This is a genomic window from Umezawaea sp. (genome assembly GCF_057122925.1).
The window spans coordinates 1-57,671 of the sequence record NZ_DBNGPQ010000039.1; the positions used below are offsets into that span (position 1 = coordinate 1).

The window sequence follows — 57,671 nt, forward strand, 5'->3', positions numbered from 1 at the left end:
CCCGGTGTGGCGCGACATCCAGTGGTGGCGCGGCACCCAGTGGTGGCGCGACATCCAGTGGTGGCGCGACACCCAGTGGTGGCGCGACACCCAGTGGTGGCGCCGGGCCGTGCGACCCGGCACCACCACCTCGGGGTCAGACGGTGGCCGTGGCCAGTGCTTCGAGCAGACGGGCGGAGTAGTTGGTCTGGCCGTTCAGCTCCTTGGTGTCGAACCACTGGGTGCTGGTCACCTTCAGGGTGACCTTCTTCCCCTGCGGGCTGAGGGCGTGCAGGGTTGTGCCCGGTGGGATCGGTGTCGTCGGCGGGGTGTGGTTCTCCTCGACCCCCTGGAGGTCGACGCGCACACCGGCCGCGAGTTCGGCGGCGGTGAGTTCCGAGTCGGTCACGGTCACGTCGGCCAGCAGCTGGTAGTCGGGCTTCTTCGTCATGTAGTGCGCGACGTGCGCTTCCGAGCCCTGTGCGAACAGCAGGTACGAGGGCTTGGGCGGGTAGTCGTCGGCGTCGTGGAACTGCCGGTTGTGCAGGACGAGGGTGATCTCGGCCGGAACGCCCGACACGATCGGCTGGGCGTCGTGGAGGTCGTTGCCGATCACCTTGAGGATCGAGCCGGTGAACCTCCGGTTGGTCACCATCTCCTGGAGCAGCAGCTTCTCGTCGTTGACGACGATGAACGTCGCCGTCGGCGCCGCCCGCCGGGCGTCGACGTAGGTCTTCTTGACCGCGGCGCTGAACTCGAACGTCGCGATCACCTGGTAGCGGTGGGCGGCCATGGTGAACATCGCCAGGTGGCCGCCGTACACGAGCTGGTCACCCATCAGCACGAAGCCGTGGATGTCCGGGGTCTCCTCGTCGTGGGACATCGTCATGAGCCGCTCCTCCCTAGAAGGCGCTGTCGGAGAAGCGGACCAGGGCCAGGCGGGCGATGTCGCCGCTGTCGGCCGAGCCGTCCACGTAGGTCGCGAGGTTCGTGCCCCCGCGCTGCATCGGCACGCTGACGGGACTGGACTTGGCGAGGTCGGCCACCAGCGCGTCGATCGTCGACGTCGTGACGTGCGGCATCACGTACAGGTGCGCGTAGTGGACGACCTGGTCGCCCACCTTGAGCGGGATCGTGGCCAGCGAGTACTTGTGCACGAGTTCGGGCGGTGGCTGCTTGAACCGCACCGTGAGCGCCAGCGGCGTTCGCGCGGCCTCCCACGTGCCGCCCAGCTCCTTGAGCTTCTTCTCCGCGTGGTCGGTGACCTCCAGGGCGGTGCGGATCATCGTCATCTGCTCGCGCTCGGAGTGCTTGGCCAGGAAGTGCCACATCACCAGCGGCGAGAACGCGTTGCGCGACCCGCCGAACGTGGTGTCCGGCGACCCGATCACGGCGGGCTGCTCGGGCGGCTGCATCTGGAGGTTCGCCTTGGTCATGAACACGCCGCACGGCCAGGGCGCGCCGGGGTACTTGTGCCCGCTGGTGACGATCGAGGCGACCTCGGGGACGCGGAAGTCGAACTTCGGGAGCGGGGTGGTCGGCGTGATCTCGCCCGCGTCGACGAGCTTCTCGATGAACGGCGCGTAGGTCGCGGCGAGCGCCCCGTCGACGTGGATCCAGTGGCCGGTGCGCTCGTCGACCAGTTCGTTGCCGTTCTCGTCACGGCCGTAGCGGACCTTGCGCTTGTCCAGCCCGTACCGGGCGAAGATCGGCCGCAGCCGGTCGCAGACGCCCTCCACGTCGTCGTAGGCGCCCTTGAACGTGCTGCCGTAGTTGAGGTTGACCACCACGGGGTGGCCCATGCTGGCGAAGAACTCCACCAGCGTCGCCAACTTGTCCACGTCGATGCTGCCCGGTCCGCCGTCACCGCCGGTGGACGGCACCTCGTGGTCCCACGGCTGGCCGGGGTTCAGCGGGTTGGCGTACGGGTACATCTTGGTGCCGACCTCGTAGAAGTTCGGGATGTTCAGCACCCGCAGCGCCTTGGCCACCGAGTAGTGCGTGTCGTGGGAGTAGAAGCCCACGGGCGAGTAGGCGTTCTGGTTGTCGGCGGGCGCGGTGTCCTGCACCCACACGTACTGCGCGCCGCCGCCCTCGGCCGGTTCGCGCATGAGGGTCTTGCCGGAGAGGTAGTCGCGGGCGTTCCACAGCGCGTAGTTGTTGCCCTCCGAGGAACCCATGGTGAGCACGTAGCCCCAGTAGGCGTCCTTCGGGACCTCGCCGTCGACCTCGGTGCGGGGCTTGGCGCGCCACAGCTTGGCGTAGTAGTCCAGGACGGCGCGCTCGGCCCACCGGGTGTGCAGGGTGAAGTGCGAGTCCTCGAACGGGTCGCCGACGTTGTTGAAGTGGTAGTCCAGGAACCGGGCCATCGGCTCGCGCAGCTTGAGGTCCTCGTTGGTCTGGTAGCCGAGGAACCTGCCCTGGAGGTCGGCGAAGTAGGTCTCCAGCTTGTCCAGCACCGCCATGCGCTGCGGCTCGGGCACGCCTTCGGGAGGGATCGCGAAGTCCTGGTCCGTCGGGCTCGGCGCGGACCTCGCACCCTCTGTGCGCGTGCGGTCCAGTGCCTGCTCTGTGATGGTCATGGTCGCCTTCCAGTGGTGGTCCGTCTCCCGATCGGGGAGCCGTTCAGCGGCGGGGCTTGGCGAGCGCGTTGAGCAGCAGCGCCTCGGCGAGGGTCATGTGCTCCAGCTCGGACTTGCTGACGCTCTCGTCGTCCCCGTGGATGTTGGCCAGTGGTTCCTCGCAGCCCCACAGCACGATGTCCGCGCCGGGGTTGGCCACGTGGAGCGCGGAGACCAGCGGGATGGAGCCGCCCTGACCGGCGTGCGCGACGCCCGCGGTCCCGTAGGCGGTCTTCAGCGCGGTCTCGACGGCGGCGTGGTGGGGCCCCTGGTAGGCGGCGAAGCCCTGGCCGAGGCTCACGGGCTCGACCGCGCGCACGACCGCCTGCGGGGCCTTGGCCTCGATGTGGTCCCGGAGCGCCTTGAGGGCCTCGGCCGGGTCCTGGTTCGGTGCGAGGCGCACGCTGATCCGGGCGGTCACCTCCGGGTGCAGCACGTTCGCGGGCCTGTCCATGCTGGGCGCGCCGCGCAGGCCCACGACGTTGGCGGAGGGACGGCCGAACAGGCGCTGGGCGAGCGTGCCGGTGCCGACGAGGGCGACTCCTGGTTCCACGCCCGCGTTCTGGCGGTACTGCTCCTCCGGCACGGCGGGCCAGTCGTGGTCGAAGCGGGTCAGGCCGGGCACGGCCACGTCGCCGTTGTCGTCGTGCAGCGTCGCCAGGAGCCGCACCAGCACCGTGAACGCGTCGGGCGCGGGCCCGCCGTACATGCCGCTGTGCACCTCCTTGGCGAGCGTCTTGACGGTCACGTCCACCGCCAGGATGCCGCGCAGGGTGGAGGTGAGGGCGGGGTGGCCGACCGCCAGGTTCCCGGTGTCGGCGACGATGACCAGGTCGGCCTTGAACCGGGGGTCTTCCGGGTGGTCGGCCAGGTAGGAGTCCAGGACGCTGCTGCTCTCCTCCTCCCCCTCGACGACGACCTTGACGTTGATCGGCAGCCCGGACCACGTCTCCCGCAACACCTTGAGCGCGCCCAGGTGCATGACGACCCCGGACTTGTCGTCGGCGGCGCCGCGGCCGTAGAGGCGGGTGTCGCCGCCCGCCGCGACCTCCTTGGGGACGAAGGGCTTCGTGACCGTCCACTTCGCCTCGTCGGCGGGCTGCACGTCGTAGTGCGCGTAGAGCAGGACCGTCGGCGCGCCGTCGGTGTTCGCGCTCTCCTCCGCGTACACCAGCGGGGCGGATGTCCTGCCCTGGTGGGTGATGGTGGTGACGGTGGCCCCGCTCAGGCCGACCGTGCGGAACAGCCCGGCGATCGTCTCGGCGGTCGTGCGCAGGGGCGGCTCCGGCTGGTCGGCCGTGGACCTGTGCTTCACCAGGTCGATCAGCGTCTGCCAGAACTCGGGGGCCGAATCGCGCACGTGCTCGTGCAGGCCCTGCTCGGAGGCGACCGCGGTCATGGGGGTCCTTCCCGTGGTTGTGCGGGCGCGTCGAGGGGAGGTGTCCACTCCGGATTGGGCGCCACGTGGGATCGGGCTGTGCGCCCATCGTCGCACCACGACGGCGGTGCCCGACAGGCCTCGGGCACCGGACCCCACCAACGTGTGGCAGGACGAGGTCGGCGGCGACGGTGCGTGTTCGCGGCGGTGCCGCGGCGACCGGGAAAGAGCGCGATCATCGTTGTGGCACAACGAGAAGAGGTCTCAGCGACGCGGGCGACCCCGATCGGGCACCGGCGCGGACGCTCTGGAACCACGCCGGACCACGCCACCGTCCCCGGCACCTGAAGCGGGAAACCCGATCGGGAGCGGAGTCCCCCTCCACGGGGTGCGCGGTCCGGGCCGGCCGGTGGCGCACGGTGATCCGCCCGGCCCGAGGGCTACCACGTCGGAGCACCACTCTCCCGATGGGATTCCCCTCGCGCACTCGGCCGCACACACCCCGAATCCGCAAATGTGCGGCGCCAGCAACGTGAAACGGCCGGAACGCGGGTGCGTCCCGGCCGCTCGACGTCGGTGGATCAGCCCCTGATCGGGCGATTCAGGTCCGCTCCGAGCTGGAAGCTCGTCACGGAATCCGGGTTGACCGCGAACCAGTCCGCGTCCAGGTCGCCTTCCTTGACCTCCAGGTCGTCGCCCAGCAACGCGGCGACGCGGTCACCGTCGACCTGGAACCCCGTCACCCCACCGGCCAGGTGGACCAGGTCGGCGTCGAGGTCGCCCTCCTTGGCGTACAGCTCGCCGCCCTCGGTGAACGCGATGCGGTCGGTGTCGAGGTGGAACGCGGTGACCGAGTCGGTGTTCACGGTGTACCAGCCGGGATCGAGGTCGCCCTCCTTGACGAGCAGGGCGCCCGCCGAGGTGAGGGCCGCCAGGCGGTCACCGGAGAGCTGGTAGGAGGTGACGCCGGACTCCTGCTCGACCGACGGCGCGTCCAGGTCGCCCTCCTGGGCGAACAGGGTGGTGCCCTCGCGGTAGGCGATGCGGGTGCCGTGCAGCTGGAAGTCCGCGACGCCCGTGGCGATGGTCTGCCAGCCGGGGCCGAGGTCGCCCTCCTTGACCAGCAGCGAGCCGTCGGTGGTGAGCACGCCCACGCGGTCGCCCTCGATCTGGAACGACGTCACCGCCGCGTCCTGGTGCACGATCTCGCCGTCGACGTCGCCCTCGACCACGTAGAGGTCGGGCCCCTCGGTGAACGCGATGCGGTCGCCGTCGAGCTGCACGTCGGTGACCGAGTCGCCGTTGACGGTGTGCCAACCGGGTTCCAGGTCACCCTCCTTCACCAGCAGCGAACCGTCGTCCTTCAGCACGGCCACGCGGTCGCCCTCCAGCACGTACTCCTCGACGCCCTCCTCCTGGAGCACGGGGTCGGCGCCGAGGTCGCCGTCCTTCGCCCACAGGGCACCGCCCTCGGTGTAGGCGATCCGCCGCGCGCCGACCGCGGGCCCGCTGGACGTGCCGCCCTCGAAGAGCCGCACCGCGCCGTAGTAGTCGCCGTGGGACGACGCGGCCGAGACCTTGATGAGCGAACCGGAGTTCGGCGCCTCCACGATCCAGCCGTCGCCCAGGTACATCGCGACGTGGTGGATGCCGCCGGGCGAGGTGCCGTAGAAGAGCAGGTCGCCGGGCAGCAGCGGGTCGTGGCCTTCGGCGCGGCTGAAGCGGTCGACCGCTCGGGAGGACTGCCACTGGGTGGTGGTGACGCCGTTGACGATGTCCTCGTCCACGGCCAGGTAGTAGGCGTAGCGGACGAACCCGGAGCAGTCGAGTCCGCGGACCCGGCAGTCGTTCGGGGCGCCGTTGAGGGGATCGCAGATCCCGTAGGAGAGGCCGGGCTGGGGGCCGTGGCCGCCGCCCCAGGAGTACGGGACGCCGATCTGGTCGCAGGCCCGCTCGACGGCGGCGACGGCGTCGGCTCCGGCGCCGTCCGCCAGCACGCCGCACTCGGGGGCGGCGGAGGCGGCGGGCGCCGCGGCGAGGTCGAGGGCGGCGGTGCCGAGGCCGATCGTGACGGCCAGCACGAGCCTGGTGAGCTTCTTCATCGGAGTGTCCTTCGTGGAGCGTCAGGGGCGGACGCAGTTGATGTGGCCGTCGGGCAGTTCGCCGCCGTTGAAGTAGCGCAGCGCGGCCTCGAAGTCGGAGCAGCGCTCGGCGTCCTCGCGGGCGTCGTGTGCGTAGCCGATGTTGCTGTCGACGCGGCCCATGTCGAGGTCGTCGGCCAGCTCGTTGGTGTTGGGGCGGGCGACGGTCCAGTACCAGCGGGCGATCTGGCCGCTGCGCTCCAGCGACGCCGCGGCGTCCGGGTCGGCGAGCAGGTCGTACCCGAGCCACTGGCCCGCGGAGCGGTAGTTGAAGTCACCGGTGAGCTGGATGTAGCCACGGCCGCGGTAGCGCCCCGACTGACCCGCTTCCCCCGCGTCGTAGCGGAACCCGCTCTCGTTGCGCAGCGTGGCGAGGAACGCCGCGATGCGCGCCGGGTTGTTGATCTCGCCGTCGTCCATGGCCTGGTTGAGGCTGTCCAGGCCCTCCTCGACGACGTCCTCGCTGCCGATGAAGCCGTAGACGGCCTTGAGGTCGTCGAGCGTCACGGTCGTGGAGCCGCCGCCGTGCCGGGTCGCGGCGAGCAGCCGCACGGCGGTCGCGCCGTCCTCGTCGGCGACGAACCAGCCCGGCTCCAGGTCGCCCTCCTTGACCAGCAGCCGACCGTCCTCGATCGCGGCGACCCGGTCTCCGACGAGGTCGAACGCGGACACGCCTTCCTCCTGGAGGATCGACGGGGCGTCCAGCTCGCCCTCCTGCGCCCACAGGTCGTCGCCCTCCAGGTAGGCGATGCGGTCGCCGTCGAGCCGGAACCCCGTGACACCACCGCCGATCTCGGCCCAGCCGGGCTCCAGGTCGCCGCCCTTGACGAGCAGGTCCCCGTTCTCCTTCAGCGCGCCGACGCGGTCCCCGCTCAGCTCGAACGCCGTGACGCCCGACTCCTGGTGGATGGACTCGGCGTCGAGCTCCCCTTCCCGCGCCCACAGCTCGGTGCCCTCGGTGTAGGCGATCCGGCTGTCCTCAAGCTGGAAGTCGGTGACGTCGTTCGTGCTGATCTCGGCCCAGCCCGGCGCGAGGTCGCCCTCCTTGACCAGCAGGTGGTCGTCGGTGGTGATGACGCCGACGCGGTCGCCCTCGATCTGGAACGACTTGACGGCCTGGTCCTGGTGCACGAGCTCGCCGCCGAGTTCGCCCTCGGTGACGTAGAGGTCGGTGCCCTCGGTGAACGCGATGCGCCCGTCGCGGATCTGGAAGTCGGTGACGGAGTCGGTGTTGACGGTGAACCAGCCCGGCCCGAGGTCGCCCTCCTTCACCAGCAGGGAACCGTCGGTCTTCAGCACGGCGACGCGGTCGCCGTCGAGCTGGAACTTCACCACCCCGGACTCCTGGGGTTCCCAGTCGGCGTCGAGGCCGCCCTCCTTCACGAAGAGCGTGTCGCCCTCCAGCACGGCGATCCGGTCCTCCTGGCCCGGCAACGCCGACGCGGGCAGTGCGGGCGCCACCACCAGGAGGCCGGCACCGACGGTCGACGCCAGTGTCATGCGCAGGAACTTGGACATCGGTGGATCTCCGTTTCGCTCGGGTGCTCGTCTGGGAACGAGGCTGCCGAGCGTCGATGACTCCGCCGTGACGCGCCGACGACGGCTCACGTCATCGCGCTGCCACGGAGAACAAAGGCCAAGGGGGTCGTCAGTGGACTGTCCACTGACGACCCCCTGCGGATCAGGCCCGGTCCAGCTCGTCGCACACCCGGTCGAGCAGTCCCGGCACGGCCGACTCGACCATCCGGAGCACCTCGGCGTACTCGGCCGGACCGCCGTAGTACGGGTCCGGCACGTCGACGTCCTCCCCCGCCACCGGGTCGAACGACCGGAGCAGCCGCACGCGGTCCGGGTCGGTCACGAGCCTGCGCAGCGTCCTGGCGTGACCGGAGTCCAGCGCCACCAGCAGGGACGCGTTCAGGTGGTCCGAGCCCAGCGGGGCGGCGACGTGGCCGACGGGGTACCCGTGGTCGACCAGCACCGCGGTGGCCCGCCGGTCGGTGGGAGCACCGACGAGCCACAGGCCGGTACCCGCGCTGGTGACCCGCACCCGCTCCGCGATCCCCTCGCGGTGCAGGTGTTCCCGGAACACCAGCGCCGCCATCGGGGAACGGCACGTGTTGGTGCTGCCGATGAAGCTCACGTGCACGGCGGGCTCACCGGAGCAGCCCCTCGCACGCCGCCAGCACGATCGCCTCGGCGCTGTCCGGCGACGCGGGGTCGCTGCCGGGCGCCGACGCGTTGAGCGGGGACGGCCAGCCGTAGGAGAGCATGCTGCTGCCGTAACCCGCGATCCACGGGTCGTCGTTCCAGCCCGCCTCGTAGCCGTTGTGCAGGCCGAGGCCCGCCCAGAGGATCCGGTCGGACGCCACGTAGCACTGGGTCTCGTTGGCGTAGGCCATGATCCAGAGGTTGCCGGTGCCGATGTCCTGCGCCAGTGCGTTGATCATCAGGTGGTAGTCGCTGACGACCTCGTGCGAGAGCCCCAGGATCGTCACCCCGCCCATCTTCCAGCACTGGAGGGGCATCGGGATCGAGGCGGCCAGCTCGCCGCGGTCGATCTGCCCGATGATCAGGTTGGCGTGCCGGACCTCGGCCTGGCCCAGGTGCCCGTCCAGCCGCGCCACGTACTTGCGCCGCAGCTCCGCCCGCACGCCCGCGTCGGTCGTGTCCACCGCGAACGGCAGCTCGACCTCGGTCAGCTCGGTCGCGATGGGGCCTTGGACGTCGGTGAAGTCGCCGTTGTTCACGGTGTCGATGACGGCCGACGCCAGCCGCTGCCCCAGTTCGTCGGTCGGCAGGTCCAGCGGGTCCTGGTCACCGGCCGTGCCCTGGAAGAACAGGGCCATCGCGCCGAACTCCTGCTCGATGATCTCCGACGCCACGCCGACGAAGTCGCTGTGGAACGAGGGTTCCCGGCCGCACGACACGGGGTGCGTGCCGCAGCCGAAGAGCACGGCGAGCAGACCGCCGTCGTCGGTGTCGCGCACCGCGATCACCGGCACGTCGGTCATCACGTGGTCGAGGCCGACGCGGTTGAAGCCGACCTCGGCGCTTCCCTCGGCGAAGTGCAGCGTCGCCGGGATGGGCGTCTCCCCCACGGTCCGCTCCACCAGTTCGGTGAGCAGGTCCATGAACACGAACGTGGAGCCGTTGACGGCGTCCACGTCGGCGTCGTCGAGGTTCATCAGCACCTTGGGGTCCGGGTGCGTGTCGCCGATGAACGGGCCGCTGTGCGTGTGGCTCGCCACGATCATGAAGTCCGAGCTGCCGACCAGACCCAGCTCGTCGCACACCCGCCTGCGCAGCTCCTGGTGCACGTCGCGCGGGATGCTCACCACGTCCACGCGGAGCAGCACGTTCACCGAGCCGCCCTCGTGGATCGCGATGCAGTGCGCCCGCAGCGGGTGCGCGGGCGGCGGGGCCGACGGACTCGCCCCCCTCGGGTCCCAGCCGTAGCCGCCCATCCACAGGCTCGGCCAGCCCGGCACGGCGGGCGTGATGTCCAGTTCGTTGTAGGCGACCGCGAACCCGTCCGCGGGCGCGGCGGACGCGGCGGACGCGCCCGCGAGCCTGGTGGTGAAGACGGCGGTGGCGGCGAGCAGACCGCCCCGCAGGACGGACCGACGGCTGATTCCGGACACGGTGGAACTCCAGACGTGAGGTGGTGGGCTGACGGGCTTCTAGACGGGATCGGCCGCGAGTTCGGCGGCGATCCGGGAGGCGGCGGTGTACGGGTCGCCGACGGGCTGGGTGGCGTGGGCCTCGGTCTGCCTCGTCCACTCCAGACCGCGGGCGTCCCACTCGTCGTCGAGGCTCGGCTCGTTCCCGGAGGGGATGGTGCTGGGCAGCAGGTCCAGGAACCTCTCCCACCGGGGCTTGTAGTAGCCGTCGAGCAGGCCGTGCCAGTCGCGGTTCGCGTAGTCGTGCAGACCGCCCGACCCGAGCGCCTTCGAGGTCCAGATGGTCAGGATCGACCGCGCGTTCCACTCCAGGATCCCGCGCTCCTCGGCGTCGCCGCCCCACGCCTTCGCCTGCTCCAGCCAGGGGCCGAGCAGCCAGTTCCGGTCGGTGGCCAGGACCTCCGACGTCAGGTCGAGCGCGCGGAGGAACCGCCGCGAGTGCCTGGTCACGCCCGCGCGGTCCCGCGCCTCGTAGGCGGTGCGGAGCTGGTCGACGAGCAGCCTGCCGCGGTTGGCGAGGACCTGGCGGGTCACGTCGACCAGGTCGTAGCGGTAGGTCGCCGACGTGCGCAGCGCGGGCGCGACGGCCAGCATCTCACCGAGCACGGGCGCGAACTCCGCCGGGTCGTAGCGCCAGCGGTCGGGCCCGAAGTTGCTGGCGGAGGTCAGGTTCAGCGTCGGCCACGCGGCGAACGGCGTCTCGAGGGGACCTTCGCCCGCCTGGTGCCCGGTGGCGGCGAACGAGTACGCGGTGCGCAGCAGGATCCTCCACGCCGCGGCGGCGTGCGCGTCGGCGGCACCGTAGCGGCGCTCGGCGTAGGCGAGGATCCACGGTTCGAGGTCGACGGCGGTGCGCCGCCAGGTCATCTCGCCCAGCAGGTCGGCGACGACGGGGTTGTGGTGCGTGCCTTCGAGGGCCATCGCGCTGCCGACCAGCCGCTTGCGCTCCGGCGACGTGCGGACCTCCGGGAAGGTCCGGCCGGGTTCGACGAGGTTGCCGAACAGCCCCAGCCTGCCGCCGAAGTTCTGGATGGTGCCCCAGCACCACGGCACGCCCCAGTACGCCTCGGTGTCCTGCCACTTGCGGCTGTCGTCGGAGTCGAGGTCGAGCACGACGATCCGGTTCTCGTCGACCGCGTCGAGGACGTCCAACCGGGGGTTGTCCTGCCAGCCCTGCATCAGCCAGACCGCGCCCGGCACGGCCTTCTCCAGCTCGTCCTGCACGGCCCTGGCCGCCTCGCCGAGGTCCGCGCCGTCCAGCACCGCGGGCAGGTCGTCCGCGCCGACCTCGTGGAACAGGTCGTTCGAGTAGTGGGTCGTGGTGCCGAACCGCTCCGCCTGCGCCTGGTAGAACCGCCGCGCCACCTCGGGGTAGAGGGCCTCGGTGGTGTCGAGCCAGTACGGGCGGGGGTGGCCGGAGTAGTCGCCCTGCGCGGGGATGTGCGTGTCCGGGTGCAGGTCGGCGAACACCTGGTCGGGCACGTGCCCGACGAACGCGGGGAACACCGGCGTGATGCCCAGCTCGCGCATCCGCTCGACGATCCGCAGCCCCAGGTCGGCCCGCCGTTCCAGCAGGCCGACGCTGACCGGGCCGCTGAACCCCGAGGCGTCCTCGTCGTAGCCGGTGGTCTCGCCGTACCACTGCCACGGCTGGAGCGCGGGCTGCGCGATCCACTGCCGCACCTGGAGTTCGTCCATGCCGAAGTCGGTGAACGTGTCGTACCAGACGATCTCCTGCCCGATCAGCGCGAGCGCCCGGTTCGTGCCGCTCGCCGCCAGGTGGTCCAGCTCGCGCTCCCAGTCCGACCAGGTCCAGAACGGCGTGGTGTAGCCGAAGACGGTGAAGTTGTAGGCGTAGCGCTCGGTCAGCTCGGTGGACTGGCGGATCGTCGCGGTCGGGGTGGGCAGCGTGGCGGGCAGCGAGATCCGGTCGCCGTTGGTCGACAGGTGCTGGCCCGCCACGTACTTGAGCCACCAGTGGAACGCCGACATCGTCGCGACCGCGCTCGTGCCGCCGAGGACGATCCGCCCGCCGGACGCGCTGATCTCGAACGCGTCGGCCTCACCGGCGCGGGGCGTCAGCCGCCGCAGCCCGAACTGGTCCGCGTCGCGGCCGAGCAGCCGGGCGATGGCGGCGCGGACCGCGGGCGAGTCTGCGGGCACGGCGGCCCGCGCCGTCGCGGCACGACCGGCGCCGACCAGGGCCGTCGCCATCGTGCCGAGGAGGAAGCCGCGGCGGGAGATGCTGTGCATGTGTCGGTTCCTGTCGTCACCGGACTGGGACGACCACAGCCTCCGGCGCTCTGGTGACGTCCTGTTGACGCGGCGTTGACGCCACCCCCATTGCGGCCTGGACCCGCTCCGCCGTGGCCAGGTGCTCAGCCGCCCGCTCCCGCAGGCCGAGCCGTTCCTCGACGGCCGCCAGCACGGTCAGCGCCTGCGCCTCCCGCAACCGGAACCCGGTGCGCCGGGCCAGGTCGAGGGCGTTGCCGAGGTGCGCCACGCCCTCCTCGGGCGGCACGGTGCGGCCGAGGCCGATCAACGCGGTGATCTCGCCCTGCCGGTAGCCCGCGCTGCGGCTGATCTCCAGCGCCGACGTGTGCTTGACCAGCGCGGACGCCGGGTCGCCCGTGCGGTTCTCGACCGACGCGAGCGTGTTCAGCGCGTCCGCCTCGTAGCGCAGGTTGCCGGTCTCGACCGCCAGCGCCAACGCCTGCTCGCAGTGCCTGGTGGCCTCGGCGTAGTCGCCAGCCTCGCGGTGCGTGGCCCCGAGGTTCTGGAGCACCTCGGCCTCGTCGTGGCGCGACCGCAGCCGCCGGTGCACCGCCAGCGCCGCGTGGTGGTGGGCGAACGCCTCGGCGATCCGGCCCTGCCGCAGGCACACCCCGCCCAGGTTGTTGCGCGCGGTGGCGCCGGTGTGCGCGAGACCCGCCCGTTCGCACAGCGCGAGCGCCCCGGTCAGGAGGTCCCGCGCCTCCCGCAGCTCACCGCGTTCCAGGTGCATCGACCCCAGGTTGACCAGCGACGCGGCCTCAAGCCGTTCCGCGCCCAGCTCCCGGCTGGCCGCCAGCGCGCGGGTCGAGTGCGCGACGGCCACGTCCAGGTCGCCCAGTTCCAGGTGCACGACCCCCAGGTTGCCCAGCGCCACGCACTCGCCGATCCGGTTGCCCGACGCGCGGTGGCCCGCCAGCGCCCCCTCCAGGTCCTCCACCGCGGCCGGGTAGTCGCCCCGGCTCCAGAACAGCATCCCGCGGCTGTTGCGCAGCCACGGCCGAACGCCCTGCTCACCAGCATTCTCGGCGGCGGCGAGCGCGGTGTTCGTCGTCGTGAGCAGGTCGGCGTCGAGGCGGCGCGAGTGCAGGTAGCCGCGGACGGCGTCGGTGAGGTGCCAGGCGTACTCCGGCGCCACGTCCGCCGCCTGCCGGACCGCGGCGACCAGGTTCGCGCGCTCCTCGCCGAACCAGGTCGCGGCGTCGCACTCGTCGGCGAGGTGCGGCACGAGCGGGACGGTGTCCGGCTCCGGCCTCGGCAGCCGCGCCAGCGTCGGGTGCAGCAGTTCGGCCGCCGCGTCCGCGGTGTGCAGGTACTGCTCGTAGACCCGGCGCAGCGCCCCGGTGCGCGCGGCCGCGTCGTCCTCCTCCTGCGAGGTGGTCACGGCGTAGAGCCGCAGCAGGTCGTGGAACTGGTAGCGGCGCGGCTCGTACTGCTGCACCAGGCTCGCCGCGGCGAGCTGTTCGAGCAGCCGCGTGGCCGTGCCGAAGGGCACGCCGAGCAGCGCCGACGCGGTCGGGGCGGTGAAGTCCGTTCCCGGCACCAGCCCGAGCAGCCGGAACAGCCGGGCGGCGTCGGGGTTGAGCGCGCGGTAGGACGGGACGAACGCGCCGCGCACGGCGGCCGACTCGTCGCCGTCGACGGCCAGCGCCGCGAGCCGGTCGTCCTGGCGCAGCTCGGCCACGTAGTCGGCCACGTTCGGGCGCGGTCTGCTGCCCAGGTTGGCCGCCGCGATCCGCAGCGCGAGCGGCAGCCCGCCGCACAGCGCGGTCAGCTCCCCGCCCGCCACCGGGTCGTCGTCGACGACCCGCCCCGCGATGCCCGCGACCAGCGCACGGGCCTCCTCGGCGGACAGCACGTCGAGCGCGACCCGTCGAGCGCCCTGCAACGCGGTCAGCCCGCGCATCTCGCTGCGGCTCGTGACCAGCACCGCGCAGCGCGGCTCGGCGGGCAGCAGCCGCCGGACCTGGTCCACGTCGGCGGCGTTGTCCAGCACGACCAGCACCCGCCTGTCGGTCAGCAGCGACCGGTACAGCAGCTCCTGCTCGGCCTGGTCGAGCGGCACGCGTTCCGCGGAGACGCCGAGCGCGCGCAGGAAGTAGCCCAGCGCCTGGGTGACCGACGTGGTCGGGCTGGTCGAGTACCCGTGCAGGTTGACGTGCAGCACGCCGTCCGGGAACTCCGGCCGCAGCCGCCGCGCCACGTGCACGGCCAGCGCGGACTTGCCGACGCCCGGCGGTCCGGACACCACCAGGATCGGCGCGGCCGTGGCGTGCTGCTCGGACAGCAGGGCGGTCGCGAGGGCGATCTCGTCGGCGCGCCCGACGAAGTCGCCGATGTCCGGCGGCACGGTCGTGCCGACGGGCGGCCTGGGCGCGGGCCCTGCGGGTGCGGCGGCGTCCAGCGACGGGTCGTTGCGCAGGATCGCCTCGTGCAGCCCGCGGATCGCGTCGCCCGGCCCCAGGCCCAGTTCCTCGGCCAGCAGCACGTCGAGGTCGCGGTACACCTGGAGCGCGTCGGCCTGCCTGCTGGCGCGGTAGAGCGACAGCATCAGGCTCGCCCAGAACCGCTCCCGGTACGGGTGCGCCGCGGTCAGCGCCCGCAGCTCACCCACCAGTTCGTCGTGCGCGCCCAGCTCCAGGTCGGCCTCGACGCGCTGCTCCACCGCCAGCAGCCGCTGCTCCACGAGAGCGGGCACGTCGTCGCGGTGCAGCGCCTCCGACGGCACGTCGGCCAGCGCGGGCCCGCGCCACAGCCCGAGCGCCCGGTGCAGCAGCGCCGACCGGGTCTGGGCGTTCGGCGCCCGCCGGGCCTCGCCGATCAGACCGGTGAACCGGAACAGGTCCACCTGCTCCCTCGGCACGTCGAGGACGTACCCGCCGGGCACCGTCCTGATCGTGTCCGCTCCCCCGAGCGCCTGCCTCAGCCGCATCACGTACGCCTGGCACGTCGACCGCGCACCGCTCGGCGGCGCCCCGTCCCACAGCGTCCTGACCAGCCGCTCCACCGGCACCGTCTCGCCCGTGCGCAGCAGCAGCGCCGCCAGCACGACCCGGTGCTTGGCCGCGGCCAGCCGCACCACCGCCCCCTCGCGGCGCACCTCCAGCGGCCCGAGCACGCCAAAGCTCCACATGTGCGACATCCCCCCGTTGTCCTCCCGTGGCGATCCTGCTGAAGGACGGGGCACCGGTCAACCGGAACACGACCGCGTCACCCCTGCGCGCACGGGACAGGGGCACAGGGCCGCGTCCTCGACGCGCTCCGGGACCGACCGGCCGTTCGAGGTTCGCCGCAGGTTCGTCCAAGCCGGGGCTGGAGGCTGACCCGTGCGGTGTCGGCGGCGCTGTCCAGCACCACCCGCCGTCCCGCGACGAGACCGCGGTGGCGAGCGGCCCGGGCGTGGGGGGTCGACGGGGATCCGGCCGGGGGGCGCACCGAGGGCGTCGAGGGACACGTGGACCGCCACTGCCGGGGGCAGCGGTGGGTCGGGGCCGAACCCGCTCAGGTCGACGAACAGCTCGCCGTCGGGACACCGGTCCAGCACGCCGGGTCCACCAGCCGCTCGAACGGCCGCGGATCGGTGGCGTGCGGGACGTCCGGCCCTACGGCAGCGGCACGACCGCCCTCACGTGGAACTCCCCGTCCTGCCCGACCTCGATGACGGGCAGCCGGCGCGCGACAGCGTTGCCGGTCGTGGCGTCCAGGGTGAAGGGGCCGCCCGCACCGCGCACCTGGTTGCGTTCCCGGTCGGACCGGGCCAGCTCGGCGCGCACGTCCTGGCGCGTCGGCAGCTCCCCCTGCTTCATCCCGATCGCCGAGCGGCTGATCACGTCCCGCATCGTCAGCATCGCGTCGTGCATCATGACGCCCCAGCCGTCAGCGAGATCGGTGGTGGAGAACCCGAGCCGCTGGAACTCGAGGGTGAGTTCGGCGAACTCGGTGATGCCCATCTCCCGCGCCGCGTCCGGGTCGACGTGCGGGGTGTAGACGACGGCCAGGGGAGGCTGGTCGGCCCGAGGTCGCAGGTCCTCCCTGCTGCGCAGCATCGACGCGTCGGAACCGGTGACGAGCGTGATGAGCCGGTCACGCGCGCAGCTGCGGTTCCGCAGGTTGTTGATCAGGTCGTCGAGCAGGACCGCGCGGCCCGCGTAGAGCACGGTGGTCGGGGCGCCGTCACCGCACAGGTCCCTGGTGATCTGGTTGAACTGGTTGTCGAGGGTCGCCTCGGTGTCGAACCGGTTCTCCACGGTGATCGGCAGCCTGCCGCTCGCCGAGGCGTCCTTGAACTCCTTGTAGAGGGTGGCGGGGTAGAGGTCGTCCTCGTTGACGTCGTAGACGAGCATCGCCTTGCCGACGCCCCGTCCGGCCAGGTAGCCCGACAGCACCGCGATCTGGTTGCCGGTGGTCGAGCTGACGCGGGTGAAGCCCCTGATGTACCGGGCGGGCTCGCCCGGTTGCGCGGGCGGCTCGACGTTGAACCCCGTGGCGGTCACCACGGAGGCGACCATGGGGATGTCGGCCTCCGCCAGCGCGCGGGCCGTGTGCTGGGCGTTGGTCGTGCTCTGGCCGACCCCGATCACACCGACCAGCCGCTGTTCGTCCGCCAACTCCACCAGCTGGTCCACCACACGTCGCCACTCCTGCTGGCCGCTGCCGGGATTGGCCAGCAGCAGGCGGATCTTCGGCTCCTGCCTGTCCCCGTTCGCGGCGAGCTGAGCGACGAGCGCACCCTCCAGCTGCGCGCGAACCCGCTGCCAGGTCACGCTCCCCACGTCGGTGGGCAGCAGCGGCGTGAGGAGGGCGACCGTGACGTGCGGCTGCCCCGACACCCGTTCGTTCTCCTCCAGGATCCGCCGCTGCACGTCGGCGAGCTGGTCGTCGAACACGTAGGAGCCGTCCGTGACGCCGACGCACTCACCTCCCCGGTCGTGGACGCCCTCCCCGCACCGGGTGATCAGGTTCACGCCGAAGGCGGCAGCGGCGCCCACCACCAGCACCGCCACCGCGGCGATCACCCCGAGCCGGACGCGCGCCCTGCGCAGCACGCGCGCGGGCGTCGGCGGCGTGAAGTCGACCTCCTCCGGCGGCTGGGCCAGCAGTTGCCACCGCGCGGACCGGCTCACCACGGGAGCATCGCCCGCCTCGGCCTTCGCCTCCAGCAGCGCAGCGGCCTTGAGGAAGTCGTTGCGCGCCACGCCCGGCTGCTGCGCCAGGGCCTTCAGGTCCAGCGCGGCGCTGCTCCACAGTTCCGCGCGGTTCGCGGTGGACAACGGATCGTTGGCCGCCCACAACGCCACCAGCACCCGCGCGATCGTCCGGCCGGGTTCCGACCGCGGACCGGCGAGGCCCGCCGAGGCCAGAACCCGGTCGGGGTCGGCCTCGTCGGTGTCGAGGTCGTTGGGTGCGGCGGTGACCGCGTCGAGTTCGGCGAACCACTTCCGCGAGTCCGGGAGCAGCGCCTCCAGGTTCCGCAGCACCTCGTCGAGGTCGCGCAACGCGAGGGCGTGGTAGCCGCGGTCGGCGTCACGCCCGTTGTCCCGCAACCAGGTGTGCGCGGCCGTCCACCGCTCGGGGTCGGCGGCGAGGCGGCGCAGCAGCAGGTGCCGCAACGCGGGCACCATGACCACGCGACCAGTGTCGTGGGCGCGGACCTGGAGGGCGTCGGGCACGAGGCTCGTTCCCCCGCGCGAGGTCACCAGTCCGCTGCCCGACAGCTCGTCGGCCTGTTCCACGTCACGAGCGGCGGCGCAGGGCTCCAGTGCGGCAGCGCGGGCAGCCACGGCGGCACGGGCGTCCACGGTGGACAGAGCGGCGTCCGACGGCGAGCCGAGCAGCTCCCGCAGCAGCCGTTCCCCGACGGTGACCGGGTCCCTGTCGACCGGGCCGCGCCACCGGTTGTCCAGCAGCCCCTTCACCGACGGGTCGTCACCCGTGTGGTCGCCGATCGCCCTCACGACCACGGCGGTGGCGGCGGGATGACCGAGGGTGAAGCGGTACACCTGCGCGGCGACCGCGCGGTGGGCGTTGAGCCTCGGTCCGGCGATGTCGGACACCATGTCCTTGACCTCGTCCGGCGTCAGGTCCCGCAGCGCCACCGGGTAGGAGTCGCTGTCGTACCCGCCCTGCCTGCGTTCGAGGTAGTCGTCGTAGCCGGCCTTCTCGGCGAACGGGATCTCCTCGTCCGGCGCCACGTGCCGGGCCACGCCACCCGCGCTGGTGGCGACCACGGTCAACGGGTCGGGCTCGCCGCGGCGGGCGTCGGCGAGCGCCTGGTAGAGGAGACGGCCGGGCTTGGTGTCCACGTCGTCCAACAACAGCACGCAGTTCAGCGACCAGGCGCGCGCACCGCGGCCCTTGGCGAAAGCGGCCCGCAGGTCGGCCAGGAACGCGGCCCACAACAGCTCCGTGGCCTCCTCGTGGTCGGCCTCGCTCGCGTCGTCGCGGGTGAGCAGGTTGAGCCGGACCAGCTCGTCGTAGGCCTGGTTGCCCGAGCCGTACCACTCCAGCCCCTCACCCAGGACGACGCGGCGCCCGTGGCGCCACGACACCAGGCCGTGCAGGACGAGACCCGCCGCGTACCGCGCCGCCGTGGCCACCCCCGGCACACCGCCCACGACCGACACCGTGCCCGTGACGTCCTGCGCCAGGTCGTCCAGGAAGGTCCGGAGCCGGTCGACGTTCCGAGCGTTCTCCAACGCCTGTCGAATGCGTGCTCGGGAGGCCTGGCCGGGTGAGTCCAACTCCGTGGAGATGGCCACCTGAGCGGTGACGAAGCGGGGGAACGGGATCGAGCGGTAACCGGCGACGGTGCGGTTGAGGTCGAAGGTGAGCAGCGAGAGCACCTTCCAGGCGGTGGCGCTCTTCAGCTCGCCGCAGTTGACGCGGGCGTGGGGGACCCTGTCCCGCACACGGCTCTCCAGGACGTCGAGCAAGGCGGTCTTCCCACAGCCCTTGGGCCCGGTGAAGATCAGGATCGGCGCACGGCGGGTGGTCGGGTAGCCGTTCGACTCCGGTCTGGTCGTGAACTCCCGGACCAGGGCGATGGCCCGGTCCCTCCCGTGCAGGTTGATCGACTCGCCAGGCATGTGCGTCCCCCGTGCGAACTAGCGCGAGCGAACATCATCTCGCCAGGTGGGGGCCGTGTCACGCCCCCAGTGGGGTGCCTGCTGGTCACCGGGGCACCGGACGGGCGGGGGGTTCCTCCACCCGATCGGCGCAGGTCGGGACGAGCGCCGACGACCTCCGTGCTCGACGGTGTCGCGTGCGGGGCCGGAAGGGGTGAGGCGGTCGGGGCCGTGGGGTGTCGGGCTGACCGCGCACCCGATCCGGCTCCGCCGCCACCCTCGCGGCACGACCCGGCCCGCACGGTGTCGAGGCACGGCGCGGCAGTGCTGGCGCGCCGCGCAGCCGGATCGGAACCGCGTTCCACGCGACCAAGGGGTCCCCCGGTCGGGGGACCCCGCCCGCCGGCTACACCCGCTCGGCGGCGACCGTCGTCGTGGGCTCGCCCCCGGGCTGCCTGCGGTCCTCCAGCTTGATCCCGCACTTGCCGATCAGGGCCGCACCGACACCGATCGTCGTGACCGCCGGAGCGGCCAGCACCGCGACCAGCCCGAGGGCCACCGGCACGTCCACCACCACGTCGTCCTTGCTGTCGCGCACGACCACGCGACGGTGGACGCCCTCGCTGACCAACCCGCGCACGGCGTCGACCACGGAGTCGACGGAGGTGCGGTGGGACTCGGGCTTGGATTCGCTCATGACTCTCCTCGAACCGGGGACTTCCCTTGACACCTCCAGCCTGTCGGCGGCGGAGCGGCCTGCCATCAGGGTTTCCCCTGACCCCCGCCTGATTCACCCCCCAGGAGGGACCGGCCGCCTCGACGCGGTCATCAGAACAAGCTGGGGCGTGGGACCTCCTGGGCCACGGCGAAGGCGTCGTGCCACTTCACGCCGTCGCCCGCGAAGCGGGTCCCGGTGGAGGTGGCCACGTAGACGTCCGCGGCGGCGCCCCTGGTGAAGGTGACGACGTCGTCCTTGCCGTCGCCGGTGACGTCGCCGACGCCAGGCAGTTCGTCGCCCACCGCGAAGTGGTCGTGCCAGCGGGTCGACGTGCCGAACGACGTCCCGTTCGACAGCGCCGCGGTGACCGCTCCGTCCACGAAGGACACCGCGTCCGCTCGCCCGTCGCCGTTCACGTCGCCCACGGTCGACCGGGCGGGCAGCGCGTCGTGCCAGCGCCAGGCGTCCTGCACGAACCTGGTCCCGTCCGACAGCGAGGCGTACGCCGCGCCGCCGGTGAAGGTGACGACGTCGTCCCGACCGTCGCCGTCCACGTCGCCGACGGCGGGCCGCTCGGCGCCCACGGCGAAGTGGTCGTGCCACTTCACCGCCGTGCCCGCGAAGCCCCTGCCGGTGGACAGCGCCACGAACACGTCGGCCGCGTCGCCGCGGGTGAACGTGGCGATGTCGTCGCGGCCGTCGCCGTCGAAGTCGCCGACCAGCGGCACCTCCGCGTCGGCCGCGAAGAAGTCGTGCCAGCGCCAGCCGTCCTGCACGAACCGCGAACCGTCCGACAGCGCCACGTAGACGTCCGCGCTCGCGCCACGCGTGAACGTGGCCACGTCGTGCTTGCCGTCGCCGTCGAAGTCGCCCGTCACCGGGATCTCGTCCTCCACCGCGAAGTGGTCGTGCCACTTCACCCCGGAGCCGACGAACCGCGTGCCGTCGGACCTGGCGACGAAGACGTCCGCCGTCGTCGACCGGGTGAACGTCAGCACGTCGTCGCGGCCGTCGCCGTCCACGTCGCTCGTCAGCGGGTGCGTCGTGCGGGCCGACACCACGGCGCTCGGCGCACCCGCGTTGCCCGCGCCGTCGACCCCCACCACCTGGTAGTACCAGGTTTGCCCCTCGCGCAGCGCCCGGTGCGTGAACGAGGTGCTGGACGTGGTGCCCAGCGGGGCGAACGGCCCGGAGGCCGAGGTCGAGCCCAGCACCCGGTACGAGCGGGTGCCCACGTCGTCGGACGACTCGTCCCACGTCAGGCGCAGCGAGTGGACCTTCGTGCCGGTGAACGCCACCCGCCCCGGCGCGGACGGGCCGGTGGTGTCCGCGAAGGGCGGCACCAGGCTGTCCACGGCGTACCGGGCGGCCGTCCACGGCCCGCCGGACGGACGCAGCTCGACCGTGACCGCGGACTTGCCCGCCGTCGCCGGCGCGGGCAGCGCGTAGGTGTCCTCCAGCCAGCGCGACACCGCGTTCCCCAGGGGCTGCGACCAGGTGCCGACCGCCACGCCGTCCACGAGCACCTGAGCCCGTTGCCCGGCGCGGTCCTGGTCGCCCAGCCTGCGCAGCAGCACGCCGTTGTTGGTGGCCGCGACCGCCACGCGGAACGACGTCGGTCCGGACGACGAGCGCACGTCGTCCCGCACCACCACGTCGTCCTGGTCGCCCTCGAACCGGCCGTCCAGCGCGGCCTGCCCGCCACCGGTCTCGGACCAGGAGTGCGCGGACCGCGACGCGGCGTCGCCCGCGTCCACGGTGTCCGTCCGGCGCACGGCGGGTTCGGGGCGCGCGTAGAGGAACGCCGTGGACGAGTAGTCCGCCCGCACGTCGTCCTGCGGCCCGTGCTCGATGCCGAAGTCCAGCGCACTGGCGTAGCCGACGGAGTCGGCCAGCATCAACCGGTACGTGGCGTCGCACTCCCCCGCGCAGCCACCGGTTCCGACGAGGTGCCGGGTGTTGCCGTTGAGCGGGTTGGCGAACTCGCCGCGGTCGAAGTACCAGCCGCCCTCGTAGAAGTCCTCGGTGCCGGTGCCGTGCAGCTGCGGGCTGGGCGAGCCGTCGACGTGCACGCGCTCGTCGCCCTCCAGGTACCCGCGTCCGGCCGGGCCGCGCATGGTGTGGCTGACGCCGACGAACCGGCCGCGACCGGACGCCGAGACGAACGGCCAGTCCTGGCCCGGAGTGGTCGTGCCGGACCGGGACTGCGTGGTGAACCAGCCCGCGGCGCCGCCGGGCCCGAGGTCGGTGCTCCACCGGCCGTCCGGGGCGGACGTCACCTCGGACGACACGTCCGGCACCGCGGCCGAACCGGTGTTCACCAGCTCCACCAACGCTGCCGTCCGGTACGGCATGGGCCACCAGCTCGACGACCAGCCCGCCGGGTCGACGGCGGTCATCAACGACCCGATCCGCCGCGGCGTGCCCAGGCCGGCGCCGAAGAACTCGGCGACCGGACTGTCCACCGTGGTCCGCCCGTCGAAGGTGATCCGCAGCCGCAGGGAGTCCGGCGCGCCGCGCAACCGCAGCGCCGAGACCGCGCCGGGCCCGGTCAACGACGCCAGGGTGGTCCTCTCGCCCGCCGCCAACGAGAACGTGCGAGCGGCGGTCGTCGCCCCCGCCGCCGCGGGCTTCGGGTCGCGGGTGCCCGCCGCCCGCAGCATCGCGATCACGTCGTCGGCGCGGTCGTCCGGGTCGAACGCCACGACCCCCGCCGACGTGGGGAAGTGCCGGTAGGTGACGTGGTGGAAGTTCGGGTTGTGCTCGACGGTCACCTTCATCGAGGACCGGTACGGCATCGGGACCTTCACGTGGACGCCACCGGAGCTCTGGTCCGCGGTGGCGACGAGCGGGGGCACGAACGGCGCGCCCTGACCGCCCGACACGAGGTCCTGCAACGACCGGTCCACGACGGCGCGCCCGTCGAGTTCGATCCGGATCCTGCCCGCCCCGGTCAGGTCGCCGGTCGGTCGACCGCCGGAGGCCTGGGTGAACCAGAGCGACGCGATCTCGCCCGCGCCGGTGTCCTCGGCGATGACGCAGCCCTGCGCCTCGGTGCGCAGGCACGAGTCCCGCCCGGAGAAGCCGTCGTCGTTCGAGCCGTCCCGGCCGAAGCTGGAGAACTGCCGGGTGCGCACGCCCGGCGGGGTGATGGTGGCGAGCTGGTCGAGCCGCCGGTAGGTGTCCCAGCCGTGCGCGCCCACCCCGGGGGCTGCCGTGGCGGCGTGTGCCGACGGCACGAGCAGCGCGGCGGCGGTCAGCGCCACCGCGGCGAGTCCGATCCTGCGTGTGTCCACGACGGACCTTTCGGTGCGGAGGGGGACGCCGGGTCGCGGCGTCCCCCTCGGACGGGATCAGGCCCCCGGAGGGCTGACGTAACCGGAGATCAGCACGTTGCGACCACCGGCCCGCGCGGTGACGGGGTTGATGGTGGTGGCGGCCACCCGCGACGTGGTGGGGCTGTTGCCCCAGTTGCCGTTGATCGTCGTGATGGTGCCGTTGGTGTTCACCGCCGAGACCACCGAGACGTGGCCGCCGGTACCGGAGCCGGGCTCGCCGTAGACCACCCAGTCGCCGACGGCCGGGGTGCCGAGCTGGCCCGCCGGGCGGCGCTTGAACAGACCGCGGTCGACGCCCCACTTGCCCAGCGCGGTGGCGACGTAGCTGCCGCGCGGCGTGCCCGCGATGCCCGCCCGCTCCCACGTCCAGGTCGCGAACATGGCGCACCAGTCCAGCGTGCACGGGCCGTACTTGGTGCAGCCGGGGTAGGACACGCCCACCTCGCCGCGCGCGATGTCGCCGATGCCCTGGCGCAGCGACGAAGTGCCGCCGAGCACGAACGTGGCGATGTCGGCCTTGCGGTCGCCGTTGAAGTCACCGGTGCGCGGGACCTCCGTGCCGACGGCGAAGTGGTCGTGCCACTTGACCGAGGTGCCTGCGAACCCCGTGCCGGTGGAGGCCGCGACGTAGACGTCCGACGCCGCCCCGCGGGTGAAGGTCGCGATGTCGGTCTTGCCGTCGCCGGTGAAGTCGCCGACCTCGGGGATCTCGTTGCCGATGGAGAAGAAGTCGTGCCACAGCACACCGTCGCCCACGAACGACGACCCGTTCGACAGCGCCACGTACACGTCACCGACGTCACCGCGGGTGAACGTGACGACGTCGACCTTGCCGTCCCCGTTGAAGTCGCCGGCGTCGACGACCTCGCCCCCGATGCCGAAGTGGTCGTGCCACACCGAGGACGTGCCGAAACCCGTGCCGGTGGACAGCGCCACGTAGACGTCGGCGGTGTCGCCGCGGGTGAAGGTCGCGATGTCGTCCTTGCCGTCACCGTTGAAGTCTCCGGTCAGCGGGACCTCGTTGCCGATGGAGAAGAAGTCGTGCCACAGCACGCCGTCGCCCACGAACGACGACCCGTTCGACAGCGCCACGTACACATCGCCGACGTCACCGCGGGTGAAGGTCGCGATGTCGTCCTTCCCGTCGCCGTCGAAGTCGCCCACGAGCGGGGTCTCCACGCCGACGGCGAAGTGGTCGTGCCACTTGACCGAGGTGCCGGCGAAGCCCGAACCGTTGGACAGCGCCACGTACACGTCCGCCGCGTCACCGCGGGTGAACGTGACCACGTCGTCCTCGCCGTCACCGTTGAAGTCACCGGTCAGCGGGACCTCGTTGCCGATGCCGAAGAAGTCGTGCCACCTCCAGCCGTCCTGCGCGAACTTCCCGCCGTCGGACAGCGACACGTAGACGTCGCCCGTCGGGTCGTCGGCCGACGCGGCGGGTGTCGCCACCGCGAGCCCCGCCACCGCGGCCGTGCCTGCCAGCAGCGCGGTGAACACCTTCCTGAACACGTTGTCCCCCCTCATCACAGGACCCCCGGCGCCGGGATCTCGGCGCCGATCGCGAAGAAGTCGTGCCACAGAACACCGTCGCCCGCGAACCCGGAACCGTTCGAGAGCGCCACGTACACATCACCGACGTCACCGCGGGTGAACGTGACGACGTCGTCCTTCCCGTCGCCGTCGAAGTCGCCGACACCGGGAAGCTCCCCGCCGACGGCGAAGTGGTCGTGCCACACCGACGACGGGGCGAAGGAGGTGCCGGTGGACAGCGCGACGTAGGCGTCGCCCGCGTCACCGCGGGTGAACGTGACGACGTCGTCCTTGCCGTCGCCGTTGAAGTCGCCCACCGACGGCAGCTCGCCGTTGATGGAGAAGAAGTCGTGCCACAGCACGCCGTCGCCCGCGAAACCGGACCCGGTCGAGAGCGCCGCGTACACGTCGCCGGACGAGCCGCGGGTGAACGTGACGACGTCGTCCTTCCCGTCGCCGTCGAAGTCGCCGACACCGGGGACCTCGCCGCCGACCGCGAAGTGGTCGTGCCACTTGACCGAGGTCCCGCTGAAGGCGGAACCCGTCGACAGGGCCACGTACACGTCCGCCGCGTCACCGCGGGTGAAGGTCGCGATGTCGTCCTTGCCGTCGCCGTTGAAGTCCCCCACGGCCGGGATCTCGGTGCCCGCGGCGAAGAAGTCGTGCCACAGCACGCCGTCGCCCACGAAGCCGGAACCGTTCGACAGGGACACGTACACGTCCGCGACGGTGCCGCGGGTGAACGTCGCCACGTCCGCCTTGCCGTCGCCGTTGAAGTCACCGGTCAGCGGGATCTCGCCGCCCACCGCGAAGTGGTCGTGCCACTTGACCGACGTGCCGCTGAACGCCGTGCCGGTCGACGCCGCGACGTACACGTCGGACGCCGCGCCGCGGGTGAACGTGGCGATGTCGGCCTTGCCGTCACCGGTGAAGTCGGTGTCGCCGCCGCCCACCACGACGTCGGTCCGGCTCGGCGCGACCGTGTCGTACTGGTAGAGGTTGTGGTTGTTCATCAGCGAGATGACCTTGCTCGCGTAGTTCGGGTCCGTGGCGTACTTCTTGGCCACCTCGGTGATGAACCGGTTCGGGTCGTGCCGGAACGGCAGCGCCCCCGCGTAGTTCGCGCTCGTCGTGAGCAGCCTCCCGTAGTCGCGGAACGAGTCCCGCACGGACGCGTACACCCGGAAGTACGCGGTGACGGTGTGGCAGCCCGGCGTGCACTCCGTGGTGGAGTACGCGCGGCAGCCGGTCGCGATCGGACCGGGCGTGCCGGGCGCGGTGCACTTGAACCCGAAGTAGTTGCGGTCGTTGACCGACAGCCTGCTGCCGCCCCACGCCGACTCCAGGATCGACTGGCCCACGGTGACCGAGGCCGGGATGTCGTACTCGGCCATCACCGCCTGCGCCGCCGGTCCGGCCACCGCGAGGTACGCGGCGGTGTCGGCGGCGATCGTGACCGCCGAAGCCCGCACCTGGTCCTGGTTCGGCGTGCTGTCGCCGCCCGCGCGGGCGGTGCCCGCCGCCGTCGCGAACACCACCACCGCCAGCACGAGCGCGCCCACCCCGCGCCCCGTCCCCGTTCTGCTCCTCATGCGCTCCCCAGCTTCCCTGAGACCGGGAGGTCGTTTCCTCCCCCTCGGTCCGGGACGCTAGGGACGCGTTCTCAAGGAACCCTGCGGGATTTCTGCGACCAGCGGTTCCCGCGCCTCCCGGCTGCCGTGGTGGGCGAACAGGGTCCGCGCCTCCTCCCTGGCGGCCCGCGCCTCGTCGGGCTCGTCGAGGGCGTCGAGGGCGATCGCCAGGTCGCGCAGGCTGCGGGCCCGCCACAGGGGCAGGCCCAGCGCGTCCCACCAGCGGATGGACCGGGTCAGGTGCTCGCACGCCTCGACGGGTCGGTCGCGCACGAGGTCCAGCTCACCCAGCGTGCGCAGCACGAGCGCTTGGCCGAACCCGTCCTGCATCGAGTGGCAGGTGTCGAACGCCTCGTCCAGCAGTTCCGCGGCCTCGGCCACCTCGCCGAGCCGCAGCAGCGACTTCGCCAGCGCCTGCGCGGTGTAGGCGGCGCTGAGGCGCTGACGGCCCGCGCGGATCACCTCGTGCGCCCGCCGGGCGTCCCTCGCGGACTCGGCGTACCGGCCCGCGGCGCGGTGCAGGATGCCGCGGGTGCGCAGCGCCATGCCCACGCCGAACTCGTCCTCCGACTCCGCGTAGAGCCGCGAGGCCCGCTCGCACTCGGGCAGGGCGGCCTTCACGGCGCCCAGTTCGACCAGCGTGGACGCCCGCAGGTGCGCCGCCCGCGCCAGCACCCGGTGCTCGCGCAGGTGCGGCTCGGCCGCGTCGAACTCGGCCAGCGCCTCCACCAGCCTGCCCTGGTCGCGCAGCACGCCGCCGAGCAGCACGCGCAGCACGGCCCGGCCGCCGGTGTTCCCGACCAGGGCGTAGGCGTCGGCGGCCTGCGTGTAGTAGTCGGCGGCCTCGTCCAGCCGGTCCTGCTCGCTGCGCAGCCACCCCAGCCCCGCCAGCAGCAGGCCCTGGGCGGCGTGGTCACCGGCCTCACGGGCCGCGCCGAGCGCGCTGGTGTGCGACCGCCACCAGCGGGCGAACTGGTTCTCCACGGCGAACGTCGACGCGCACAGCACCGCGGCGAGCCGGGTCGCGGCGGCCACCGACCCCAGCTCGGCCAGCCGTTCCACGGCCGCCAGCAGCGCGGACTGCTCGGCGGCGAACCACGCCGTCGGGTTCGTCCGCACGGTCGCGAGCCACCCCGCGGGAGGTTCCACGCCGCCGGTGGGCTCCGGTCTGAGCACCCACGTGCGGAAGTCGACCGACACCCGTTCCACGACGCCCGCCCAGCACCCGACGGCTCGTTCCACGGCCGTCAGCAGGGCGTCCCGCTCCTCCTCGGCCTCGGCCCGTTCCCAGGCGAACGTCCTGGTCAGGTCATGCGGCCGGTACCGGGACGAGCCCGTGCCGTCCACACCCGTCACGTCCAGCAGCTGGGCGCGGACGAGAGCGTCGACCACGTCCTCGGCCTCGTCCACCGGCACGTCCAGCAGCACCGCGACCAGCCACGCGGTGAAGTCCGGCAGCCCGAACCAGCCGATGCGCCGCAACGCCGTCCGCTCCGCCTCGGCCAGGCCCGCGTAGCTCAGCGCGAGGCTGCCTCGCACCTCCAGGTCGCCGACCGCGAGCTCGTCCAGCCGTCGCCGCTGCTCCCCCAGCCGTTCCGCGAGCCGGGCCAGCCGCCAGTCCGGCCGGGCCGCGAGCCGGGCGCCCGCGATCCGCACCGCCAGCGGCAGCCGCCCGCACAGCCGCACGATGTCGCGGGCCCGGTCCTCCTCGGCGGCGCACCGGTCCGCGCCGACCAGGGACCCGAGCAGCGCCAACGACTCCTCGTCGGTCAACTCGCCCAACTCGACGTGCGACACGCCCTCCAGCGCGGCCAGCCGGGTGCGCCCGGTGATCAAGCACCCGCACCGACCGGCGGGCAGCAGTGGCCGGACCTGGCGTTCGTCGGCGGCGTCGTCCAGCACGACCAGCAGCCTGCGTTCGGCGGTGACCGTGCGGTAGAGCGCGGCCAGCTCGTCCGGGTCCTCGGGCACGGCCGTCGCGGGCACGCCCAACGCCCGCACGAACCGGCCCAGCACGTCGACGGGCGCCACGCGGTCCGGGCGCGATCCGAGCAGCCGGGCGTGCAGGACGCCGTCCGGGTAGCGGTCGCTCAGCCGGTGCGCCAGGTGCACCGCGAACGCCGTCTTGCCGGTTCCCGCCTTGCCCGACACGGCGACCAGCGGCACGTCCGACCCGGTCACGGCGGCCAGTTCGGCGGCCCGCCCGGTGAAGTCCACGACGTCGGGGGGCAGCTGGCCGGGCGTGGTCCGCACCGGCGCGTCCTCGACCGCGGGCTCACCGGCGAGGACCCGGTCGTGCGCGGCCCGCAGCTCCGCCCCCGGTTCCACGCCCAGTTCCTCGACCAGCAGCCTGCGCGACTCCCGGTACGCGGCCAGCGCGTCGGACTGCCGCCCCTCCCGCGCGAGCGCCAGCACCCACCGGCTGCGCAACCGCTCCCGCAGCGGGTGCAGGTCCACCAGCGCGGCCAGGTCGGCCGCCCGCACCGGGCCGCCCACGTCGAACAGGTCCTCGTGGACCGCCGACCACGCCTCCTCCAGCACGGCCCGCCGCCCGTCCGCCCACCGACCGACCGCGCCGCCCAGCGGGGCACCCCGCCACAACTCCCTCGCACGGGCGAACTCCCGTGCGGCCCCGCCGCGGTCCCCGTCCGCCAGCGCCCGCCGACCAGCCGCGATGGCCGCGTTCCACACCTCCAGGTCGGACGGCGCGTCCAGCAGGTACCCGCCGCCACGCCGCACCACCACACCACCCACGACCCGCCGCAACGCCGACACGTGCGTCTGCACCGCGGCGCGGGCGTTGTACGGCGGCCGCTCACCCCACAGCGCGTCGACGATCCGCTCGATCTCCACCACCTGCCGTCCACCGACCACGAGGACGGCCACCAACGTGCACGCCCTGCGCCCCCCGAGCGCGAGAGCCCCCTCCGCCCCCCACGCCTCCACCTGCCCCAAGATCCGGAACTCCACGTCTTCCCCCCGTTAGAGAACTCGCCCCCACTCCTACCAGACGGGCTATGGGGAGAAGGGGGAATTGGAGCAGGAGCCGCAGGCAGGACGACACCGGAGGCTCGGGCGGACACGGCGAAGCCGGTGACGCGCGCCTACAACGCCGTGCGCGGTGGAGGAGGTCCACCTCCTCGACGGCTACCCGGCCCGGAGGAACCGGTGCCGGCGTTGACCGGCGCGCGCGGCGAGTGCACCGGTGTGCTCGCCCGCACCGACCGGTGGCCGCCCCTCCCTTCGAGGGCCTGCCGCGCGTGCGGAGCCGTCGACGCCCCGCTCGACCAAGAAGGACTCAACGAACTGAAATCCGGGCGGCACAAAGGGGTTCCACCGGACTACGCTCGGATGAGGACCGATCAACAGCCACGGTCGGCGCGGACCCGAGGGAGCTACCGAAGTGGTGGAGACGCACGACATCGCCCGCCCGCCCGCCGAGCTGAGCGCGGCCCTCGCGGCCATCGGCAGCGCGACGGCCAGCGCCGAACTCAGCCGCATGGGCATCCGCAGCGCGTTCATCCGCGGCCCGGTCTCGGTGACCCCCGGCGTGCGCGTGGCGGGCCCGGCGCTGACGCTCCAGTTCCTGCCGAAGCGGGAGGACCTCTACCCCGTCGACGAGTACGCCGAGCCGGAGAAGCAGCTGCACCGGCACGTCATGTACCACGCCCAGCCCGGCGACATGATCGTCGTGGACGCGCGCGGCGACATGGGCAGCGGTGTGTTCGGCGAGATGATGCTGACCTACTTCAAGGGCCGCGGCGGCGCGGGCGTGGTGGTCGACGGGTGCCTGCGCGACGTCGGCGAGGCCAAGAAGCTCGGCCTCGGGCTGTGGATCCGTGGTGCCACGCCGAACTTCCACGCGCAGACCGACATCGTCCCGGTCGCCGTCAACGTGCCGGTGGCGTGCGGTGGCACGCTCGTCGAGCCGGGCGACATCGTCGTCGCCGACGACGACGGGGCGGTCGTGGTGCCGGTCAAGCTCGCGCCCGCGCTGGTGGCCGTCGCCCAGGAGCACGCGGAGTGGGAGGAGTTCTCCCGGATCCGACTGGCCGAGGGCGGCGACCTGCGGCTGTACTACCCGCTGTCGGAGGAGGCCCGGCCGGAGTACGAGCGGTGGCGCGCCGAGCGCGGCCCGGCCTGACGGGCGCCCTCAGCTCCACGGCCGGTCGCGGCTCGACGGTCGCGGCTCGACGGTCGCGACCGCCGGGCTCACCGACGGGCACCACCCCCAGCTCCACAAACGGTCACGGCCAGGACCGCAGGCAGCAGCACCACAACCGGACCTGGCCCAACCGCCCCGACCACCGGACTCACCAGCGGGCAGCACCGTCAGCTCCACAGCCGGTCGTGGCTCGACTCGGAGTCCCAGTGCGTCGTCTCGGCGAAGAACACCGGGTCGCGCGGGTCGAGGTGGCGGCGCAGCAGCTCCTCGTCGATGTCGCCGAACCCCAGCCCCGGCGTGTCCGGCACCGCGATGTGGCCGTCCTGGATCAGCGGGCGGGGCAGGTCGGTGACGAGGTCGCTCCAGAACTCCACGTCGGCCGCGTGGTGTTCGAGCGCGAGGAAGTTCTCGGTGGCGGCGGCCAGGTGCACGCTGGCCATCGTCGCGATCGGTGACGCCGCCAGGTGCAGCGCCATCGGAATCCCGCGCTCCTGCGCGTAGTCGCCGAGCCGCTTGGTCTCGGCGATCCCGCCCGCCGTCGCCGGGTCGGGGTGCACGACCCGGATGGCGCCCGCGTCCAGCAGCGGCCGGAAGCCGGCGAGCAGGTAGATGTCCTCCCCCGTGCACGTCGGGACGGCCACGGCCGTCGTGAGCTGGCGCCACTGGTCGGTCAGCTGCCACGGGATCAGGTCCTCGATCCACGCCAGGGTGAACGGCTCCAGCGCGCGGCCGATCCGGATGCAGGAGTCGAGGGCGATGTGGCCGAAGTGGTCGGCGGCGAGCGCGACGTCGTAGCCGACGACGGAGCGGACGACGTCCACGTAGGACGCCAGGTGCTCGACGCCCTTCGCGGTGACCTGGATGCCGGTGAACGGGTGCATCGTCGTCCGGTCCGCGCGGGCGCCGGGCGGCGCGATCAGCGCCCCCGGCACGTCCCACAGCAGGTTGACGCCCACGTCCATCTTCAGCATCGTGAACCCGCGCTGCTTGCGCTCCAGCAGCCGCGCGCCCATCGCGTGCGGGTCCGGCAGCGACGGTGTGTCCGCGTAGCAGCGGACCTCGTCCCGGAACCGGCCTCCGACCAGCGCGTGCGCGGGCACCCCGTACGCCTTGCCCGCGAGGTCCACCAGCGCCATCTCGACACCGGAGACCCCGCCGCCCTGGCGGCCGTGGAACCCGAACTGCTTGATCTTGCGGAACACCTTGTCGACGTTGCACGGGTTCTCGCCGACGAGCCTGCTCTTGAGCACGAGCGCGTAGGTGGCGCTGGCCTGGTCGCGCACCTCCCCGTAGCCGACCAGCCCCTGGTTGGTGTCGATCCTGATGATCGACGAGCGGAACGGAACCCCGGCCACCTTGGCCACCCGCAGGTCGGTGATCCGCAGGGCGCTCGGCCGGGACGCCGTCGAGACGTGCTCCTCCGTGATGGCCGGGGTCTCGCTCATCCCTTCACGGCTCCCGCGGTGAGGCCCTCGGTCAGGAACCGCTGCCCGAACCCGTACATGACCACGACCGGGATGCTGATCAGCAGCGAGGCCGCGGCCAGCTGCCCCTGCGGCACGACGTCACCGAAGATCATCGACTGCATCCCGACCGGCAGCGTCTTGTAGTCGTCCTTGGTGATGAACACGAAGGCGAACAGGAACTCGTTCCACGCGTTGGTGAGCGTGAACAGCGCGACCGCGAGCAGACCCGGTTTCGCCAGCGGCAGCACGATCCGGATGAACGCCCCGAACCGCGTGCAGCCGTCGACCAGCGCGGCCTCCTCGAGGTCGGCCGGGATCGACTTGAAGTAGCCGACGAGCAGCCACGTCGCGAACGGCAGGGTGAACGTGGGGTAGGCCAGCACGAGCGACCACAGCGAGTCGTTGAGCCCGATCCCGCTCATCATCTGGTACAGCGGGATGAACAGCAGCGCGCCCGGCATCACGTAGGTGAGCAGGATCGTCACCGTGAAGCTCTCCGAACCCCGGAACCTCAACCGCGCCAGCGCGTACCCCGCCAGCGCCGCGCAGACCAGGGCTATCGCGGTGGACGCCACCGACACCAGGATCGTGTTGAGGTACCAGGTGCCGAACGCCCTGCCGGTGAACAGGTTGGTGAACTGCTCGGTGCTCCACGGGGTCGGCCAGAGGTCGTCGGTGCGCGCGACGATCTGGGAGTCGGACTTGAAGGCCGTGACCGTCATCCAGTACAGCGGGGCGAGCACGAAACCCAGCAGCCCCAGCATCGCGACCCCCGTCCCGGTGCCGCTGACCACCCGCGCGGCCAGCCGGTTGCCCCGCGCGGCGAGCGCGGAGACGAGCCGTCCGACGGCGGCCGCGAGCACCACGAACACGCCCAGCACGAACGCGGCCTTCCACACGATGTGCGGCGACGCCCAGACCAGCACGAGGACCGAGCCCACGACGACCACCCACGGCAGCGCCCGGCGCTGAGCGGGGCTCAACCGCCTGCGCCCCAGGTCGGCCGCGCCCGGTTGGTCGCTGCGCCGCATCATCCGCACGAGGAGCACCACGAGGACGGCGACGATCGGCAGCATGACCACCGTGACCGCGGCGCCCGCGCCCAGTTGGAGCTGGAGGATCGCCTTGGAGTAGGCCACCATCACGTACGGGGCGGTGGCGTCCCCCGGTCCGCCCTGGGTCATCAGCCAGATCAGGTCGAAGTTGTTGAACGTCCAGATCGACGACAGCAGCACCGTCACGATCATGATGTTGCGCAGCCCCGGCAGCGTGATGTGCACGAAGCGCTGCCACGGCGAGGCGCCGTCCACCATCGCCGCCTCGTAGAGCCCGCTGTCGATGGCCTTGAGCCCGGCGAGGAACGTCACCGTGAAGAACGGGATGCCCTTCCAGACGTTGACCAGGATGACCGCGGGCATCGCGAGCGCGGGGTCCGACAGCCACTCCGCGGGCCACTTGTCGACGAGCCCGACGGCGGCCAGGGTGGGCCCGATCCCGGAGTCGGTGAGCAGGACGTTGACGCTGCCGAAGATCGGGTCGAGCAGGGACCGCCAGGTGAAGGCCGTGACGACCGTCGGCACCACCCACGGCAGCAGGATCACCCCGGCGAGTAGCGCCCGGCCGCGGCGCATGTGGTGCAGCATCAACGCCGCGATGAGGCCGAAGGTCACCTTGAAGATCTCGGCGTACGCGGTGAAGACGAACGAGTTGAGCACGCCCCTGTGGAACACGGCGTCGTCGATGAGGGCGGTGTAGTTGTCCAGCCCCACGAAGACCGTCTCCGCGCCGTGGCGCTCGGTGGCGCTGGTGAGGATGGAGCTGATGATCGGGAACAGGATGAGACCCGCGACCAGCAGCAGCGTCGGCCCGACGAACACCGCGGCGAGGCGCCAGTCGCGCCCGAGCAGCCGCTGCGACCTGGTGAGCGAGGACGACGCGCGCGGCGCCGGGCGGACCGGCGCCGGGCGCGGGCGGACGACGGTCACTGCTTGTAGCCCTGCTGCTCGAAGACCTGGACGATCCGGGCGTGGGTCGAGGCGACGGCCTCGGCGGGCTTGGTGCCCTGGATGACCGCCTGCATCATGTCGGTCAGCAGGTAGGCCGCGGTGGCGGCCTGCTCGCCGGGGCTCGGGGCCTGGGGGAACGAGTAGCCGGTCGTGGTGGTCAGCGGGAGCGCCGTGCGGGTCTGCTCCCGCAGCGCGGGGAAGGCCGGGTCACCGCTGGTGTAGTACGGGTCGGAGTCCCACACCTTGTCCCACGACGGGTTGACGAGGCACGGCGCTCCCTTCGCGACACCGAGCAGCGCGCTGCCGCCGACCATGAACTTCGCCACCAGCCTGGCGAGCTCGGGGTTCTTGGCCCCCTTGAACACGACGAACGAGTTGGACTCGCCGAACGCGAGCGGCTTGTCGATCGCCGGTCCGGTGGCGCCGTTGAACGGGTGGGTGTTGGCGTAGACCGGGTTGTTCTTGGTCTTCGAGTCGGCGTAGACGCTGAACTGGTTGAGCGTGAGCCCCAGGATCTGGGCCAGCCAGTTCTCGTTGTTGCTGGAGTCGGTCCAGCTCCCGACCCCCGGTGGCAGCATCGGCGCGTACTTCGGGTTCGTGTAGAGGTCGCCGATGAACGTGACCGCGGCGACGGTCTCCGGCGAGTTGAACACCACCTTCGTGCCGGTGTTGTCCGCCATCGCCCCGCCGTAGGTGTTGATGACGTTGGCGATGAAGCCGTTGGCGTCGCCGGAGCGGTTCACCGTCAGACCCCAGCCGAAGCGCCGCTTCGCCGGGTCGGAGACCTCCAGCGCGTTGTCGCGCAGCTCCTCCCACGTGTAGTGCGGCTTGAGCGGGAGACCCTTCTCCTCGTACCAGTCCTTGCGCAGGTACATCGCGGACGCGATGAAGTGGTAGGGGATCGCGAACCAGCGCCCGTCGAACACGCAGTAGTTGGCGGCCTCCGTCGCGGGTTCCCCGTAGAGCGTGCGCATCTCCTCGACCACGTCGGTGACGTCGGTGAGGGCGCCGAGGTTGTGGAGCTGGCCGACGAACCGCCGATCGCTCATGAAGGCGAGGTCGCGGTTGGTGCCCGCCCTCACCTCGGAGTCCATCTTCGCGACCATGTCGCCCGCGTCGCCGGAGACCAGGTCGTTGTGGACGGTGGTGCCGGTGGCTTGCGCGAACACCTGCAACGACCGGTCCAGCGCCTGGTTGGCGGCCTCCGAGTACAGCTTCTGCGAGAGCATCCCCACCGACCCGCCGCGGAGCGAGGCCGCTTGGTCGAGCAGCGCCTGCGGCACCTGGACGTCGACCTGCGGCGGGGCGGGGCTGCCCCCGCACCCGGCGAGACCGAGCACGCCCAGCGCGCTCATCCCGAGGAACGTGCGCCTCGTTAAGGCCGTCTTCTCTTCCATGACCACTCCTCTCGCGTCCGACCGGGGGACGCGTACCGACGGGGCGACAGTGCAACCGGCGGGACAGCGGGGCGAGTGCCGCGCTGCCGGGTCGTTCATGCGGCGAAGGACGCCGAACTGCTGGTGCGTTGGCCTGGTAGGCCGTCGAACAGCCCGGTCGAGCCGCGGGGCCGCCACAGCGGTACCGGGCCGGCGCCGGGCACGGGATCGAGCGCCACGGAGGCCGCCCGGTCCGCGGAGTCGAGTGCGCGCTGGACCACCATGGCGTTGGCCACGCTCTGCGCGACGCTGCCGACCGGCCGCACCCCGAACTGCACGGCGTCGGCGAAGTCGACGAGCTCGGCGCGGTAGCCGTTGTCGATGCCGCGGAAGACCGTCGTGCGGGCGGTGGCGTCGGGGCCGCTGCGCGTCACGCGGCGCTCCGACTCGGATCCGGCGAGCACGAGCACACCCTCGGTGCCGTACAGCCGCATGTCGTTGGGTTCGGGCGGCACCGGGATCTCGGGGTAGGACGCGGTGTAGCTGCCGATGGCGCCCCCGGTGAACACGAGGGTGAGCGCGAGGTCCGACGGTCCGTCCATCGTGGTGTTGGCCGTCTGCACGGCACCGTGCACCCGCGCGACGTCGCCGCACAGCAGCCGGATCTGGGCGATGTGGTGCACACCGGCGTCGAGGTGCACGCCACCCCGGTACCGCGGTCGCCGCCGCCACGGCGTGCTGGCGAACCTGCCCTCGTGGGGCAGCATCGTGCCGACGTGCCGCCACGCCATCAGGTGCGGGCGCCCGATGGCTCCGTCGTCGAGCAGCGCGCGGGCGTAGCGCAGGTCGTCGCGGTAGAAGAAGTTCTCCCCCACCACGAACGTCCGGTCCGGGTGCGCGTCCGCCAGCGCGAGGAACGCCGCCGCCTGCTCCGCGTCGCCCCCGGCCGGCTTCTCGCAGAGGACGTCCTTGCCCGCCGCGAGCGCGTCGCGCGCCACCTCGTACAGGTGCGGGATCGGGACCGAGACCAGCACGGCGTCCACGTCGTCGCGGGCCAGCAACGCGGCCCGGTCGGCGGTGCCCCGCGCGGGATCGGTCCCGCTGTAGTCGGCGAACCGCCCGGCCTGCTCGGCGGACCGGTCGGTGAACGCGGTGACCACGTACCGGTCGGCGAGCCCGCGCAACGCGGGCCAGTGCAGCTTCTCGACCGCCAGCCCGGTGCCGATCAGCCCCAACCGGATCGGCGGGATCGCAGGTGCTGCCATGCCTGGTCCGTCCTCGTCATCGGTTCCGGATGTCGGTCGTGCGGTGCGCTAGCGCCGCCGGGCGGCCCGCTTGGTCTTCCGCTCCTTCTCCGCGAGGAGCGTGGAGTTGTTGGCCAGGTGCTTGCGCATCGCGGCGCGAGCACCTTCCGGGTCGCGCGCCACGAGCGCCTCGTAGATCTCCGTGTGGTCGTGGGTGGCCTTGCGCAGCGCGGCGGGCGCCTCGTTGGTGATGCGCCTGCTGGCCGAGCCGAGCCAGCGGGCGGAGTACATGATCCGGTCGAGTATGCGGTTGTCCGCCGCCCGGCAGATCTCCATGTGGAACTCGTGGTCGACCTCGAGGTAGGCGTCGGGATCCGCTTCGAGCGCCGACATGCGGTCGATCTCGTCGCCGAGCCGGGCGAGCACCTCGTCGGTGATGCTGACCGCGGCCATCGCGGCGAGTTCGGGTTCGAGCAGGACGCGCATCTGGTCCAGTTCCCGGAGGAGCTCGGTGACGATCTCCTCCGGCAGCCACTCGACCAGCAGCGGGCTCAGGTAGTCCCACTCCGCGCGGGGGCGCACGACGACGCGGCGGCCCTGCGCGACGTCGACGATGTCGAGCGAGGCGAGGATCTTGAGGGTCTCCCGCGCCACAACGCGGGACACCCCGAACTCCTGGGAGATGTCGAGTTCCGACGGGGCCAGACCGCTCTCGAACTCACCGCTGACGATGCGCCGGGTCAGGTGTGCGGCCACCTGCACCGGGAGGGTCCGGACCTTGACAGCGTCCGGAGACTCTTGTCTCCTTTGCATGTCATCAGCTTATAGGACAAGCTAGGTCTGAGAACAGTCCGTGAACGTGCGCAACCCGGCGGCGGGAGAGCAATGCGGATCGTGAACGTCACGACGGCGGTGGTGGCCTACCACGGTGAGGCCACCCTGGTGCGGATCGACACCGACGAGGGCCTCAGCGGGTTCGGCGAGGCCAATCCCGACGCGGGCGCGGGCGCCGTCGTCGGGATGATCGAGTACCTGACGCCCCTGCTGATCGGCGAGGACCCGCGCAACGTCGAGCGGTGCTGGGAGAAGTTGCGGCGCAACAAGGTCTTCGCGGGCCCACAGGGCGGAGTCTTCGTGATCGCCCTGTCCGGGATCGAGCTCGCGCTGTGGGACCTCGCGGGCAAGGCCGCGGGCCAACCGGTCTACCGGTTGCTCGGCGGGAAGTTCCGCGACCGGATCCGCCTCTACGCCGACTGCGGCGACGGCGACGACCCGGCGGGCTCGATCGCCGGGTGCGTGGACCGGGCCCAGCGGATGGTCGCCGAGGGCTTCACCGCCATCAAGTTCGACATCGACAACCTGCACCACCCGGCCAAGTTCGACGCCTTCAACCACACGGTCAACAACGCCGAGCTGCGCTCGATGGTCGAACGCGTGGCGGCCGTCCGGGAGGCCATCGGGCCGGACGTCGACCTGGCCATCGACCTGCACGCCCGCTACGACGTGCCGAGCGCGTGCCGGATCTCCTGGGAGCTGGAGCCGTTCAACCTCATGTGGCTGGAGGAACCGGTACCGGCGGAGAACGTCGACGCGCTGGTGCGGGTGCGCGCGCAGACCCGCACGCCGATCTGCGCGGGCGAGAACCTGTACCTGCGCTGGGGATTCCGCGAGCTGCTCGAACGCGGCGCGGTGGACGTCATCGAGCCGGACGTGCCCAAGTGCGGGGGCCTCGCCGAGGCCAAGAAGATCGCCAACCTCGCGGAACTCCACTACATCCCCTTCGCACCGCACCTGGTGTCCACACCGCTCGGCACGATGGCCACGTCGCACCAGTGCGCGGCGATCCCCAACTTCTTCGTCCAGGAGTGGCACGCCCTGGAGGAGCGCGCGGTGTGGGACAGCTACGTGCACGCGCCAGACGGGAGCGGCTCGATCGTCAAGGACGGCTACATCACGCTTCCCGACACCCCCGGCATCGGTGTGGAACTCGACATGGACGGCGTGCGGGCGCACGCCGTCGCGGGCTACGGGGTGTTCGAGTAGCCGCCGCGGCTACGCGACCGCCGAGGACGCCCACCTGTCGATGAGCGCCGTGGTGGACGGCGCGTCGCGGTGCAGCGCGAGGTCGTGCCCGGCGTTCGGGATCACCGCGACCCGGACGTCGGCCGCGGCGCTGAACGCGCTCCGCTGGTCGGGTTCGAAGGCCGCCGGGTCGTTGCCCCGGTAGAGGTGGTCGCGGTCCCCGACGACGACGAGGACCGGCACGCGGACCTCCTTCGCGAAGGCCCGGCTCGCGAACTCCTGCCCGAAGCCCGGCACCTCCGCCGCGGTCGTGGTCGTCTTCGTCCGCTCGTCGGCGGTCGGCGTCGCCGGGTTCGTGCTCGGCAGGTGGTAGAAGAACGTCCGGGAGCCCGGCGCCGTGGTCAGGTAGTCCGCGGGCAGCCCCTTCCCGCCGAGAACGGGATCGGTGGCCGCGGGCACGAGTTCGGGGAACCCCTCGAACGACGGCGCGGTCCGGCGGTACAGGAACCCGGTGACCACCAGGGCGTCCACCTCGTCCGACGCGGCGGCCACACCCGCGGCGACCACGCTGCCGTACGAGTGCCCCACCAGGACGATCGGCAGCCCCTGGTACATGCCGTCGACCTCGTCGACGACGTGGCGGATCGACGCCACCTGCACGGCGGTCGTCACGGCGGCTGCCCGCGGCTTCGACGACGCGCCGGTGCCGACCCGGTCGAGCGCGATCACCAGCCACCCCTCCCGAGCGGCCTGCCGCGCCTGCGAGGCGACACCACCCCCGTCCAGGTCGAAGTAGTGGTGGTCGTAGGTGGTGCCGGGCACCATGATCTGCACTCCGCGCACACGCCCGGTCGGGGCGTACCGCTCGGCGTGGACCGTGGCCCACCCGACGCCGTCGACCCCGACCTCGACCCGCAGGTCGAGGTCACCGCGGTACCGGGCGTGCCGCTCGGCGGACGCGCCGCTCGGCACGGTGGTGACCGCTCCGACCACGGCGACGCCGATCGTGACGGCGGCCGTCCACCGGCGGAATCCGGTTTTCCTCACTGCTCGCTCCTCCAGCGTGGTGCTGCTCGGGTGACGAGCCGAGGATGCGTCCGGGCGGGCGGTCCCGTCCAAGACCGCTTCGATCCGCTGTGGTACCCACCCGGTATCACAGCAGCGAGGCCGTCCGGACCAGCCCGGCCAGGACGCGGGACCGGCTGTGCGCGGGCCAGGCGATGTGGGTGGTCACCAGGGGGGCGTCGACCAGGGGGACGGCGGCGTGCTCGTCCCACAGCCACGTGCGGGCCGACTCGGGGAAGACCGTCATGGTGCGGCCGAGGGCGATCAGCTGGGCCAGCTGCGTCTGGTCGTGGACCTCGGGGCCGGGGCCGGGCGGGTAGACGCCGTCGCTGGACCAGCGGGCGAGCGGAAGACCGGGGACGTCGGCGATGTCCGCCATGGACAACGTCGTGCGCGCGGCCAGGGGGTGCCTCGCGGGCACGATGGCCACCTGCTCCTCCGTCATCAGCTCGACGCTGTCGAACCCGGCGAGGGAGTTGAACGGCGAGTGCATGAGCGCCACGTCCGCGCGACCGTCGCGCAGCATCGCCTCCTGCTCGCACGTGCCGCTGGGCAGGATCTCGACCTCGGCGGCGCCGGGTTCGTGCGCGTAGGCGTCGAGGAGCTTGTCGAGCAGCTCGTGGAACGCGCCCGCCTTCACCGCCAGCACCAGGCGGTCCCGGCCGTCACCCGACCTGCCCACGCCCCCGGCGCGGCGGGTGCGGCGGACGGCGGCGGCGGTCGCGTCGAGAGCCGCCCGGCCCTCCTCCAGCAGGACCTCCCCGGCGCCGGTCAACGAGACGCCGCGCCGGTCGCGTTCCAGCAGGGTGACGCCGAGGCGGTGCTCAAGCCGCTGGATCGCCCGTGACAGCGGGGGTTGGGCGATGCCGAGCCGCTCGGCGGCCCGGCCGAAGTGCAGCTCGTCGGCCACGGCGACGAAGTAGCGCAGTTCGCGGGTCTCCACGGTGTCCATGCCGGAGCGTACCTCGCCGTGATACCTCCCGAGTATCACGGCGAGCCGCCCGGCGGTCGGTCACAGAGCGCGGAAGGCCAGCACCTCGTGGCTCGGGTAGCTGTGGAAGTTGTTGGCGGGCTCCACGAGGAGGAGCCGGGTGCAGCCGGTGTCGCCGTAGAGGGCGAGCCCGCGCTCCGTGACGTTGATGAGCGCCTTGGCGACGAACGGGAGCGCCGTGCAGCCCGCGCCGGGGTCGGCGTACCTCGCGGGCGTGGTGTTCGCCCAGACCGAGTCGTAGAAGCAGGCGACACCGGGCGAACAGGCCGTGCCGCCGGACGTGGAGGCCTGTGCGGCGGACGGCGCGCCGGTCACGGCCAGGGCCACCGCGGCGAACGCGGCGAGGACGTGCTTCTTCATGTCATACCTCCGGGTGGTGGTGGCGGCGGACCCCCTGGTCCGCCGGGTACGAGGAGCGCGGTGCCGGGTTCGCGGGGGTCACCCGTCCGGCCATCCCATCCTGGCGAGGGTCGCCCCGTCGGCCATTCCGGTCGCCAGCACCGCGCTGATCTCGCTCAACGCCTGCTGCTGCTCGCGGCTGAGGCGGTCGAAGACCAGCTCGCGAACCTGCTCGGCGTGCCTGCGCGCGGCACGCCTCACCTCCTTGACGCCCTCGGCGGTGAGGACGGCGCACTGCCCCCTGGCATCGGTGCCCGCCTCCTCGCGGCGGACCCAGCCGTCCCTGGCCAGGCGGTCGATCGTGTGGCTCAGCCTGCTGCGGTCGAACACGCACGCGGCGGCGAGGTCCGCCATCCGCATCGACCGGCCGGGCGCTTCGGACAGCCTCGCCAGCACGTCGTAGTAGGCGAAGGAGAGCCCGGACTCCCGCTTCAGGTCGCGCTCGACCCGGTCCATCAAGAGCTTGCTGGCCATGAGGAACCTGCGCCAGGTCACCTGCTCCTCGTCGTCCAGCCACCGGGTCTTCGGCATGGTTGTCCTCCGCGACTGGATCCTCGGTCCCCGGCGCGATCCTACCGGTCGCGCTGAATTTTCAACCACACCGCCGGAGCCGCGCTCAGGCCGCGGGCCGCTTGCGGCGATCCGACAGCGTCGGCAGGTGCCCGGTCAGCCCGCCGTCGACGTGGATCAGCTGACCGGTGATGAACTTCGACTCGTCCGACGCGAGGAACACCACGGTGTTGGCGACGTCGGCCTGTTCGCCGACGGTGTCGAGCATCTGGGAGTCCAGCACCATCCGCAGCGGTGCGGCGGCTTCGAGCTGGTGCGCCGCACCACCCTCCCGCTCCACGGCGGGTGGCGGGATCAGTCCGGGGACCACCGCGTTGCTGCGGATGCCGAGGTGCCCGAACGAGGTGGCCACCGACCTCGTCAGGTACTCGACCGCCGCCTTGCTCGTGCCGTAGGCGACCAGGGCCAGGTCCCCGCCCGCGGCCTGGATCGACGAGGTGTTGATGATCGATCCCCCACCGGACTCGGCCATGAGGGGGACGGCGTGCTTGCTGCCGAGGAAGACGCTGACCGTGTTGACCTCCAGGGTCCGCAGCAGGAAGTCGCGGCTGACCCCGACGACGTCGGTGTCCTGCTCGATCCACCCGCTGCTCACCAGTCCGGCGTTGTTCCACAGCACGTCGAGCCGTCCGTAGGCCTCCTCGGCGAGCGCCACGACGCCCGCCACGTCGCTCTCGACGGAGACGTCACCGACGTAGGACGTGACGTCGAGGCCGCTCCCCGCCAGTTCCTCCGCCCGGTCGCGAACGGCCGGGGACAGGTCCATCATCACGACGCGCGCGCCCTCGGCCGCCATCGCCCGCACCCCGGCGAACCCCAGCCCACCGGCCGCGCCGGTGACGATGGCCACCTTGCCCGCCACACGGTCCATCGACGAACACCTCCGCATGTAGTTGAAATTTCAGCACCCATCGCACGCTAGCACGGGATGCCGGAACCCCAACCGGACGACGGCGGGCGCTCAGCGCGGCGCGTGGGCCAACCGGGTGATCACGTCCACCGCGCCGATCAGGCTCCGACCCCGGTCGGTGAGGTGGTAGAGCACCTGCACGGGCGTGCTCGGAATCACCTCGCGGTGCACCAGACCGTGCTGTTCGAGCTCGGTCAACCGCGCCGACAGCATGCGGTCGGAGATGCCGTCGACCAGGCGGCGGTACTCCCCGAACCGACGCGCGCCCCTGGCCCCGGCCAGCAGGATCGCCGAGGTCCAGCGCCTGGAGACGAAGGCCATGATCCCGCCCGCCGCCTCGCAGCCCGCCGAGTCGATCAGGTGCGTCTGTACTTCAGCAGAACTAGTCACTTCTCCAAAGTAAGTAGGTTACCGGCCGATTGGCAAGGGAGGCGCACCGCCCGAAGCTGAGAACCATGTGTGAGACCAACGCTTTCCTGCCGCTCCACGTCGGCACCACCACCATCCGCAACCGCCTGTCCATGGCCCCGATGACCCGCAGCCGGGCCACCGAGCAGGGCCTGGCCACCCCCTCGATCGCCGAGTACTACCGGCAGCGCGCGGGCGCGGGCCTGATCGTCACCGAGGCCACCCAGATCAGCCCGCGCGGCAAGTCCTACCCGACCACGCCGGGCATCGGCACACCCGAGCAGGCCGAGAGCTGGCGGCAGGTCACCGACGCCGTGCACGAGGCGGGCAGCACCATCCACCTCCAGCTCTTCCACGGCGGCCGCACCGGGCACCCGACCATGCGGGGCGGGCTGGCGGGGCACGCGCCCTCGGCGGTGGCCGCGCCCGGCCAGACCTTCACCCCCGACGGGATGAGGGACCACGAGGTACCCGTGGCCATGACCGTCGAGGACATCCGCGACACGCTGCGGGAGTTCGCGGCGGCCTCGGCGCTGGCGATCTCGGCGGGCTTCGACGGCGTGCAGCTGCACGCGGCCAACGGCTACCTGCCGCAGCAGTTCCTCTGCCGGAACTCGAACCTGCGCACCGACGAGTGGGGCGGCAGCACGGAGAACCGCATCCGCTTCGTCGTCGAGGCCGTCCGGGCGATGGCCGGTGCGGCGGGCGCGAACCGGACCTCGCTGCGGATCTCGCCCGCCAGCACGATCCAGGGCATCGACGAGGGCGACAGCGAGGAGCTCTACGAGGCCCTGCTGGGCGAGCTGGCGGACGACGGCCTGGCGTTCCTGGACATCTCGGAAACCCCTGGCCACCGCGACCTGACCGCGGTGCTGCGCAAGTCCTGGCCGGGGGTGCTGGTGCTCAACCCCCACCGGGTCGCCGAGCCGGAGGCCCCGCACGACCGGGTCGCCGACGCGCTCGCCGCGGGCGCGGACGTGGTGGCGCTGGGCGCGCCGTGGCTGGCCAACCCCGACCTGGCCGAGCGCATCGCGCGGCGCGGCCCGTACAACGACCCGGACGGCTCGACCTTCTACGGCGGCACCGACGCGGGCTACCTCGACTACCCCCCGCTGGCGGCCTGACGTGGGCAAGCTGACGAACCGCACCGCGGTGATCACCGGTGGCACCGCGGGCATCGGACTGGCCACCGCCCGCCGCTTCGTCGCCGAGGGCGCGCACGTGGTGCTCACCGGCCGCCGCCCCGGCCTGCTGGCCGAGGTCGTGGCGGAACTCGGCTCGGCGGCCACCGGGGTGTGCGGCGACGCGAGCGACCCGGACCACCTGACCGAGCTGCTGGCGGTGGTGCGTGCCGGGGGCAGGGGGCTCGACGTGCTCTTCACCAACGCGGGCGGCGGCGCGTTCACCCCGTTCGGCCAGGTCACCCCGGAAACCGTGGACGAGGTGCTGGCGCAGAACCTGAGCGCGCCCTACCTCACCGTGCAGACGCTGGCCCCGGTGCTCAACGAGCACGCCTCCGTGGTGCTGATGTCCTCCATCGGCGCCACCGCGGGCCTGCCGGGCCTCGGCGTGTACTCCGCGGCGAAGGCGGGCGCCCGTGCGCTGGCCCGCACCCTCGCCGTCGAACTGGGCGGGCGGGGCGTGCGGGTGAACGCGGTGAGCCCCGGCTACATCGACACCTCCAGCGACCCGGAGGCCCGCGAGTACCAGCGGGTGGGCTCGGCGGGCATCCCGCTGGCGCGGGTGGGACGGCCAGAGGAGGTCGCCGGGGCGGTGCTGTTCCTCGCCTCCGACGACGCCAGCTACGTCACCGGGTCGGACCTGTTCGTCGACGGGGGGCGCAACCAGGTCTAGCGCACGGCGGAGGGCCGCCCCCGGTACCGGGGGTGGCCGGCCTGCGCCACCTCGGTAGACTGGAAAAACGTTGGTGGCTCACGAAGTCCACCACGTCGACCGGCCGGACGAGCGGGAGTGCAGGCTTCTGGTGGCGGAGCTCGTGGAGCGGGACGCCGAGCTGCGGGCTCTGCACCGGCTGGTGCTGCGGGTCAGGGCGGGGCACGGTGGCCTGGCGGTGCTGGACGCGGGGGCGGGTCTCGGCAAGACCGCGCTGCTGCGCCACCTGCGCGGGCTCGCGGCGGAGCAGGGGTGCGTCGTGCTGTCGGCCCGCGGTGCCGAGCTGGAGCGGGAGTTCGCGTTCGGCGTGGTGCGGCAACTGGTCGAACCCGTGCTGCCGCACGACGGGGCCGAGCGGCGGCAGGTCTTCCGCGGCGCGGCCGGCGCCACCGAGGGGCTGTTCGGCGCTGACGGCGGCCAGGCCGTTCCGGGGTCGCCGTTCCCGCTGCTGAACGGCCTGTACTGGCTGCTGGTCAACCTCGCCGAGCGGGCTCCGCTGGTCGTGCTGGTGGACGACGCGCAGTGGGCCGACCAGCCCTCCCTGCGGTTCCTGGGTTTCCTCGCGCGGCGGCTCGACTCGGTGGGGGTGCTCGTGACCGTGACGATCAGGTCCGCCGAGCACGGCGATGACGAGCTGGTCGACGACCTGCTGGCCGCCGACGACCTGACCCTGTTGCGCCCCAGGGACCTCAGCGCTCGCGGCGTCGCCCACCTGGTGCGCCGCGAACTCGGTCCCGGCGCGCAGGACGAGTTCTGCGCCGCCTGCCACGCCATCACCGGCGGCAACCCGCTGTTCGTCCGCGAGCTGCTGCGGGTGCTGGTGGCCGACGGGGTCACGCCGGACGCCGAGCACGCCGCCACCGTCGCGGAGGCGGGGCCGGGTGCCGTCCACTGGTACGTCGCCGCCCGGCTGCGCCGCCAGACGCCGCAGGTCACATCGGTGGCGCGGGCCGTCGCGGTGCTCGGCAACGACGTGGACCTCGCGGTGGTCGCGGCGCAGGCGCACCTCACGTGGGGGGAGACCGCGGCGGCGGCGCAGCGGCTGACCCGGCAGGGGATCTTCGAGCAGGCCGATCCCCCGGCGTTCGTCCACGCCGTCGTGCGGGACGTGGCGCTGTCGCTGATCCCCGCGGCGGACCTCTCGGCCGAGCACGAGCGGGCCGCGACCGTGCTGCTGCGGGCGGGCGGGTCGGTGACCACGGCCGCCTCGCACCTGCTGCGCACCGTCCCCGCGGGCGAGCCGGACCGGATCGGGACGCTGGCCGCCGCGGCCAGGCAGGCGTTCCAGCACGGCGCTCCGGAGAACGCGGCGGTGTTCCTGGTCCGCGCCAGGGCCGAACCTCCGCCTCCCGCGCTGCGTGCCGAGATCAGCAGGCAGCTGGGCAACTGCGAGGCGCACCACCTCGCCGTCGACGCCGCCGGGACCCACCTGCGGGAAGCGCTCTCCCTGGCGGACGCGGGGAGGCAGCGGGCGCTCTGCGCGTACAGCCTGGCCCGGTTCCACAACGCCTGCGGCGATCCCCGGCAGGCCATCCCCCTGCTCCGCCGGGCGTTGGACGACCTGGCGGGTGTGGACGACCCCGCGCTGGAACCGGAGGTGGAGGCCGAGCTGATCGGCGTGGCGCGGTCCGACCTCGCGGGGCGCGAGGTCCTCCTGCGGCACCTGGAGTCCTTCGACGCCAGGCCGGACCGCCCGGACGCGGTCCTGGACTCGCAGCGGTCGGTGGAGGCGGTCTTCGCCGGGCGCCCGGCCGAGGAGGCGGTCCGGCTCGCGCGGTCGGCGCTCGCGGGCGACGCGCTCACCCCGGAGCGGTCCGGGCTGTGGTCCGCCGTGCACACCCTGATCGTCACCGACCGGCTCGACGAGGTGGAGCGGCGGACGCAGCGGGCGCTCGACACCGCCGTCGACCGCGGCCTGCTGTTCCCGATGGGCGTCATCCGCGGTTACCTGGCGCGGATCGCCCTGCTGCGCGGCGACCTGCGACTGGCGGCCGAGCACGTCGAACTCGGCACGGCGGCGGCCCCCCGGCCGAACGTCGGCCTCCCCCTGCTCGACTCCACGGCGGTCCACCTGCTCGTCGAACGGGGCCGCCTCGACGAGGCCGAGGCCGTGCTGGCCGACGGCGAGCTGTCGGGCGACCGGCTGCCGAGGTCGTCGACGCACCTGTGGCTGCTCGAAGCGCGTACCCGCCTGCGGCTCGCCCAGGGCGACCACGTCGCCGCGCTCGCGGACGCCGTCGCGTGTGGACGGTCGTTGCGGGGCTGGGGCGTGGGCGGCGTCTGGGACGTGCCCTGGCGACTGCTGGCCGCGCACGCCCACCGCCTCGCCGGGAACCACGGGGAAGCGGCCTCCCTCGCGCACGAGCAGCTGCGGCTGGCGCGCGACTTCGCCGTGCCGCGGCACATCGCGGTCGCGCTGCGCGCCGCGGCCGGGTCCGCGGCCCCGGCCGACCAGCACGGGCACCTGGTGGAAGCCGCCGACCTGCTGCGCGGCGGACCGGGCAGGCTCGAACTCGTCCACGTCCTGGCGGACCTCGGCGCGGTGCGGCAGCGCGACGGCGACCGGGAAGCGGCCAGGACGACGGTCCGGCGGGCGGCCGAACTGGCGGCGGAGTGCCACGCGGTCGAGCTGGCCGAACGGCTCCGCGCCGGGCTGGCGGCGAGCGGTGGTCGTGCGCCCCGGCTGCGCCTCACCGGCCTGCACGCCCTCACCCCGTCCGAGCAGCGCGTCGCCAAGCTCGCGGCCGACGCGCTGACCAACCGCGAGATCGCCGAGCGCCTCTTCGTCAGCGAGAAGACCATCGAGGCCCACCTGAGCCGCACGTTCCGCAAGCTCGGCGTCCGCTCCCGCACCCAGCTCGTCACCCGCCTGACCGCGACCCCCTGAGCCCCCCGCACGGGCTGAGCGGCCAAGACGAGGGGTTCCTGTAGGGGTTTCCCGGACGAGCGCGGGTACCGCCCGCTCCTAGCGTCAGCGGGGTCAGGGACGCCGGTGAGACCACACCACCGGCCGTCGAGAACTCCACCAGCAGGGGGCACCCAGATGCCGATCCGCACGAACCCGGCGACCCGACGGCGGGTCACCGGGGACACCGGTCACCACGACCTCCTCCTCCACCGCATGGGCACGTCCGGCAACTCCGACCGGGACATCCCCGGCCGCGTCACCGTCGTGCTCGCCGACGAGGGCCACCTCTTCCTCGACCAGGTCCCGATCCCGCGCGACGCGTGGACCTACGACGAGCACGACCGGGTGCTGACCTGGAGGGGCGCCTACGGCGGCGGCACGCTGCTGCTCGCCCACGACGGCCGGGGCGCGCACGGCACCGTCGGCCCGGCCCACGACCTCTGCTCGGTCGCGGCGGGTGCGCGGGCGCAGTTCCTGTGCGACGTCGCGCTGGACTGCGGCGCCGGCTACGTGTCCGCGGGCAACCAGATCGTGGGTCTGGCCTGGGACCCGGCGTCGACCGAGTGGACCGGTGCGACCTGGGTGCCGAAGCGCCTGCTGCTCACCTACACCGTGACCCCCGGCGGTCCGCTCCAGCCGCCCACGTTCACCTTCGAGTTCAACGACACCGGTGCCAGGGGCGGGCCGTGGGACCCCGGCTCCGGCGCCTTCAGCGCGACCCTGCAACTCGGGGAGCGCGGCGACGAGCAGGCGTGGGACCTGACGTTCCGGTCTCTCATCCCGCCGCAGCCCGACCGGGGGAAACCCGGACCGGCCAGCGTCTACCCGTGGTGGCTCCAGGCCGCGGAGGACACCGCCGCGCTGGGCATCGACGGCGTCCTGGTCGTCGACGAGAACGCCCCCGACGGCACGCTCGTCGGGTTCCGGGGCCTGCGGCCGAACGCCGCCGTCGCGGGCTACTACCGCACGTCCACCCGGACCGCGCCGTTCGGCGTCTTCGACGGACGGCTGGTCGTGGGCGGCGCGCCCGTGCCCGACGCGGTCCTGGTCGGCGACCGGTTGACGTGGGCCGACCTCTCCCCCGCGCTGCGCGAGCGCACGGGGCTGCCCGCGAGCGGGAGCCTGGTGTTCGCGGACCTCGGGTCGACCGCCACGACCGAGGACGGCACCGTGCGGGCCGTCCGGCTCGACGCCGCGACGGCGCTGACCGCGATCACCCAGCACCGCGACCTGCACCGGGCGGCGCACCGGTTGTCGCTCGCACACGCGAAGGCCATCGCGGACCCCGCTCTGGACATGTACTCCCTGCTCGCGATGACCCCGTTCGCGAAGGACGACAAGGGCGTCCTGCGCGACCAGGTCCAGGGCGCCGTGACGCAGGACCTCAGCGACATCATGAACTCCTTCATCCCCACCGACCTGTGGAAGCTGGTCTTCCCGGACACGAACCAGACCACGCTCACCGGTGACCTCGCCGAGATCGCCAACAGCCCGGTGGCCGGTGTCGACGACCCGGTCGGCTGGTACCGCTCGCTCGCGACCGCCGTGCTCACGCACGGCCTGGCGAACGGTTCGGAGGAGCACTGCCGCAACCTCAACGGTCCCCGCGCGCAGGCCTGGCTCACCACCGAGGTGGCGAGGTCGAAGGTCTACGCCGCGCACGGGCAGCGCCTGTTCACCCTGCGGTGGCAGGAGCACTGCCCGCTGACGGCGTCGTACCTGCGGGACCAGATCACGAACGCCGCGACCTACCGGGACACGATCACGACGGTGGTCGCCGACGCGATCACCGACATCCAGGACAACGTGATCACCGACAGCACGTCGGTCCCGGACCTGAAGAAGACCATGATCGCCGACGTCCAGGAGGCGGGCCAGTACGCCGACACCAACGAGCTCTACTGGGCGTTCGCGTACTACACCTACAACACCGCCCCCGCGATCCTGGCCAACATCGCCGTGCAGATGGCGTACGGCACCGGGTCCGGCGACGGGACCGGCCTCTCCCGGCTCCTCCAGCAGAACGTGGCCGTGCTGACGGCGCTGGACCCGTCGGGGTTCTTCGCGCAGCGCTACGTGCGCACCCTCAACACGTTCCTGGCCACCAACGTCCTGCCGAGCATGTTCGGATTCCTCGGCGACGCCATGAGCTTCGACCTCATCGAGGAGTACCTCCAGCAGTTCGTCGCGAACAACATCGCCAACGAGGACCGGCAGATCGCCGAGGCGGCCGCCCAGATCGACGCCCTGCTCAAGTCGAAGGACGCCGACACGATCCTGCACGACTCCATCGAGGCGTTGCAGGAGATCTCCTCTCTCATCAACGACACCCTGGCGCTGCCGTACATCGCGTCGAAGTGGGTCGACTGGTTCACCGAGAAGTACCCCAGGTTCTCCGCCATGGGATCGATGTTCGGCACCGCGCTCATCGGCGGGATCACCATGCTCGGCGTCTCCAACCTCATCAACGGGTTCAAGAACTGGTCGGACCTCGACAAGGACGAGCGCGCCGACCTGGTGCTCAACGCCGTCCAGTTCGGGGTGCAGCTCGTGGCCGCGGTGGTCAAGAGGGGCATCCGGATCTACGCGATCTTCAGCGTCGAGGGGATGACGTCCAAGCAGCGCACCGCCGCCGTCAGCAGGATCCTGATGACCGGTGAGGCGGACCGGCTGGAGAGCGGCCTGATCAAGATCGGCAACTCCACGGCCCGCTGGCTCGGCGACACCCAGGGGATGGCCGAGTACCTCAAGGAGAACCCCGAGGTCCTCGAACGCCTGCTGGACACCCAGCTGACCACCGACGCCGAGGAGGTCGGCTGGGCGGCCAAGGTGTTCGGGGCGAACCTCGACGAGTTCCTCGCCAACAGGCTCGGCCCGGTCCTCATCGTCGCGGGCATGGTGGTGAGCGTCGTCCGCCTCGCCGAGGGCGAGTCGACCATCGACACCTGGGCCGACGCGCTGAACATCGTCGGCGGGGCGCTGATGCTCATGGCGTTCGCGGGTGAGGGCATGGCCGAGGGCGCGCTGGCGAGCGCGCTGGCGTTCGCCGGACCGCTGGCGATCCTCGTCGCGCTGGCGGGCCTGGGCCTGATGCTGTACGAGATGTTCAAGAAGCAGCCCGACCCGGTCGAGGACTTCGTCGACGGCTACGCCAAACCGGCGGGCTTCTGGGTCCCCTCGTCGAAGACCGCGCTGGACTACGCCGTCCCGTTCGAGAACCCGGACCGGGGATCGCTGATGATGATGGGCTTCACGCTGTCGACGAAGGACGGAACCCTCCGGGTGCACGGCGACGGCTCGGTCCTCCCGGAGCAGAGGACCGCGCTGCCCGACTGCGTGTGGCAGGCCACGACCGACGGCTTCGGCATGAGCACCATCGCCACGGTCGTGCAGCAGGACCAGGGCAAGCCGCCGGTCGTGCGCTACCTGAGCCTGCTCGAGGACGGCACCGTCGCGTTCCGGCCGCGGTGGAGCCCGCTGGAGGAGCTCGTCCCGGTCTCGACGCCCCGCCCGAAGCAGCCCGACGTCATCACCCAGGTCTGGTTGGGCGAACCGTGGCGGGACGCCACGCTGACCAGCGACGGGAAGGACATGGTCTCGCTACCGCTGAGGTTCCAGCCCGTGCCGCCGGACGCCAACGGCGGTCACTCACCCGACCGGGCGCGCGACTGGCTCGCCGTGCTGGACGGGAAGCTCGTGGTGACCGACCAGGTCCTGCCGACCGGGGACCCGTTCACGCCGGTCGTGCACGGATCGGTGTTCACCCTGGACATGTCCGGCATGGCGCCGAACTACACCACCATGGTGGACCTGACGTTCCGGCTGGACACCACCCCGTCGACCGTCCAGGTGTTCGGCCCGTCGTTCGCCGTGGTGCCCAGCACACCCCTGTCCTACACCTACCAGGGCGACGCCCTGCCCGCGTTCCTCGGCTTCGACCCCAAGACCGGCACCTTCCGGCCCAACGGCCAGAAGGCCGACCACGGGTCGCGGACGAGGGACTCGATCATCGCGACGAACGCCTGCGGCAGCGGCTCGGCGACGTTCTCCATCACCGTGGCCCAGCCGATCTCCCCGCTGATCCCGAACAGCTGACCCGCGACCAGTCCGACGTGGAGCAACGATGACGTCCTACCGGCAACACCAGCGCAACCTCGTCGGACTCGTCGTGGGCGGGTGGGAGGACGGCGTGGACGACCCCGCCGTCCTCCCCCGGCTCAAGACCCTGCTGAAGGCGCTGCCCCACTACGGGAACCCCGCCGTCGAGGCGGCTCACCGCGGCGTGCTGAGCACCGTGCTCGAGGTCAGCGCGCCGAACGACCGGATCGCCGCCCAACCCGACGAGACCGGCTGGGGCTACTACACCTCCTACGCCTACCGGGGCCCGTACTCCGGTTACGGGGACGCGTTCTTCCCCGGCCGGACGACGACCTCCGCGGCGGCGGAGGTCGTGGCCTCGGTGCGCGAACCGCGATCCGGGTGGTGGCGGGACTACGCGCTGACCGTGCTCACCGACGCGGCGCGGCAGTCGGTGTCGCTGTCCCTGGACACCGGCAGGCTGACCGCCGACCTGGCGACCGCGCACGCGGAACTCCTGCCCGCCCTGACCGCCACCTACCTGTCCACGCTGCGGCACGCCTACGAGCCCACGGCCTCCGCGCTCGCCGCGCTGGCCGCCGCGGGCGAGGTGGACCGCGCCCGCGCCGAACTCGGCGACGCGCTGTCCTCGGGCGCGTTCACCGCGAACGTCGACCAGGCCATCGCGATGGGCGGCGACGACACCAACGCCGTGGTGTGGTTGCTCTACAACACGTGGACCACGCTGAAGGCCCTGGACTGCCCGAACGTCGACGCCACGATCCGGACCCTCCAGGCAGGCGGGCTCACCGTGCCCGCCCAGGTGGGTCCGCGCCGCTGGTGGGACGGCGGCTACACCACGTGGTACCACCCGCTGGCGGGGCCCGACCTCGCCACGGGCGCGCTCACCGCCGGGATGCCCCAGACTGCGACGACGTCCTTCTCCCCACCGCCGACCACACCCCCCACGAGCAGCGCCGTCACGACGGCGGGCGGCTACTCGCAGAGCCTGTGCCTGTGGGGACCGCTCAACCGGTACCGGCCGCGGAGCAGCAGCTGCCTCGGGACGGGCACCGGCGTCCTCATGGCCGACGGCTCCGTGAAGCCCGTCCAGGACGTGCGGATCGGCGACGCGGTGAGGTCCCCCCGCGGCACGGGGAAGGTCGTGCTCGTCGAGCGGCCCGCCCGCCGGGGCCGGGTGCTGCACTCGATCAACGGCCTCGACGTCCGCGCCACCTCCGGCCACCCGTTCCGCCTGGACGGTCCCGGCCCGGCGCGGGCGGCCGTGGACCCGTGGTGCCTCGTCGACGAGGTGCCGACGATGATCGCCGACGGCGTCGCGGCACTCGTGCCGGGAGTCGTGCTGGCGGGCTCGGTGACCGTGCGCGAGGTGACGCCCCACGAGCCCGAGGGTGGTGACGACGAACCGGTGTACGACCTCGTGGTGGACGACGGCCACCGCGGCCACGCCGCCTACTACGTGGGAGGCCCCGACACCTTCCTGGTCGTGGACTCGGAGACCGCCGATCCCCTGCACCACGTCGCGGCCACGCTCGGGGTCGTCGCGGCGATGGAGGTCGCGCTCGACGCCGTGCGGGACCACGTGCCCGATCCCCACACCGCGCTGCCGGCCCTCCTGTCCCGCGTGGACCTCACGGGCGCGCCGCCCACGACCGGACGGCCACCGATCCCCGGCCCCGACCTGTACCACCGGGACGGGGAGTGGGACCCGCACGCGTCGGCGTTGGAGAGCCACCTGGTGCGCCGGTTCGGGCGGGTGTTCCGCAGGCACCGCGCCACCGCGCCGCGGCCGGGTCCGGCGTCGCCCGACGACCGGTTCGTGGTCCACGTCCGCGACGTGGAGCTGCTGGGCGACACGCCCCTCACCTCGTCGGAGGTGGTCGTCGACCTCGTCCTGCGCGGCGAGGACCAGGCCGGGGACCGGGTCCGGCGGGTGGTCGTCGGGACGGACGGCGCACGCTGGCACCTCACCCCCGACGCGGCCGTGGACTTCGGCGCCCCGGCCTGGGGAGCCACCCTGGCCGGAACGCTGCGCACCGGCGACGCGGTGCTCGGCGCCTTCCGCGCGACCGCCACCGAGGGCGAGCGCGAGCACTTCCTCTTCTCCCCCGGCGGCACGGTGGTCGGACGCGTCGCCGTCGACCAGCTCCTCACCCGACCGGCCGAGCGGGCGCGGGCGTGGAGCGAGCGCGACGCGCGGGCGGCGGCGGTCGACCTCGGCCGCCACCTGGGCCAGCAGCTCGTGGACCTGGTTCGACCGCCGCGGTAGCCGCAGGCGGGTCAGGTCCCGGACGGTCCCCCGACGCGGTGGAGCAGGGGGTGCTTGGCCGTGCGCTGGTCCCCGGAGGACTGGCCGCGCAGGCGCCTGCCGAGCCAGGGGCCGAGGAAGGTGGCCGCCCACCGCAGTTCGGCGGTGGCGCGCCACCGCGGCGGCGGGCCGGGCAGCGGTGGCGGTGGCTGGTTCCACGAGTCGTCGCTGCCCGGCACCCGCAGGGCGTGCGCGACCGCGGCGGCGATCAGCCGGTGCCCCAGGGGGCTGCAGTGCAGCCGGTCGTCGGCCCAGAACCGGCGGTCGGCGACGGCGGGGTGCCGGGCGATCTCGGCGACGGCGACCCCGTGCCGGTCGGCCGCGGCGCGGATCCGGTCGTTGATGTCGAGGATGCGGGAGCGGACCGGTCGGGCGAGCGGGATGACCCTGGTGAGGTCGGGGAAGGTCACGGTCGCCACGCGGGCCCCGGAGTCGGTCAGCGCGGCGAACATCGCCTCCAGGTGACCGACCACCGTGGACGGCTCGACCCGAAGGCGGAGCAGGTCGTTGACCCCGGCGACGACGGTGGCCACGTCGGGGCGCAGGGCGAGGGCCGGCCCCAGCTGCTCGGCCCGCACCTCACCCGCGCGGCGGCCCCGGACGGCGAGGTTGGCGTACTGGAGGTCGGGGTTGTCGACGGCGAGGTGCTCGGCGAGCCGGTCGGCCCACCCCCGCAGGCCCACGACGTCGTCGCCGTCACCGAGGCCTTCGGTCTGGCTGTCGCCCAGGGCGACGTAGCGCAGGTACCCGCCGGACCGGGCGGGGTCCGGGGTGCTCTTCTCGTGCGGCGTCACACCGTCTCCCTAGTCAGAAAGTTGACTAATCATAATCATGGCTATGGCGGGCGTGTCCACCCCGTCGGCGGCGAGGAGGCGCGCCGGGACGTCCGCGGAATTGGCCGAACCCCCAATCGGCCGACGTGGTCGAATAGCCGGATCGAATTCATCGAAATCGCGAACACATTCACCGGAAAACCGATTCCGATTGACACGGGGTTGCCAGCGGAGCGATAGTCGTCGGTACCGCCCCGCACATCCGGCACTCGCGCGGCGAAACGGCCGCGTTCACTCGGGCGACGACGCCCCGGAAAGCGGAGCCATGGTCAACGGAATTCGATCGGTCGTGACGGCGGTCCTCGTGGTGGCGGGTCTGATCGGTGCGACCGGGGTGGCGCGGGCCGCCGCCTGGTCGTCCACCGACAAGTGGGGGACGTGGTCCAACGGCGGCTACACCGTCCGCAACGACGTGTGGGGGAGCGGCGTCGGACCGCAGACGATCTGGGCGAACTCCTACGGCAACTGGGGCGTGTGGGCCGACCACCCCGGCACCGGCGGGGTGAAGGCGTACCCGCACTCGGCGAAGGCGATCAACAAGAGGGTCAGCGCGCTGACCAGGCTGTCGAGCTCGTTCAACGTCAGCAGGCCGGGGTCGGGGGCCTACGCCACGTCCTACGACATCTGGGCCGACAACAACGCCTACGAGATCATGATCTGGGTCAACAAGCAGGGCGCCGTGGGCCCGATCGGGTCGAAGCAGACCACCGCGTCGGTCGGCGGGCACACCTGGGACGTGTACCGGGGCTCCAACGGCGCCAACCAGGTCTTCTCGTTCCTGCGCACCGGGAACACCAACTCCGGCACGGTCGACGTGCTGGCGGTGCTGAAGTGGATCGGGTCGCGCGGCTGGTACGGCGACGTGACCGTGGGCGAGGTGCAGTTCGGTTTTGAGATCACCTCCTCACCCGGAGGCATGGACTTCGTGTCCAACAGCTATTCGGTGACCGCGTGAACGCTCGTCCGCGCCTCTTTCGACACCGAGTCCGACCAGCCCGTTGAACCCGGATCAGACCGGTGTCGGGCGCACGGCGGCGAGAGTCGGTGGCACGGACGGAACCACACCGCGGAAGGGACGTGGGCGTCATGGAGGTCACGAGAACGGGCACGGGCACGGGCACGGGCACGGGCACGGGCACGGGCACGGGCACGGGCACGGGGAGCAGGATCGCGGTGCTGGTGGCCGGGATCGTCGTCGCACTCGGCGCGGTCGCCGCGCCCGCGAGCGCGGCGACCGGCTACGACAGGTGCGCGCACGGCAACTTCTGCCTCTTCGAGGACGGGGCGGGCCAGGGGAGGATGCTCGTCATCTACAGCCCCACCAGCGGCACGAGGGTGAACGTCCCGCTGGACTTCAACGACAGGACGTCGTCGGCCTGGAACCGCGGCGGGCGGGCGGTGGCCCTGTTCCGCGACGCGAACTGCCAGTACCGCCTGCTCCAGATGAACGCCTACGGCGCTCCGCTCGACCTGGCGCTGGGCCCGTACAACGACGTGATCAGCTCCTTCTGCGTCCACTGACCGTCCCCTGACCGGCCCCTGTCCGGCCAGGGGACGCGTGCGGCACCAGACGGTCCGCCCGCCCTCGGCCCAGCCCGCCGCGCGCACGCCGTCGAGGCCGGTGCCAGTGGGGTCGGCGAGGTGTGGCGGCCGTCGGCCGGGCCGGGTGTCCGCACGGCGGAGCCGGGAGGCGGGGCGTTCCCGCGGAACGGGCGGCCGCGAATCGCCGTACCCCTCTCCCGGCGATGCGGGCCGCCCGTTCCGGCGGAGTCCGGGAGTTCGACTCCCCCGGTGACCAGTACGGTGCCAGTCGGCGGTCCACCGCCGGTCCACTGGCCGCGCCGCAGGCGGTGGACCACGCACCAGGGAGTCACGGGGGTCCGGTTGTTCGGCGTGCTGGGGAGTCTCGACGTCGTGCGCGACGACGGCGAGCGCGTGGCGATCAGGGCGGCGAAGCAGCGGAAGCTGCTGACGACGCTGCTGCTGCACGCCAACCGGTGGGTGTCCGTCGACAAGATCGTCGACGTGCTGTGGGACGGCGCTCCGCCCCGGTCGGCGGCGGGCAACACCAAGACCTACGTGTGGAAGCTGCGCACCGCGCTCGCGAGCGGGCGCATCGCCAACGGTCCCGGCGGCTACCGGGTCGACGTCGGCCGCGACGAGGTCGACGCCCTCCGGTTCGAGGACCTGCTCCGGGCGGGTCGCGACGCGCTGGCGGCGCACCGGGAGCAGGACGCGGCGCGACTGCTCGCGGAGGGGCTGGGCCTGTGGCGCGGCGAGCCCTACGCCGACCTGACCGACGACGACGCGGAGGCGGCCAGGAGCAGGCTCACCGAGCAGCGGCTGAGCGCGCGGGAGGACCTGGCCGAGGTCCGGCTGGCGCTCGGCGAGCCCGTGGTCGTCGAGCTGGGCGGCCTGGTGCGGGCGAACCCGCTGCGCGAGCGGCCGTACGGCCTGCTCATGCTGGCGCTGTACCGCGACGGCCGCCAGGCCGAGGCGCTGACCGTCTACCGGGACCTGCGGGCGGTGCTGGACCGCGAACTCGGTCTCGCGCCGAGCGAGGACCTCGTGCTGCTGCACCGCGACATCCTCAACCAGGCGCCGCGGCTCAAGCCCGAACCGCGCACCGCGGTGTGGCGGCACGTGCCCGCG

Annotated in this window: 37 protein-coding genes (1 of these 37 running past the window's edge); 10 read left to right on the plus strand and 27 right to left on the minus strand. The window is 72.5% G+C overall.

The features are described 5' to 3' along the window. Positions 1-136 precede the first annotated feature (136 nt). From AC156L_RS05790 to AC156L_RS05860, 15 genes are all read right to left on the minus strand, one after another. Positions 137-868, minus strand: coding sequence for a hypothetical protein (locus tag AC156L_RS05790; RefSeq protein WP_330876227.1), 732 nt, complete (start codon positions 866-868; stop codon positions 137-139). 13 nt (positions 869-881) lie between these two features. Beyond that, positions 882-2,561, minus strand: a complete 1,680-nt coding sequence (locus tag AC156L_RS05795; protein ID WP_330876228.1) for a PLP-dependent aminotransferase family protein — start codon at positions 2,559-2,561, stop codon at positions 882-884. A 43-nt stretch (positions 2,562-2,604) separates the two neighbouring features. Beyond that, a complete protein-coding gene (locus tag AC156L_RS05800) occupies positions 2,605-3,999 on the minus strand; it encodes a M20/M25/M40 family metallo-hydrolase (RefSeq protein WP_330876229.1) in 1,395 nt (464 codons plus the stop codon). A 560-nt stretch (positions 4,000-4,559) separates the two neighbouring features. After that, positions 4,560-6,080, minus strand: a complete 1,521-nt coding sequence (locus AC156L_RS05805) for a C40 family peptidase (protein ID WP_330876230.1) — start codon at positions 6,078-6,080, stop codon at positions 4,560-4,562. A gap of 21 nt (positions 6,081-6,101) precedes the next feature. Next, positions 6,102-7,637: a glycoside hydrolase family 19 protein gene (locus AC156L_RS05810; RefSeq protein WP_330876231.1), complete on the minus strand. Its 1,536-nt coding sequence runs from the start codon at positions 7,635-7,637 to the stop codon at positions 6,102-6,104. A 163-nt stretch (positions 7,638-7,800) separates the two neighbouring features. After that, positions 7,801-8,268 carry a low molecular weight protein-tyrosine-phosphatase gene (locus AC156L_RS05815; protein WP_330876232.1) on the minus strand — a complete coding sequence of 156 codons (468 nt, stop codon included), beginning with the start codon at positions 8,266-8,268 and terminating at the stop codon, positions 7,801-7,803. Positions 8,269-8,275: 7 nt separating this feature from the next. Further along, positions 8,276-9,763: a hypothetical protein gene (locus tag AC156L_RS05820; protein WP_330876233.1), complete on the minus strand. Its 1,488-nt coding sequence runs from the start codon at positions 9,761-9,763 to the stop codon at positions 8,276-8,278. Between the two features lie 39 nt (positions 9,764-9,802). After that, complete coding sequence (locus AC156L_RS05825; protein WP_330876234.1) at positions 9,803-12,055, minus strand: alpha-N-acetylglucosaminidase; 2,253 nt, start codon at positions 12,053-12,055, stop codon at positions 9,803-9,805. A 16-nt stretch (positions 12,056-12,071) separates the two neighbouring features. Next, entirely contained in the window at positions 12,072-15,206 is a 3,135-nt protein-coding gene (locus AC156L_RS05830; protein WP_330876235.1) for an AfsR/SARP family transcriptional regulator, read from the minus strand. Positions 15,207-15,675: 469 nt separating this feature from the next. Then, positions 15,676-19,158, minus strand: a complete 3,483-nt coding sequence (locus AC156L_RS05835; protein ID WP_330876236.1) for a hypothetical protein — start codon at positions 19,156-19,158, stop codon at positions 15,676-15,678. A gap of 385 nt (positions 19,159-19,543) precedes the next feature. Beyond that, on the minus strand, positions 19,544-19,834 hold the full coding sequence (locus AC156L_RS05840) for a DUF4342 domain-containing protein (RefSeq protein ID WP_330876237.1): 291 nt from the start codon (positions 19,832-19,834) through the stop codon (positions 19,544-19,546). A 131-nt stretch (positions 19,835-19,965) separates the two neighbouring features. Next, a complete protein-coding gene (locus tag AC156L_RS05845; RefSeq protein ID WP_330876238.1) occupies positions 19,966-23,151 on the minus strand; it encodes a DUF2961 domain-containing protein in 3,186 nt (1,061 codons plus the stop codon). A 57-nt stretch (positions 23,152-23,208) separates the two neighbouring features. Continuing rightward, a complete protein-coding gene (locus AC156L_RS05850) occupies positions 23,209-24,705 on the minus strand; it encodes an FG-GAP-like repeat-containing protein (protein WP_484406658.1) in 1,497 nt (498 codons plus the stop codon). A gap of 14 nt (positions 24,706-24,719) precedes the next feature. Next, positions 24,720-26,318 carry a glucosaminidase domain-containing protein gene (locus tag AC156L_RS05855; RefSeq protein WP_330876240.1) on the minus strand — a complete coding sequence of 533 codons (1,599 nt, stop codon included), beginning with the start codon at positions 26,316-26,318 and terminating at the stop codon, positions 24,720-24,722. A gap of 57 nt (positions 26,319-26,375) precedes the next feature. Continuing rightward, positions 26,376-29,327 (minus strand): AfsR/SARP family transcriptional regulator, encoded by a 2,952-nt coding sequence (locus tag AC156L_RS05860; RefSeq protein ID WP_330876241.1) that lies wholly within the window; start codon positions 29,325-29,327, stop codon positions 26,376-26,378. Between the two features lie 433 nt (positions 29,328-29,760). Between AC156L_RS05860 and AC156L_RS05865 the strand changes: the two genes are divergently transcribed. Then, positions 29,761-30,501: a ribonuclease activity regulator RraA gene (locus AC156L_RS05865; protein ID WP_330876242.1), complete on the plus strand. Its 741-nt coding sequence runs from the start codon at positions 29,761-29,763 to the stop codon at positions 30,499-30,501. Between the two features lie 188 nt (positions 30,502-30,689). On the opposite strand, the gene AC156L_RS05870 is transcribed toward AC156L_RS05865, so the two are convergent. From AC156L_RS05870 to AC156L_RS05890, 5 genes are all read right to left on the minus strand, one after another. Further along, positions 30,690-31,967: a mandelate racemase/muconate lactonizing enzyme family protein gene (locus tag AC156L_RS05870; RefSeq protein ID WP_484406659.1), complete on the minus strand. Its 1,278-nt coding sequence runs from the start codon at positions 31,965-31,967 to the stop codon at positions 30,690-30,692. Then, on the minus strand, positions 31,964-33,973 hold the full coding sequence (locus AC156L_RS05875) for an ABC transporter permease (protein ID WP_330876244.1): 2,010 nt from the start codon (positions 33,971-33,973) through the stop codon (positions 31,964-31,966). Before AC156L_RS05875 ends, AC156L_RS05870 begins: the two co-directional genes overlap by 4 nt. Next, positions 33,970-35,391 (minus strand): ABC transporter substrate-binding protein, encoded by a 1,422-nt coding sequence (locus tag AC156L_RS05880; protein WP_330876245.1) that lies wholly within the window; start codon positions 35,389-35,391, stop codon positions 33,970-33,972. Before AC156L_RS05880 ends, AC156L_RS05875 begins: the two co-directional genes overlap by 4 nt. A 95-nt stretch (positions 35,392-35,486) precedes the next feature. Then, on the minus strand, positions 35,487-36,635 hold the full coding sequence (locus AC156L_RS05885) for a Gfo/Idh/MocA family protein (RefSeq protein ID WP_330876246.1): 1,149 nt from the start codon (positions 36,633-36,635) through the stop codon (positions 35,487-35,489). Positions 36,636-36,683: 48 nt separating this feature from the next. Continuing rightward, on the minus strand, positions 36,684-37,370 hold the full coding sequence (locus tag AC156L_RS05890) for a FadR/GntR family transcriptional regulator (RefSeq protein WP_330876247.1): 687 nt from the start codon (positions 37,368-37,370) through the stop codon (positions 36,684-36,686). Between the two features lie 129 nt (positions 37,371-37,499). Between AC156L_RS05890 and AC156L_RS05895 the strand changes: the two genes are divergently transcribed. Beyond that, the gene (locus tag AC156L_RS05895; RefSeq protein ID WP_330876248.1) at positions 37,500-38,657 is read left to right on the plus strand and encodes a mandelate racemase/muconate lactonizing enzyme family protein; all 1,158 of its coding nucleotides are present in this window, start codon (positions 37,500-37,502) and stop codon (positions 38,655-38,657) included. A 9-nt stretch (positions 38,658-38,666) separates the two neighbouring features. Here AC156L_RS05895 and AC156L_RS05900 read toward each other — a convergent pair whose 3' ends face one another. The 6 genes from AC156L_RS05900 to AC156L_RS05925 all read right to left on the minus strand — a co-directional run bounded on the left by AC156L_RS05900 (position 38,667) and on the right by AC156L_RS05925 (position 42,961). Beyond that, on the minus strand, positions 38,667-39,683 hold the full coding sequence (locus AC156L_RS05900) for an alpha/beta hydrolase (protein ID WP_330876249.1): 1,017 nt from the start codon (positions 39,681-39,683) through the stop codon (positions 38,667-38,669). A 106-nt stretch (positions 39,684-39,789) separates the two neighbouring features. Continuing rightward, entirely contained in the window at positions 39,790-40,653 is an 864-nt protein-coding gene (locus tag AC156L_RS05905; RefSeq protein WP_330876250.1) for a LysR family transcriptional regulator, read from the minus strand. Between the two features lie 60 nt (positions 40,654-40,713). Then, the gene (locus tag AC156L_RS05910; RefSeq protein WP_330876251.1) at positions 40,714-41,052 is read right to left on the minus strand and encodes a hypothetical protein; all 339 of its coding nucleotides are present in this window, start codon (positions 41,050-41,052) and stop codon (positions 40,714-40,716) included. Positions 41,053-41,130: 78 nt separating this feature from the next. Beyond that, positions 41,131-41,622, minus strand: coding sequence for a MarR family winged helix-turn-helix transcriptional regulator (locus AC156L_RS05915; RefSeq protein ID WP_330876252.1), 492 nt, complete (start codon positions 41,620-41,622; stop codon positions 41,131-41,133). A gap of 85 nt (positions 41,623-41,707) precedes the next feature. Continuing rightward, on the minus strand, positions 41,708-42,532 hold the full coding sequence (locus tag AC156L_RS05920) for an SDR family NAD(P)-dependent oxidoreductase (protein WP_330876253.1): 825 nt from the start codon (positions 42,530-42,532) through the stop codon (positions 41,708-41,710). A gap of 90 nt (positions 42,533-42,622) precedes the next feature. Continuing rightward, positions 42,623-42,961, minus strand: a complete 339-nt coding sequence (locus tag AC156L_RS05925; protein ID WP_330876254.1) for a winged helix-turn-helix transcriptional regulator — start codon at positions 42,959-42,961, stop codon at positions 42,623-42,625. A gap of 65 nt (positions 42,962-43,026) precedes the next feature. Between AC156L_RS05925 and AC156L_RS05930 the strand changes: the two genes are divergently transcribed. The 5 genes from AC156L_RS05930 to AC156L_RS05950 all read left to right on the plus strand — a co-directional run bounded on the left by AC156L_RS05930 (position 43,027) and on the right by AC156L_RS05950 (position 54,147). Beyond that, entirely contained in the window at positions 43,027-44,103 is a 1,077-nt protein-coding gene (locus AC156L_RS05930; protein ID WP_330876255.1) for an alkene reductase, read from the plus strand. A gap of 1 nt (position 44,104) precedes the next feature. Then, a complete protein-coding gene (locus AC156L_RS05935) occupies positions 44,105-44,833 on the plus strand; it encodes an SDR family NAD(P)-dependent oxidoreductase (protein ID WP_330876256.1) in 729 nt (242 codons plus the stop codon). Positions 44,834-44,906: 73 nt separating this feature from the next. Continuing rightward, entirely contained in the window at positions 44,907-47,759 is a 2,853-nt protein-coding gene (locus AC156L_RS05940) for an ATP-binding protein (RefSeq protein WP_330876257.1), read from the plus strand. A gap of 156 nt (positions 47,760-47,915) precedes the next feature. Next, positions 47,916-51,875, plus strand: coding sequence for a hypothetical protein (locus AC156L_RS05945; protein WP_330876258.1), 3,960 nt, complete (start codon positions 47,916-47,918; stop codon positions 51,873-51,875). Positions 51,876-51,903: 28 nt separating this feature from the next. Then, complete coding sequence (locus AC156L_RS05950; RefSeq protein ID WP_330876259.1) at positions 51,904-54,147, plus strand: hypothetical protein; 2,244 nt, start codon at positions 51,904-51,906, stop codon at positions 54,145-54,147. 11 nt (positions 54,148-54,158) lie between these two features. On the opposite strand, the gene AC156L_RS05955 is transcribed toward AC156L_RS05950, so the two are convergent. Continuing rightward, positions 54,159-54,980 carry an SGNH/GDSL hydrolase family protein gene (locus tag AC156L_RS05955; RefSeq protein ID WP_330876260.1) on the minus strand — a complete coding sequence of 274 codons (822 nt, stop codon included), beginning with the start codon at positions 54,978-54,980 and terminating at the stop codon, positions 54,159-54,161. A 304-nt stretch (positions 54,981-55,284) separates the two neighbouring features. On the opposite strand from AC156L_RS05955, the gene AC156L_RS05960 reads away from it, so the two are divergent. The 3 genes from AC156L_RS05960 to AC156L_RS05970 form a co-directional block, all read left to right on the plus strand. Beyond that, positions 55,285-55,974 (plus strand): glycoside hydrolase family 12 protein, encoded by a 690-nt coding sequence (locus tag AC156L_RS05960; RefSeq protein ID WP_330876261.1) that lies wholly within the window; start codon positions 55,285-55,287, stop codon positions 55,972-55,974. A 131-nt stretch (positions 55,975-56,105) separates the two neighbouring features. After that, entirely contained in the window at positions 56,106-56,540 is a 435-nt protein-coding gene (locus AC156L_RS05965; protein ID WP_330876262.1) for a peptidase inhibitor family I36 protein, read from the plus strand. A 372-nt stretch (positions 56,541-56,912) separates the two neighbouring features. Then, on the plus strand, positions 56,913-57,671 hold the 5' portion of the coding sequence (locus AC156L_RS05970; RefSeq protein ID WP_330876263.1) for an AfsR/SARP family transcriptional regulator. Its footprint extends 2,184 nt past the window's final position; 759 of the gene's 2,943 nt are visible here — the first part of the coding sequence; its start codon is at positions 56,913-56,915; its stop codon lies off the right edge, out of view.

Bases quoted from the DNA above. Each gene is read 5' to 3' on its own strand.
- AC156L_RS05790 (WP_330876227.1), bottom strand. From the start codon at position 868: ATGACGATGTCCCACGACGAGGAGACCCCGGACATCCACGGCTTCGTG.
- AC156L_RS05795 (WP_330876228.1), bottom strand. From the start codon at position 2,561: ATGACCATCACAGAGCAGGCACTGGACCGCACGCGCACAGAGGGTGCG.
- AC156L_RS05800 (WP_330876229.1), bottom strand. From the start codon at position 3,999: ATGACCGCGGTCGCCTCCGAGCAGGGCCTGCACGAGCACGTGCGCGAT.
- AC156L_RS05805 (WP_330876230.1), bottom strand. From the start codon at position 6,080: ATGAAGAAGCTCACCAGGCTCGTGCTGGCCGTCACGATCGGCCTCGGC.
- AC156L_RS05810 (WP_330876231.1), bottom strand. From the start codon at position 7,637: ATGTCCAAGTTCCTGCGCATGACACTGGCGTCGACCGTCGGTGCCGGC.
- AC156L_RS05825 (WP_330876234.1), bottom strand. From the start codon at position 12,055: ATGCACAGCATCTCCCGCCGCGGCTTCCTCCTCGGCACGATGGCGACG.
- AC156L_RS05830 (WP_330876235.1), bottom strand. From the start codon at position 15,206: ATGTGGAGCTTTGGCGTGCTCGGGCCGCTGGAGGTGCGCCGCGAGGGG.
- AC156L_RS05835 (WP_330876236.1), bottom strand. From the start codon at position 19,158: ATGCCTGGCGAGTCGATCAACCTGCACGGGAGGGACCGGGCCATCGCC.
- AC156L_RS05840 (WP_330876237.1), bottom strand. From the start codon at position 19,834: ATGAGCGAATCCAAGCCCGAGTCCCACCGCACCTCCGTCGACTCCGTG.
- AC156L_RS05855 (WP_330876240.1), bottom strand. From the start codon at position 26,318: ATGAGGAGCAGAACGGGGACGGGGCGCGGGGTGGGCGCGCTCGTGCTG.
- AC156L_RS05870 (WP_484406659.1), bottom strand. From the start codon at position 31,967: ATGAGCGAGACCCCGGCCATCACGGAGGAGCACGTCTCGACGGCGTCC.
- AC156L_RS05880 (WP_330876245.1), bottom strand. From the start codon at position 35,391: ATGGAAGAGAAGACGGCCTTAACGAGGCGCACGTTCCTCGGGATGAGC.
- AC156L_RS05885 (WP_330876246.1), bottom strand. From the start codon at position 36,635: ATGGCAGCACCTGCGATCCCGCCGATCCGGTTGGGGCTGATCGGCACC.
- AC156L_RS05895 (WP_330876248.1), top strand. From the start codon at position 37,500: ATGCGGATCGTGAACGTCACGACGGCGGTGGTGGCCTACCACGGTGAG.
- AC156L_RS05905 (WP_330876250.1), bottom strand. From the start codon at position 40,653: ATGGACACCGTGGAGACCCGCGAACTGCGCTACTTCGTCGCCGTGGCC.
- AC156L_RS05910 (WP_330876251.1), bottom strand. From the start codon at position 41,052: ATGAAGAAGCACGTCCTCGCCGCGTTCGCCGCGGTGGCCCTGGCCGTG.
- AC156L_RS05915 (WP_330876252.1), bottom strand. From the start codon at position 41,622: ATGCCGAAGACCCGGTGGCTGGACGACGAGGAGCAGGTGACCTGGCGC.
- AC156L_RS05920 (WP_330876253.1), bottom strand. From the start codon at position 42,532: ATGGACCGTGTGGCGGGCAAGGTGGCCATCGTCACCGGCGCGGCCGGT.
- AC156L_RS05930 (WP_330876255.1), top strand. From the start codon at position 43,027: ATGTGTGAGACCAACGCTTTCCTGCCGCTCCACGTCGGCACCACCACC.
- AC156L_RS05945 (WP_330876258.1), top strand. From the start codon at position 47,916: ATGCCGATCCGCACGAACCCGGCGACCCGACGGCGGGTCACCGGGGAC.
- AC156L_RS05950 (WP_330876259.1), top strand. From the start codon at position 51,904: ATGACGTCCTACCGGCAACACCAGCGCAACCTCGTCGGACTCGTCGTG.
- AC156L_RS05960 (WP_330876261.1), top strand. From the start codon at position 55,285: ATGGTCAACGGAATTCGATCGGTCGTGACGGCGGTCCTCGTGGTGGCG.
- AC156L_RS05965 (WP_330876262.1), top strand. From the start codon at position 56,106: ATGGAGGTCACGAGAACGGGCACGGGCACGGGCACGGGCACGGGCACG.